Below are 57,671 nucleotides of genomic sequence, written 5' to 3'. Positions count from 1 at the left end.
TCTTTGTAATTCACGAAATTCCAAGAGGACGGGAAAATCTTGCCACCTTTCGTAATCTCGATATTGGACATGAAGGAGCCAAGAAAAGTCACAACAATCGGAAACACAATCAGTAAGGCTGTTACCAGTAAAAAGATCCAGAGCAGTGCTCTTCCGCCTATTTTCGCAAATGAAAATGGCCGGGATTGTTTATTTATCCGTACATTCGATAACACTTCAGTAACTTCCATTTTCCCAGCATCCTCCCTCATTGAAGTTTGTTCAGACGTCTAGACATCGCATGGTAAGCTAGTGTGATGATGCCTACAATGACGGCTGTAACGAATCCAACGGCACTTCCGTAGCCGAATTGTTGGTCCGCAAGTACCCCTGATGGTGTAGGGAAGAATAGCTTATACACGTACAAATACATCACTTCCGTCTTTCCAACCGGACCGCCTTCGGTCAACACCATAATGCTCTCGTACCCTTTAAGCGAGTTAATGATCGCCAGCATGATCACGATTTGCAGCACAGGCCCTAACATAGGAATAGTTAAGTACCAGAATTGCTGCCATTTATTTGCTCCATCCAAAGACGAGCTTTCATACACATCGTTCGGGATATTTTGAAGACCGGCAAGGAACAGCAGCATATAGTTGCCTACCGCACTCCATATAGCGATGATAATCGTCGTAAACATGGCGTGTTTGGGACCGAGCCAATCGATTCTTTCGGAGATGATGTGAAACTTCAGCAAATATTGATTGAGAATGCCGTTATAGGAGTTGAAAATAATGAAAAATACGACAGCCATGACAGCAGAACTAATAATCGTCGGCATGAAATAGATGGCTCGTAGCCAATTGCGGCCGCGCAGCTTTTGATTCAGAATAACGGCTAGAACCAAGCATAATGGCAAGGTAATGATTAACTTACCACCTGCATAAATGAATGTATTCAAGACAGAATGCCAATACTCCGTGTCCTGCCAGAGCCTTCTGAAATTATCAAACCCAATAAATGACGCTTCACCGAACCCCTTGTAGTCATAAAACATATATCGAATAGCCCAAGCAATCGGATAGACGCCCAGCACCATGGTCAGTAGAAAACTTGGAAATAAAAACAAATATGAAAACCCGATCTGGCGTGTCCTGTTCATCCCGTTCCCTCCTGTAATATCTATACTTAGAGAGCGAGAGTGGAGCTAATCACTCCACTCTCGTCATATCAATAGCTATTATTTCATCATCAGCTTCATCGGATCGAAGCTTGAATTTGGCTGCACTTTCACTGTACCTTTAGCAACCGCTTTATCGAGAGCATCATTGTAGCGCTTATTTAGATCTTGAATAATTTGATCCAAGTTCCCGCCACTGATCATGTATTTGAAAAATGCATCATCTTTTTTCATACCTTCAACGGTAACGGTAGGCTGCAGCGGCCAGGTGCCGTCGTTTCCAACTGGTAGGAAGCCATCAATACCTTTAATTTCTGGTTTCTTCGCTACGGACGAAACAGATGGCACCATGGATAGACCGAAACCTTTTTCATGGTACGTTTTCAATACTTCGTCCGCATACATGAATTGCATGAATTTCCATGCTTGGTCTGCATTTTTGGTTGTATTGCTTATGGCAAACCATTGCCCGCCCAAGAAGGAGGTAGCGCCTTTAATCGTGCCATCAATCGTTGGAACCGGTGCAGCTGCCCATTCGATTTTGGCCGGGAACTGATTCGCATACACGCCTGGTTCCGATGAGAAGGAGATGTACATCCCGATTTTGCCTTCTGCGAATTGCGCGCGCAGCGGATCAATATCCAGCGATTCCATACCTGGCAGCGTACTGCCGTCATCGACCATTTGTTTGAACGCTTGAATAATTTCTTTGAATCCTGTGAAGTCAAACTTAGCGGATTTGAAATCAAAGCCAAATCCGCCGTAACCGCTCGCTTCAGCGATAACCCTTGCCGATCTACCAAGGGCGCTTTCTGGGCTTTTGAAGTTTTGAGCAAAACCATAAGAGCCGGAAGCTTTACCTACAGCTGTAATTTTCTTCGCATCTTCGACCATTTCTTTCAATGTTTTCGGAGGAGCAGCAATCCCCGCTTTGGCGAAAAGCTCTTTATTGTAAACAAGTCTCAGTGTTGAACCATAGTTTGGAAGACTGTACATTTTCCCATCAATCCGGTTGAAATCATCAATGATTGGGAATTTCTTCTTGATCGCATCATTTAGGTAGGAATCAATTGGCTTCAAATACCCTTTTTGCGCAAAAGGCTGGATCGTATTTTCCTTCACGCGGATAATATCAGGTGCCTGTCCGGAAGCGAAGGCTAAATCAATCGCTTGGTTGAAATCTTCCGTCTTCACAACCATTTCGACTTCAATGTTCTCTCCGTTCGTCTCGTTAAATTTCTGCACAACACCTTTAATGTAATCCATATCATGACGGTCACCCGTCCAATAAGAGAGTTTGGTCTTCTCCTTCTTCACAGGAGCTGCGCTAGCGGGTTGTTCAGATGGCTTGGCGGATGCTGCCGGGCTAGTTGTCGTATTGTTGCTGCCACACGCTGCCAAACTGCCTGCCAGTAAAACGCTTAAAGTGACCGTTCCAATTCTTTTTACCATTTGTAAGCCTCCCTTTTGTTTGCGAACACTTTGTATCGTTCTGGAAATGCTTTTGTTTACACTTTTATACTAAAAGAATTCGTTCATTCTGATAATGAGGTCAACTCATGAACAAGGGCAGATATTTCTACATTTTACCCCATCCAGTCAGGGATAAACGACTCCGTCGTCCTTCAGGGACGAGCGCGTTTGTCAAGACTGATGACGCGAAGTGTAATAAAACTTGTACTCTCTTATCTACTAAAAAACTACGATTGACCAATCAACATACAGCTGTTGAGTAAGGAAATGGGTGCGAAATCAACTTCAGATCCATCTTTCCCAGCTAAAGGACTGGAGCGACGTTAATACCCGAAAAAGATTGATTTTGAAAATCTAATGGACTCGACAGCCCTTAATCTCCTTCAAATGATGAAAATTAGATCGATTGGAAACGAATAACGGCGCTGAAGTCCGTAAGATCGGAATCATCGCTCCAAATAGGCATTTAACGGCATCCAGGTCCGTTAAACGTCTATTTAATTAAAAAAAAGCAAACCCTCACGGCTTCGAGGACTTGCCCAGAGACATATCTTTAAATTCAGTCGGCGTCAGGCCTGTTTGTTTCTTGAATACTTCACTGAAATACCGCCTATGCTCATAGCCAAGCTGCTGCGCGATTTCCTGCACTTGGTAGTCTTCAATGAGCATTGATTTCGCCCGTTCTATCTTCGCTATGGTAACGAACTGTTGGAAGGCAGTTCCGGTTACCTTTTTGAACAAATTTGAATAATAACCCCAGCTTAGGTTTGCCTGTTTTGCGCAATGCTCCAAGGTTAAATCCAAATGAAGATTCGCCTTGATGTACTCCGCAGAGCGATAAATAATTTTCTGCGACTCGCTTGCTCTCTCCTGATTAATCATACGGCAGCCGATATCGCACAATTGAACGAACCATTCTCGATACTCTCGCAGATCCGCGCCGCTCTCGCCTCTAATTTCATGGACTTTCGACTCGAAATCGACCATATTCGCCCTAGGGAATTTTTCCATCAGAACCCGGAGCATCCGTAATACGAGTCCTTGCAGCAAACGTTCGACGACACCCGGCTCAGGTAAAACAGACGCTTTGCCCATCTCGTTGAAAATGCCCAACGCCCATTCCACACATTTATCCAGATTTCCTGAACGGAAAGCGAACAGAAACTCATTCTCGCTATCCTCGGTATAAATCCACTCTACTGGAAGATCCGGCGAGTCAGCATTGTAACTGAACGCACCATTGCCGCCTGTATAGAAGTGATAAGACAATGCGCTTAGCGACTGCTGATAACTCTTCGGAAGCTCCTGCACCATGCCTACTCTTTGACCAATGCCAATTGAAATCGTGAACTTAGTGTGTCTCGCGATATTTGCACAGCAGTGATCCGCAATTTCAACCAAAGGCTCGTCAGACTCCATATTCAAAATGCAAATATATCGATTAAACGCTTCCCTGAACACGACAGCTGTCGTATAGAAGGAAATCGTTTCCTCCACGATATTTTGCAGAGAGAACCGTGCAAGCTCAAGCTCCTTAACAGGGACCTCGCCGTACTTGTCCGTGAATTGATCGATCTGAATCGTCATCACCGCAAAGGGAGGAGTCAGTTCATTAAGGTCCAGGAAGTCCGACAATCTAGCCAACTCCGCTTCACTCGTTTGATGATGGACAAGCAGAGATAAGTATTCCTGCCGGAGGGCTGGCATACTTTCTTTGATCTTCTGCTGAAGCCCAAGCACGTGCGTGCGGCTAAGATTTTCCTGCTCCCACACTTCTTTCGCTTTCACGACAGCTTTCACGATTTGATCAACGGAGAATGGTTTTTTCACATAATCAAGCGCGCCATATTGAATGGCTTTTTGAGCATAATCAAAGTCTGTATAAGCACTTAAAATAATGACCTTACTGTTAGGCAGCACCTCTAATATACTGCGAGTCATCTCTAATCCGTCCATCTTGGGCATCCGAATATCGGTTAGAATAATATCCGGCAAGCTTTCACGAATGACCGACAACCCTTCCTCTCCATTGGTTGCGCTTCCCACGATTTCGATGCCGTGATCCTGCCAAGGGATCTTCTTCGTAATCATGTCCACAACGCTTCGGATATCATCAACGACACATAATTTAACCAGTCGGTTCATGTTCATGGAAATCCTCCTCTCCTTCATAGCTTGGGATCCATAGTTCGATTCGTGCTCCCCCCAAATCGTTAGTGGTGATCTCCATACGCTGTTGATCGCCAAAATACAGCTGTAAACGGGTATAAATATTGCGCAGCGCGTAGCCATGCTTAGACGTTGTCGGGTGAACAATACCTTGAAGGAGCTTCTCAGGCACAAGACCGTGCCCATTGTCTTCCACCGTTATATGCAGCCAGTCTCCTTCAGCAAGAACCTTAATCTGAATGTCCCCTCCTGAAGTCATATCTTTAAATCCGTGTAAAATACAGTTTTCAACCAGCGGTTGAATCATAATCTTAGGTACCAAGCATGCGAGCAACTCTGGCTCCACCTCAAAATGGCATGCAAACAAATTCTCATAGGACCTTTGCTGAATGGCCAAATATTGACGAACATGCTCCAATTCATCACCCAGTGTAATCAGATCGCGCCCGCCGCTAAGGCTTAATTGGAACATTTGCGATAGAGCCAGGATCATTTCGTTCACGTCGTCGTTCTCGCCCAAAACCGATTTGCAGTAAATGGTATTCAGCGTATTATAGAAAAAATGCGGGTCCATCTGGGCCGATAACGCCTTAATTTCAGCTTTGCGTTTATCGCGCTCACGGTTCTTCACATCTTCTATCAGCTGCTTAATTTCGTCCAGCATCCGGTTAAAACGGAATCCCACCTGGGATACCTCATCTTTATAAACGCTTTCAAAACGAACAGACAGATCATTCTCTTCCACTCGCTTCATCAGCTTTTGAAGTCTGTACAGCGGTTTTAAAAGCAGATAGGTTAAATTATTCGTTATAAATAGCGATAAAATAATAAACCCGATAATCACATAAGTCGTTGCTCTTTTTATCCCATTTAATTTGGCCAACAAGTCATCCTTCGCTTGAACACTGACAATCATCCAATCGTCCTTTACATCCAAACGCGAATAATTAACTAAATAGTCCTTTTTATCATTCGTGTAGAAAAAAGAACCTTTCATTTGATCACTCAATTGCTCAAAAAATGCGGGCTTTTGAATGAAATGGTCTTTACTCGTCCTATCCGAGTAATTCACATCTTCACCTTTGGCATCAATGAAATAATATTGTTTATTGGTTTTGGCCAAGTTTTCCATAAAGAGATCACGCAGGTCATCTTCTTTCACGTTTACTACAACGAATACATTGGTCGGTTCATAAACCATAAAAGAGTCTTCGCCTACGCCTTCTGTAACGAGCGATATCACCCTTTGCTTGCCTGTAAAAAATGGATCGACATGCCCTTGACTCCAAAAACCACGATTCAATTGCTTGAAATGCTCATACATGTCCGATTTATAAAATGAATTCGCCGTGTTCCGCACACTGGAGGTAGGATAAAAATCCCCGAAAGGTGTGGCGATCAGAATGCTATCAATCATCGAATCGTTGAATTTCACCTGGGAAAAGACATACTGCAAGGAGGTCAATGACTTGTAGTAACTAGATCTATCATTAGCTTGTACATCCTTCATTAATTGTTTGAAAGCATCGCTAAACATCAGTGCTCTTATAGCAATACCAATGTTCTTCAACCGTTCATTCACGATTTGCGCCGATTGATTAACGGTATCTTGACTAGACTGCAGGGCATTACGCTGGATCTCTTTGGAAGCTATCAAATATGCAATACTGCCTGTTGCCATCAGACCCAAGGTGATCAGAACGACAAAGGTCAGCCAAATTCTTTGTTTTAAAGAGAACGAATGGAATATTTTTTGAATTGGCGACCACATTCGAGACTTGTTCATGGGTGTCTCCATCACCTTTCGTGTTGCGAGAATACGGACTTCATCTATTTTATTATAGTATAGGACGCTTATTTTCGACATGAGGGAAAATCATGATAGAGGGCAGCTTTTTCAATATGCAGAAGGAAAGATTAAGATTTTATAAATACGAACAAATGTTCTTTATTTTTCTTGGGAATTATGGTAATAATAAGAGGTAACCAATTTACGTGAAGCAAAAACCAAGGAGGAAATTAAAATGACAGTAAAATTAACAGCTTATTTAGTGATGGACGGCAATGCAGGGGAAGCTATTCAATTCTATGAAAAGGCATTGGATGCCCAAGTTCTTTTCACGCAATCTTTCGGCGAGATGCCGGCTAACCCAGATTTTCCTTTACCAGAGGATGCTAAGGGGCGTATTGGACATGCCATGTTGCAAGTTGGCGAGTCTAGTTTGATGTTTTCCGATACATTTCCAGGTCAGACTGTTCAAAAGGGCGATAACGTGACTGTCTGTATTACATCGGGTGATAAGGAAAAATCACAACAGTTCTATAATGCCTTAAAGGAAGGCGGCCAAGTCATTATGGAGCTCCAAGAGACTCATTTTAGCCCCGCATATGGACAGGTAAAAGACAAGTTCGGTGTTACCTTCCAAATATTCACTGAAGGCGCATCCATGAATTAAGGTATAAGCCACAAACGGCCCTGTTCGCATCCATTGCGACAGAGCCGTTTGTTGTTTAGGAGTACCAATAAAGCGCATACTCGGTCATCACAGATGCATGCCCCATTTGACGCAGCATAGCCGTAATATTACCGCGGTGATAAGTTGCGTGATTAACGACCTGCAGAACCATTTCAGATAAGCTGGTATCACGCTGTCGCGTATAAGGATTATCAAGCATAATCCTTTTTTCCATATCTTCCTGTTGGTTCAAAAAAGTTTTAAACCGCTCTGATATCTGGACGTACAGCTTCTCCATCTCCTCGATCCCCTTGGACTCTACGTCAGCAGTCAATTGGGCTGAATCGGCCATGGCTTCCCTCATGCTTTTACCGGAAATAATGTCTAACCAGCACGCATCCACCAAGTAAATATGAGCGATCGCCTTCGATATCGTAGAAAAAACGCTTTGAATCTCCTTATTGTAGACGTCCTGAGGTAGTTCTTTTAATCGATTCAACATAGTTTGGTTCGCCCAGACGTGGTAATTGTACATTTCTAGTGCAGGATGAGTCATAGATATCGTCTCCTTTTTCACTGTTCATGCGTCATTTCAAGTGTTACCTTTATCATACAGCAAATACCCTGACAGCCTTATGTCAGGGTAAATAAATAAGCGCAGAAAACGCGCTTATTCAGGAGCGCCCTTAAGCCAACTCACTCCGATTCACTCAAAAAACCTCGGACAATCCTTACATATTCATGAGTTTCTTCTAAGTAACTCACATGAGAACTATGTTCGAACACATGGAACTCAGACGCCGGAACGAGAGATTGATAATAGCGTGTCGACTCTGGAGATGCTTCGTCATAACGCCCACAAACGAAGAGTGTGGGTATTTGGATTTCATGAAGCTGTGGCGTACAATCGTATGTTTTCAGATTGCCTTGCGGAGTGAATTCAGAAGGTCCCCACATCGTCATATAAACGTCCTTATTTGCTTTTGCACGGCTCTCAATAATAATAGAAGGCAAAGGGTCAAGTCTGCACACATGCCTTTTGTAGTATTCGTTCATGGCTTCTTGATACTCTTCTGAATCCGTTGTAACTTGTTCCTCATTGCGCGTGATCGTGAGTTGAACCTCTTCGGGTAAATGAGCCAAGAAATGGTCCGCGTCTTTTTTCCAACGTTCCGCACTGAGACATGGACTTGATAAAATGACGCTGCGAACACCCGAAGGCTTGCGGTCTATTAAGTAAGATGCTGCCAGCATGGTTCCCCACGAATGGCCCAAAAGATGAACCTCTTTCAAATCGAGAGCTTCCCTGACAGCGATTAACTCATCTATAAACCGTTCCGTTCTCCACAATAAAGGATCCGTTGGTCTATCTGAATTCCCAGAACCAAGCTGATCATAGAAAATGACAGGCCTCTCGTCAGCCAAAACGTGAAGAACAGATTTTAGCGGATCATGTGTATTACCAGGTCCACCGTGTAGGACAACTAGAGGCGTTTTATTTCCATCACCAATTCGCGTATACCAAACCCGGCCTCCAGGAACGTCTATATAACCTTCAATTTGTTTCAAAATATTTGCCTCCACTTCATTTCCCAGCCAGAATCAGCTTATTCATCCACAAGCATTAATTCTGGTAAAGACAGCGCCATTGAAATATTGCACAACATCCCTCTAGCAAGAAAAATCATGGTTCTCTCATGAGGTTTTTCGAAACCTGCCCGCTTAAAAGCTTCTAGCACCACTTGCTGAACATCCCGATATCCCTTTTGCATGACCTCTGCGATCATGTCCTCTTTAATCGTTTGAGCCTGCATTTGCAGCAGTGTTTCATTTTGGTAAGATTTCATGATATGAATATAAGCTTCAACCAGTTCTTTCTCAAGCTGATCAGGACCAACGGTCTCAATAACCGCGCGGAAAGCTTCAAGAATTCGCGTCCAAGACACTTCGAGCGCTTCTTGCAGCAGTGCTTCTTTTGTTGAAAAAAACCGGAAAACATAAGGCTGAGAAATTTGTGCGCGTTCCGCAACTTTTGCTGTCGTAGCACGGTAATAACCAATTTCAGCAAAAACTTCGATGGCAGCGGATACAATATCTGCTCGTCGATTGACTGAAGTTGAAGAATTCTTTGTCATCATTCATTCCACCTTTAAAGTTACATACATTAGTTATTGATCAATTACTAATCTAATAGTAACTTATCGGAATTTAATTTGCAAACTTTCATTAAAGGAGAGGCAAGCTACGGTTTATTTCATAGTAGAAATCGGAATTTTAAAATAGATAATCAAAAACACAGTAGTCACAAAACAGAATAACCATGCCAACAATGGTTTGGTATCATGCAACCGTATGCCAAAAAACATAAAAACCCAGACGAGAATAGACCAACTAAAATTCCATCCATTATGGTAGGACAAAAGCTTTGCATACAGAAATATACGTTCAATTAACACGAAAGAACCGACCCAAACGGTCATATAAACGATTTGCTGAAGCAATCGCTTGTGTCTTGGATAGTGTGAAAGATAAAGTAATACGATTGGCGGGAAGTTGGTAATTGCAATTAAAAAATCAGCAACTGTATGGTTGGGTGCTAAAAAAGCCTTATGAAAATACCATAATGAGTGATTATACAATAAAATACTGATCATAAAATCAACACATATGGTAAAAATGATGGACGTGTAATATTTCCTCCAATTTCTCCAATCCCCGAAACGCCAAGCAGCAATAAGGCAGATAAACATAAAAACTAAAGGAACATACGGAGCAACAACAGCCACTGCTTTACCCATCAAACGACTCCATTTCAAAGAAACAAAAGATTATTTATATATGATTTCCATAATTAGAAAAATAATGAGTTCTCTGTTATTTGAATCCTCACCTCATGCAACAACGAATACACATCCGTTAATCGACAAGATCCTTCTGAATTGACAAAAAGGCATGTTGCAATAGCAACCTGCCTCTAACCCTTTTGATCGTAATCATATTCAAATCTTTGCACTAAATTATTTGTTCCTTAGACAAGAGGTGCGTTAATCAATGTTGCGAAATTAAATTGGTGAACATGACCATCATTTAATGTAGTTTGGCCTGTAACAAAATGTACATGTTTGCCATTTCCGACTGAAATAGCCGGTCCAGTTCTAATCCTTTTCAGATTATGAAAATGATTTAAGAAATCAGTTTTCGTGAGATCAATTTCATGGACATGACTTGTTCCTACTCGAATCGCTTGCCCTGTAACACCAGCAAATCGATGGTTATGTCGATCAGAACCTTCTTCAGCTAGTTTTGTACTACCTTCAAATTCATGAACGTGCCTCTGTACTACTAAGTTTGTTCTTTTCTTTATTGTTAGCTTTTTCTTCTGCATCTGTTGCATGCCTCCTAGTGATGTGATTTCATAACATCCTATTAAGGGAAGCATATATAAGTGCTGGGTAACTTTCAGTGCTCCTAATATTATTTTTTTATGAGTTTTCGCAGACATTCGTTGAACTTAATTGCACTTTGGTCAGAAAAAAATAAATAGGCATGTTGCAGCAGCAACATGCCTATAGCCATTAAGTTTTTTAATCAAAATCGTAGCGCTGCTCCTTAAAGGGATCGCCATACATATGATATCCATTCCGCTCCCAAAAGCCCGGCTTATCCTTTGGCATAAACTCGATGCCGCGCAGCCATTTCGCACTTTTCCAGAAGTAAAGATGCGGCACAACCATACGAACAGGAGCACCATGGTCTGGTGTCAGCAGTTCACCATTGTGCCTGATGCCCAGAAAAGACGTCTCACGGAGGAAGTCCTCGAGCGGAAGATTCGTCGTCCAGCCATGCTCCGCGTGCAGCATGACATGTGTGGCCTCAGGCTTCAGCTTCACTTTGCTCATAAGCTCAGAAACAGCAATGCCTTCCCACACATTGTCCAGCTTGGACCATGTGGTTACGCAGTGAATATCGTTCGCGAACTCTTTGCGCGGAAGAGCCATGAAGTCTTTGTATGAGATCTGGAACTCCTCCTCAACCAAGCCAAAGACACGCAGATTCCATTTGCTCATATCATTATAATAAGGCACGGACCCGTAATGAAGCACAGGCCAGCCTTGTGTCAGCGTCTGACCAGGGGGAACACGGTCATTCTGCTCCTGTGGCTTTTGCCCAAATAACATGAGATAACCTCCATCTTGGAGACCAAAGTCTCTCCTTATTACGGGATCTTTGGCTCGACCAAAGTTTCTCCCTACTAGTCGTTACCGATGTAAGATGCATATTCAGCTGGCGTAAGTAAGCCTTCCAAAGCTTCAGCACCTGTAACTTCGACTTCAACCATCCAACCCTCACTGAATGGCGCACTGTTCACCAACTCAGGTGAACCTTCCAGTGAACTATTTACTGAAGTTACTTTGCCCGAAACAGGCGAGAAAATATCCGAAACCGTTTTAACCGATTCCACACTGCCAATGCTTTCATTCGCGGTAACGGATGTTCCGACTTTAGGAAGCTCCACAAACACAATATCCCCCAATTGATCTTGGGCAAAATCAGTAATGCCTACGCGAACTACTGTATCCGACAGCTTCTCTACCCACTCATGCTCTTTGGTGTAAAATAAATTGGCTTGTACTTCACTCATCGTTAAACGCCTCGCTTACCAGCAAATTTTGCTTTTAGCTTAATCTAATGGGAACATCAAAGTCAAGGTGGTCGCAGTAAATTTTGCCAACCCAGCCGGACTAAGGCGGCAAGTCGCACTTTTCAAAAGTTGCAGTTGACAATTCACACCAATTTGGGCACATAATAATACTATAAAATAAATTGAATATTGGCGAATGATGGTATAGGGAGAGACCGCAGTGCAAGCTCGCGGCGCCGAAGGAGTAAGCCCAAAGCGGTGAATCTCTCAGGCAAAAGGACCTGTATCGGACGCAACTCTGGAGAGCTTCGAATTTCCGCGAACAGCGGGAAAACGGACACCCAAGGGGAAACTCGATGGACTTTAGGTTCAGGCGAGGTAACTCTCAGGTAAAAAGGACAGGGCAAAAGGTATGTTTGTGTTGCATACTTTTTGCTCTTTTTTGCATTTTCTGGCTTATATTTCGGGCAAAATAGCAATGTCAACAATCGAAGGTGAGGTTACGAGCATGCTAAAACGAACACCGCTCTTTCCGATTTATGCGGAGCATGGAGCGCGAGTCATTGATTTTGGAGGCTGGGAGCTGCCCGTACAGTTCGCTGGTATTCAAAAAGAGCACGACGCCGTCAGGCAGCAGGCCGGGCTTTTTGACGTGTCCCATATGGGGGAAGTCCGAGTAAACGGAGAAGACGCCCTTCCTTTTCTGCAAAAAATAACAACGAATGATGTATCCAAGCTGGAAGCTGGCCAATGCCAATATAGCCTTATGTGTTATCCGACTGGTGGCGTTGTAGACGATCTACTCGTTTACAAACTTGGTGAAAACAACTACATGCTGGTCATCAATGCATCGAATATCGATAAAGATGTGGAATGGATGCAGCAAAACCTCACGGGCCGTGTGGAATTAGTCAACATTTCAGATGAAACGGCGATGCTCGCGCTGCAGGGACCGCATGCGGAACTGATTTTAGCTAAACTTACAGACGCGCCAATTCAATCTTTGAAAACGTTTCGCTTCCTTCCTGAAGCGGATGTTGCCGGGATTAAAGCACTCCTATCTCGCACCGGATACACAGGGGAAGATGGCTTCGAGCTCTATGTCGATCAAAAGGACGCTGTAAAGCTGTGGAAGCTGCTTCTTGAAGCAGGTCAAGAGCAGGGACTCGTACCAGCAGGTTTAGGCGCTCGTGATACCTTGCGTTTTGAAGCTCGTCTCCCCCTTTACGGGCAAGAGCTTTCCATGGATATTACACCGCTAGAGGCTGGACTTTCGTTTTTTGTGAAGCTGGATAAGGGAGATTTCATTGGTCGTGACGTGATCGCTGAGCAAAAGGCAAACGGTACACCTCGCAAGCTCGTGGGCATCGAAATGGTCGAACGCGGCATTCCCCGTCCGCATTATGCTGTTTTCAATACGGATGGGAAACAGATCGGCGAAGTCACAACAGGGACGCAATCTCCAACTTTCAAAACGAATGTGGGCTTGGCTTTAATCGATTCCGCTTACAGTGCGCTAGGTACGGAATTGAATGTGGAAATTAGAGGGGCTCAGGTCAAAGCCAAAGTCGTTGCCACCCCTTTTTATAAAAGAAAACCGTAAGCCATTCGTCTCAAGAGAGGAGCAAGCCGCCATCATGAAGCACCGCTATTTGCCTATTACGGAGCAGGATCAGAAAGAAATGCTGGAGACCATCGGCATCTCATCCATGGAGGAGATGTTTCAAGATATACCCCAGAAGGTTCGCTTTCAAGGCGAACTGAACGTATCGAAGGCGCTGGATGAACAAGGACTGCTGCGCTATATGCGCGGTCTGGCGGGGCGCAACGCCGACTTTGACCGGTATGCCAGCTTCCTCGGCGCTGGCATCTACGATCATCACCTTCCGGTGGTGATCAATCATGTCATCTCGCGCTCAGAGTTCTACACAGCGTATACGCCCTACCAACCGGAAATCAGCCAAGGCGAGCTGCAGGCGATTTTCGAGTTTCAATCGTACATCTGTGAGCTCACCGGCATGGCCGTAGCGAACGCCTCGATGTACGATGGCGCAACGGCGCTGGCCGAAGCCGGTGCCCTGGCTAGCGGAGCGACGAAGCGCAGCCGTCTGCTCGTCTCTCGCGCGGTGCACCCGGAAGCGCGAGCGATCCTGCGCACGACCGCCCGCGGGCTGAACTTGGAAGTGGTCGAGATCGGCCTCACGCCTGAGGGCGTGACCGACTTCGATGATCTCACTTCCAAGCTTAGCGATGACGCAGCCGCCGTCATCCTCCAATCGCCGAATTTCTTCGGCTGCTTGGAGGATATCGGGGCCGCTGAGCCCCTCGCCCACGGCGCGGGCGCACTGCTCGTCGTGAGCGCGAATCCGCTCACGCTCGGGCTGCTCGAAGCGCCGGGTAAGCTCGGCGCTGACATTGTCGTCGGCGACTGCCAGCCGCTCGGCATCCCAGCTGCGCTGGGCGGGCCAACGTGCGGCTACTTCGCCGTCGCCGAGAGCTGGATGCGCCGCATGCCTGGGCGCATCGTGGGCCAAACCGTTGACCGCGATGGCAAGCGCGGTTTCGTTCTTACGCTCCAAGCGCGGGAGCAGCACATCCGACGTGAAAAAGCCACGTCGAATATCTGCTCCAACCAAGCGCTTCTCGCGCTTTGCGCATCTGTGTACTTGTCCACGATGGGCAAGCAGGGCATCCAAGACGTTGGCAAGCTCAACGTCCAGAAAGCCCACTACGCGGCGAACCGCCTAGCCGCGTCTACTAAATTCTCGCTGCCATTCGCAGGCAGCTTCTTCAATGAATTTGCCGTCAAGCTACCGGACGGCACGAACGTGCAGGAGCTGAACAGTAAGCTCCTGAAGCATAACATCATCGGCGGCTACGACCTCGGCCGCGACTACCCCGAGCTCGCCGGCCATATGCTTATTGCCGTTACAGAGCAAAGAACGCGCGAAGATATCGATGCCTTCGCAGCTGCACTGGAGGAACTCGTATGAGCGAAAACAACGTGAACGTGAAATCAGACGGCAAAGCGCTCATCTTTGAAATGAGCCACCCAGGTCGTGTCGCCTATTCACTGCCTGAATCCGATGTGCCAGAAGTCAATTTGAACAATCTCCTGCCAGCCAAGTTTAGGCGTCAGACTGAACCCGACCTGCCAGAAGTGTATGAAGTAGACGTCATCCGTCACTATACAGCCCTTTCCCGCCGCAACTTCGGCATCGACAATGGCTTCTATCCACTTGGCTCGTGTACGATGAAATACAACCCAAAAATCAACGAAGACGTAGCCCGCTTCCCTGGCTTCGCCAAAATACATCCGTACCAACCGGAAGAATCGCTGCAAGGCGCGATGGAGCTGCTCTTCAATCTCCAAAATGACCTTGAATCCCTCACCGGTATGGACCGCGTAACCCTTCAGCCGGCGGCTGGCGCTCATGGGGAGTGGACCGGACTTATGATGATCCGTTCCTACCACGAAAGCCGCGGCGAGAAGCGGACCAAAGTCATTTGTCCCGACTCCGCGCACGGCACTAACCCTGCCAGTGCGACTGTTGCTGGTTTCGAAACGATAACCATTAAATCAGGCGAGCGCGGCCTCGTGAATCTCGATGAGCTTCGCAAAGCTGTTGGTCCTGATACCGCGGCGTTAATGCTAACGAATCCGAACACACTTGGCTTGTTCGAAGAACAAATCATCGAGATCGCTGAGATCGTACATGCAGCAGGCGGACTGCTCTACTACGACGGCGCTAATGCCAACGCCATTATGGGCATCACTCGCCCCGGCGACATGGGCTTCGACGTCGTGCATCTCAATCTGCACAAAACCATGAGCACCCCCCACGGAGGAGGCGGACCTGGAGCAGGCCCCGTTGGCGTCAAAGAGAGGCTGATCCCGTTCTTACCCACTCCACTCGTTGCGAAACGGGAAGATGGCAGCTTTTATTTTGACTACAACTACCCGCAAACGATCGGCCGCGTCAAAGGCTTTTACGGCAATTTCGGGATCCTCGTTCGTGCATACACCTATATTCGCACACTGGGTCCAGAAGGCTTACGCAAAGTATCCGAGTATGCCGTCTTGAATGCGAATTATATGCTTGCTAGGCTGACACCCTACTTTGATGTGCCTCACCCACGTTTCTGTAAACACGAATTCGTGCTTTCCGGCAACCGCCAGAAGAAGCTCGGTGTACGCACACTCGACATCGCCAAAAGATTGCTCGATTTCGGCTACCACCCGCCAACGATCTACTTCCCGCTCAGCGTGGAAGAATGCATTATGATCGAGCCAACCGAAACCGAAAGCAAACAAACCTTGGACGAATTCATAGACACCATGATCGCCATTTCCAAAGAAGTCGAAGAAAACCCGGATCTCGTCAAAAACGCTCCCTATACCACCGTCGTCAGCCGTATGGACGAAGCGCTTGCTGCCCGTAAGCCTGTCCTGAACTGTTCTTGCGGATAAATAACCAAGATACAACAAACCCGCCATTCAAGCTGTTTCAGCTGAAGTGGCGGGTTTTATTTATCTTCTTAATTGAACTATCCCCTTTACTCAGAAAGAAAGAGCAAAAGGTTTCGCAGTGCTTTATTATTGATATATATAGTTCGAAGTCGGAGGCGGGGCAGGATCATAACTTTCTGGAATGGTCTTCTTGGTTTATTAGTACGAGTAGGGACAGTTCTAATCTTTCCCATTCATTCCTTTCAGAAACTTGTTTCTGAGCAGTCTACAAAATTACCTCTTAAGCTTCTTCGAACATGAACCAAAGGGATAGTGCACATAGAAACTGTCAATTAAGACTAACTCCCCTCACCCAGCTTATCCTGAATTAAAGGGATAGTGCACATAGAAGCTCTCAATTAAGACTAACTCCCTTCACCGAGCTTATCCTGAACCAATGGGATAGTGAATATAGAAACTTTCAATTAAGACTAACTCCCTTCACCGAGCTTATCCTGAACCAATGGGATAATGCTCATAGAAACTTTCAATTAAGACTTCTCCCTTCACCGAGCTTATCCTGAACCAAAGGGATAATGCTCATAGAAACTTTCAATTAAGACTAACTCCCTTCACTGAGCTTATCCTGAACCAAAGGGATAGTGAATATAGAAACTTTCAATTAAGACCTAATTCCCCTCACCCAGCTTATCCTAAACCAAAGGGATAGTGCACATAGAAGCTCTCAATTAAGACTAACTCCCTTCACCGAGCTTGTCCTGAACCAAAGGGATAATGCCTGAAGGTTAAATTTATAGCAATGCCAGTATCATGCGTATTCACTTATACAAGCATGATCCCTGAATATTTTGCATATAACGTACGACAGTGAACAGTCGCAATAGGAATGCGGCAGAACTGTTATTTCATAGCACTTGGAATAAGTTAGAGGAGCGTTTTTATGACTAAACCATGGTTTTATCGGCTTCTGTTTTCCTATTTGCCTGTATTTTTCATGATCACTTCCGTGCTCATTGTGCTTATTATTCTTTCGATCAGCCAACTGTCCAAAAAAGAAGCTGAAAATGCAAATAAAACGTATGCCTTACATATCATGCAGTCGGTTGACTATGCCTTGAAGACGATAGACGAATATGTGATCAAGGAGCTGCAAACTAATAATCGAATTGACCAGTTTTTTGACAACAAATTTGAGGGAAACCCCTATTACTCCGCTTATGAAGTCACCGAATTGATTCGCGGGATGATGAATTACAACAAGTTTATTGATTCGGTTTATTTTTACCGTGTTTCTGATCAAATGGTCATTAGCCCAAACACGATGATAACGGCAGACCGTTTCGGCGATAAAGTGTTCATAGAAGAGATGATGAAGAGCCCTTCTCAATATCAGCTGACGAATCAGCGGGTCTTTAAAGAATTTGCTGAGATGGATCAGCGTAAAGTCGTCATTTCGTTAGTACGCAAGATTCCTCTGCTATCCGGACAAAAAGGCATCGTCGTTGTCAACATCAGTATGGAATCTATTGTAAGAATGGTCGGAGATATGTCTAATTCAAAGATCAGCTTCATCGAAGTATACGACCCCGAAGGCAAACAGCTGATGGCATCCGGAAACGAAGATGGCGCAGCAGGATCTAAGAAAAGAGGGTCCGAGCTTACCCGAATCCATTCTAGCTATACAAACTGGGAATACCGAAGCGGTCTCAACGATGACTATTTATTTACCTTCACCTCTGTTTTTTCTTATGTATGGATCGGATTGGGACTAGTTATGGTTGTCCTTGGCGGGGTCTGGATGACCTATGTGACCCATCGCAATTATCGGCCGATTAAATTGATTATGTCTCGTATCCATGCTTATACCGAACTAAAATCAATGGGCGTCCCTGGCAAGAAACAAGACGAATTCCAATATATTGACTTGGCCATAGGCAGCCTCATGGAGTTATCCAGCCGCTATGAGAAGCAGCATGAGGAAGATATCGTATTCCGGCGGCGGCACTTTTTCAAAGAATGGCTGGAGGGCAGCCGGGCGGTCGATTATGAAGACTGGAAAGCCGAGATGAATCGGCTGCAATTGCCCTCCGGCTTCGGTCAGCTTGCTGCAGCGGTCATCGAGATGGATAAGTATATGGAAGTATGTAGAATGTTCTCTCAAAAGGATCAAGAGCTGCTGAAATTTGTACTAAGCCGTGTCGTTTATGAAACGTCTGAACCGCTTGGCCTTACTGTTTGGGCGGAATGGACAGCTACACATAGGCTTAGTGTTGTGATATTTGCCGATGAGAATGCCAAAAACAGCGAGAAGCTCGCGGCCAATCTGTGCGAAAATGTTCGCTCCTGGGTCGAGCAGCATCTGCATTTCCGCATTACGCTTGGTGTCGGGCATGTGGTTGGACAAGTTCAAGAGCTAGTTCATTCCTACGAGGCTGCCGTCCATGTTCTTCGCTTTAAATCGACCTTAGGAACGAATCGTGTCCTCTATCATTGGGAATCCGAAGCGTCCTCGGAGAAGGAAATGTATAAGCATTTGCCCCTGGTCAAATCACTGGCTCAGTCATTTCGCTTGGGGGACAAGGGTTGGAAGCAAGCCTTGGAGCAAATTTTCACTGAATTAAAAGTCGGGTTATTCTCCTACGATGAGATCCGCAATCTCATGAATTATTTAATTTATCATTTACACCGGGAGATGATGGAGCTCTCAGCCGAGCTGCAGGAGTTATGGCAAATCGCGCTGCCCCAGCTGAACGACGCCATTGAACAGTTCGATACAATCGAAGAACTATATGCAGCGTGGTTTCACATGTTAGAAGAAGTATCGCAACGGATGGCAGCTGTTCGTGAAGACAGAAGCACACATGCGGTCATGAACCAGATTCGCACCTACGTGGAGACCCATTATGCAGATCCGGAGTTGTCGCTTACTTCGCTAAGCGAGCAGTTTCAGCTTCATGCCTCGCATGTCAGCCGTGCATTCAAAGAAGAGTTTGGTGAAAAATTCGTCGATTATCTCGTTAAGATCCGGATGGAGCAAGCGAAAAAGCTGCTCCAGAGCAGCCGATACTCCGTCCAGGACATCGGGGGCATGGTTGGATACACGCATGCTATATCGTTTATACGCGCCTTCAAGAAGTATACCGGCGTCACGCCGGGCGATTACCGGAAGCAAGAGTAATCATGCCATTTTTCAAGAAAAGTATATTGTTAATTGTTGTTTATTCACCTCTGCATCAAATCCACTAAAGCCTTGTACAGCAAGGGGTTTCAAAAGAGTTTATTCGCTAATTCATGTATATTGAGAAGGATTGCACCTCTGAGGTACATTGATTCCATCGACGGCAAGGGAGCAAAAGATGGTTCAATTTTCACACTAAAGGAGGTGACACACGATGCCACATACACCGCTAGACAACATTCAATCAGCCCCCATGATTTCTACTCGAAGAATTGCCCAACCTACCGCCAAGTCGCTGCACCCCCGTCGTCGTTTCAAGCAAAATATGCCGCTGTTGATTATGTTTGTACCGGTTATCGCTTATTTTATTATTTTTCGGTATTTTCCAATATTAGGAAATATTATTGCCTTTAAGAACTATAACTTGATGGATGGCATATGGGGAAGCCCATGGGTTGGCCTAAAGCATTTCAAGGCACTTTTCACCCAGCCCCAGATGCTGACCATCATCCGCAACACCGTCACATTGAGCTTATTAAGCATTGTCGCTGGATTTCCATTTCCAATTATCATTGCCATCCTACTGAATGAAGTTCGAGCCTTGCGGTTCAAAAGGATTGTGCAGACGCTAATTTATGTTCCTCACTTCTTCTCTTGGGTCATTGTTGGAGGCATTGTCGTTACGATCTTCTCCCAGCAATCCGGTATCGTTAACAAGCTGTTGGAGCTATGGACGGGTCACACCACTGCCTTCTTGTATCAGGAGCATAGCTGGATAGCTATCTTCCTCGGATCTGGGATTTGGAAGGAAGCTGGATGGGGAGCGATCATTTATCTGGCTGCTCTTACGTCCATTGATACGCATCTGTATGAAGCTGCCAGCATCGACGGTGCGTCAAAATGGAAGCAGATCTGGCATGTCACGCTGCCGGGTATTCGCAGCACAATTATTCTCATGCTGATTCTGAGTATGGGTACTGTCATGGAAGTCGGGTTTGACCATGTGTACACGCTCCAAAATGCAGCCGTTTCGGATGTCTCGAATGTCATCAGCACCTATATCTTTATCGTGGGTGTCCAAGGAGGACAGTTCAGTTTAACTACGGCGGTCGGGTTGTTTGAATCTCTGGTCGGCTTCTTCTTCGTCGTCCTTGCGAATCAGCTTGCCCGTAAATTCGATCAAGGACTGTGGTAGAAAGGAGCCTCCCCCTCATGAAACCAACATGGGATGAGAAAATCTTTTACACGATCAATTATCTGTTCCTTGGCCTTGCAGCTCTAAGCTGCGTTCTTCCCTTGATGCATATCGTATCCCTATCCTTGAGCAGCTATCAGGCGATTGTATCAGGACATGTAACCCTATGGCCGCAAGGCTGGACTGTAGAAGCGTACAAAGCCTTATATGTTGGCACGAATATGGTCAAAGCCTTTCGCAATAGTGTCGTGATTACTGTTATCGGCGTTGTGATAAGCATGTGGTTTACGATCATGGCGGCTTATCCGTTAGCCAAGAAATTTTTCTATGCGCGTCGCTTTTTTACACTGGCTATCGTATTTACCATGCTGTTCGGAACACCGTTAATTCCTCTGTTTCTAATCGTGAAAAGTCTCGGCTTACTGGATACTTACGGTGCCATATGGATGCCGGGACTGATCAGCGCGTTCAATATGCTTGTGCTTCGGACCTTCTTTATGAATGTACCTGAAGAGCTTGAAGAGGCGGCACGCATGGATGGCTGTGGAGAATGGAGACTTCTCACCCGGATTATTCTTCCGTTATCCCTGCCAGTATTGGCTACGTTGACTTTATTCTATGGCGTCGGATATTGGAATTCATTCTTACACGTACTTATGTTTATCAATGACAGCACCCGAATGAATTTGGCGGTTATGATTCAACAGATGGTCGCCAGCCAATCGATTCTTCAAGAGCTTAATTCCGTGAGACCGGATGATTTGCAGCAAATGACACCAGAATCCATCAAAGCGGCCGGAGTCATCGTACTCATTGTGCCTATGCTGATCGTCTATCCTTTTTTGCAGAAGTATTTTGTTAAAGGGGTTATGATCGGCGCGATTAAAGGATAAGACGAAGGACAACACAACCTAACTTAAGCTGTTTCAGGAAACGAATGATCTAAGGGGGTATATCCATGTTTATATTACGTAGGGGTCATAAGAAAGCTCTACTGTCTACACTAGCTTGTATCGCGGTATTGGCAGGCTGCTCGACAGCCAAAGTCAATGATCCAGGGACATCGTCAAGTCCGAATACGACCCCAGCAGTCGAACCGGCTAAAAGAGGAGCCATTAACGTTTCCGTCTATGATCGGGGCAATATTCCTCCGGAGGAAGGCAACTGGGATAAAAACCGTTGGGTGGAGTGGATCAACAAGAACGGTCCTGTCGATGTTAAATATACACCCGTTCCCCGCTGGGAATCGTTCCCGAAATTTAACGCTTTGCTAGCCTCGGGAAGCGCACCGGATTTGATTCTGGAGTATGATGCCAACTACAGGAACAGCTGGTATTCGCAGAAGCTGCTGATGCCGATCGATGAGATGATTGATAAATACAGCACAAACTACAAGCAAATTCTAGAGAAATACCCGCTGCTGCGCAAGATTGGAACGAAGGAAGACGGCAAATTGTATGAAATCGGACGTTTAAATGTTGTGGCCCCGCATCATCGTCTCTTAATCCGTGAGGATTGGCTCCAGAAGCTGAACCTGCAGGTTCCGACGACAACCGAAGAATTGTACAACGTAGCCAAAGCGTTCGTGAACCAGGATCCGGACGGCAACGGTAAAAAGGATACGTTCGGTATCAACCTGAGCGGTGTCGGCTTCTCCGTGATCAGCCACATCTTCGGTCGTTCGATCGATTGGGCCGAGCAAAACGGTACCTTTGTACATGACTGGGAACGCCTCCAGGCATCCGTAGAATTCCAGAAGCGTTTGTTTGACGACGGTTTAGTCGATAAGGATTTTCTCACAGATAAAAACGGACAAAAGGGCATTCAAGATTTTATGAATGGAAAATTAGGGATTTTCGCGATCGACAGTGCATGGTTTACCATTTCGAACTATGAAACTTTGAAGAAGAACAACCCTACGGCTAAGGTCATTCCGATGGCTTTACCGAAGAGTCAATTCGGGCAGTTCAGCCCGATTATCAGCACACCTGTGCAAATGGTCGGTGTCGTCAATGCCAAAGCGAAGGATCCGAAAGCGATCATGCAATATATTGACTGGATGGTGGATCCCCAAAATGCAAGCCTGTTGAAAAACGGTATTGAGGGTACACATTCACAAAAAGGCTCGAATGGCTGTTTGCAGCCTATCGATACAGAGAAAAATAAGAAAGAACTGTACACCGACGATCTGAATATGATGAGATCCGATTTGCTGCTGGGCAAATGTGCCGAAGTGTATCTCGTGAACTTGCGCCCAGAAGTGCCAACCCAGAAAGAGCTGCTCGATATCAACCTCAAATCCAAAGAAATCTATATTAATAAAGATCGTCCTATTCCTTCGCTCGGCTACGACTTCTTACCGGTACTGCCTGATGATCTCCAAGCGATTGTCAAAAGCACAAGCAAATCCAACAACATCGATAAAGGCGATATTTGGTTGAAAGCTCTGGTAGGTGGCACTGGCTACACCGCTCAGCAAGCTGTGAAGGATGCTAAAGATGTATGGGAAAAAGCAGGCGGCAAACAAGTCGACGATTATTACGCCAAATGGTATGAGAACAACAAAACCAAGGCATTTAGTATTGATGATCTGTACAAATTCGCTGAACAGTCTCAGAAAGAGTTGAAATAGAACGAAGGAGGAGCGGCGCTCCAATGTTAGATGGATCGGAGCGCCGTCTACACATGACGTGGACCCCGGATAGGATTAGGGAATCCTATTGATAATCTCATTCACCTGGAGGTAATTATGAGATCCCTACACAAGTCAAAACTCCTTGTTTCAATCCTTCTGTCGGCAATCATTGTTTCACTGTTTCCTCTCTTTCCAGCGCATCGTGCAGCTGCGGCTGCAGCAGGTATTACCCAAGATTATTGGAACAACGTTCCTGGGGGGAAGGTGGAACAGATTCCTGTAAAGACGCCTCCGTCAGGTTCGAGATTACTCGCTAACTTCGAGACACCGAACAATACGGGGGATCTCTATGGTTCTCGTGTTTATGGTTTTCTGACGCCGCCTGTCAGCGGAGGCTACACCTTCTGGATCGCAGCGGATGACAGCTCCGAGCTATGGTTGAGTCCGGATGGCGATCCTGCGCACAAAGAGAAGATAGCGTCTAATACCGTCTTCGCTAAGCCCAGAGAGTGGGGTAAATCTCCCACTCAGAAATCGGTGATCATTCCGCTATCAAGCGGAAAAAGATACTATATCGAGGCACTGCACAAAGAAAACACCTCGAATGACAATCTGGCTGTCGCCTGGCAAGGGCCGGGAATAGTTCAACAGGTTATACCTGGCACTTACCTGACACCTTATGTGCTGCCTGATGCACCAACAAATCCGGTGCAGGACGACACAGCGAATACATTCGGATGGACGCCCGTTCCCGGTTTACCGGATGTGGCAGCCTATGAATACACCACAGATCGCGGTTACACGTGGCAAACCGTAACAACGAACCCGCTTCAACTGGACAATGTCAACTACACGACGGGACAAATACAAGTTCGGTTGAAAGAAACGACAGCGCAGCCTGCCGGAAAAATCCTGTATTCAACCGCCTTTTACACGCTAACTACCGCAGAACAACCGGCGCCGGTTTATACAACGCTTTGGAAGATCGGGCTTGATAATCAGCAGTCGACCGAATTTGGCGATTATAAATCAATACCTGTTGAGTCCTTCAGCCTTCCTTCCGACTGGGCTACTCGCACAGATTGGAGTTTGGTATCTAAAGGACTGAAGCTTAGCCGCAACGGTTCTATGGTTATTACTTACAACTTGCCGCAGGTCCCGGAGCATGGCGTGCAGTTCAGCTTCAGGAGCTTGGATGCGTATGTATCCGTTCCGCAATTAGCTGTATTTTCCAATGATACGATGGCCGGTTTAATCCAAATTGTAGGCTTGAACGGCGGAAATACGACTCGAAAATTTAAAGAAACTTACGAGCTTTATATTCCGAAGGAAATGCTGAAGGTTGGATCTAATGAACTGAAGCTATCTTTGGATCGAGGCTTGTATGCGGGAGCTGAAGGTGATGAATATCATTGGTTTGAATGGGATTATGCCAAACTTGAGGCATTAGGAGCTCCGGCTGCTGAACCGATTCACGGGCGGTATACCCATCTGGGAACAGCCCTTGTCTCGCATGTGTTGAAAGATCGCGATCTGCAAACGATGGAAGTAACGAAGTGGCTGGGACTCGCCTACAGCGGGAACGTCATTCGTTCCAGTCAATTCTCGCGGGAATGGCTGACTGCTTTGCGCGATTTGAATTTGGCACCTGTGCTGCTGCCATTCGGAACCTATATCAAGGATCCAGAGCTTTCATCGGGGGTCGTCCCTGAGAAGCTCAAAGAGTATTACAACAATCTCATTGCAGAAAATGGGGATTTGTTCGAGTACTTGGAGCTTGATAACGAACCCGGCGTGTTCAACAATGCATTTGCCGCCGATTTGGCTCTTGCTAAGTATGTTAGTGAGCAGAAGCCTTTGCTAAACCCTTGGTTGAAAGCGGTTTCTCCAGGCTGGGCTTACTGGCCCTCCAAAGGAATTCCCGATGGCTGGGAGCGTGATCCTGCCTACCGCAGGCAGATTGAAGACTATACCGATATGACGAACGGACACAGCTATACCTTAAGCGGGATTTCGAGTGGTGAGGGAGGCGCTGTCGTTGAGACGTTAAAGACTTTTCCTGAGTATCAGGGTGACGGAATGGCAAAGCCGATGATGATGAGTGAAACGGGAGCTAATGATTTTCATACTGATAATAACCGTTACGATACGTTCACGCACCGTTTTGCCTCCATCTTTGATCGGGAAACACGCAGTACCATCGGCTATCTCGATTACATCATGCAGCATGCGGCTTACTTCCGAGAGTACAGCTTGCTCAAAGAGGACATCGAAATGAAGTCCGCCGACGATGCCGAAGCGTGGATCAATACGAGTGATCCCGATGAAACGCGTTTGAAGGTATTCCGCCGTTTAGCACTTGCCTACAGTACGCATGGCAAACCGCTCCCTTATGTGTATACAAATCAGAATGAGCTTGCCGGGAAAAAAGCTTATTTCCGTTCGGTGGATACATCAAGTCTTGGTGTGAGCGCTACCAGTGCAAAATCCAATAAAATTCTGCTCAATTTTGTTAATTTTGAAACGACACCGGTTACGATGAACGTCCATGTCACGCTGCCTAATAACGCCCAGTATGCGGCTGAACGCTTTGGCGCAGGTAATACGTATGCGGCTGCACGCAGTTTTACGACCATTGACGCCACTTTGGGCGCACAGTTATCAGAAACACTTCAACCGGGCGAAGCCGTCGAATACATTTTGACCCCGTTGGAACATTCAGCACCAAGCAAGCCTACGCTGCAAGCACGGGCCGTTTCGTACAAACAAATCAAGCTGACTTGGCAGCCTTCTACAGATAATGCAGAAGTCACCGGATATAAGCTCTATGATAACGGCGTACTGCTCGCTAAGCTGCCTAAAGCCGTAACCCGTTATTCGCACCAAGATGTTAGACCGGAAAGCGCACACTCATACACGCTCATCGCTTATGACGACTCTGGCAACGAATCCGTGCCGAGCGACCCTTTAGCCATATCCTCCTTATCGTTGCCAGCCTCTCCTTTTACCACTACGTCTACGGGAGCTTTGCATGTTGAAGCGGAGCAAACGGAGCTGGAAGGAGTGACCCACCATGGTACATTCGTCGGTATGTACTTTACACAAGGACGGATGAACATGCTGAAACCGCCTGTCAAAGCAAATACCAATTACATTCTTAAGCTAAAATATAGTGCGGCCGCAAACAAAAAGGTGAATCTCGTTATCGACAATCAGCTGATACGAACCCTGGATTTGCCGGGAACGGAGCCGAACGTCTATACAACGGTCGAATATAACGTCATGATGCCTGCGGACATCAGCAACCTTGTGCTGTCCATCGTCAAGAGCAGCGATAATGTGTTCGCCTACTTCGATTGGTTCGAGCTGAAAGAAGGCATCTTGGATGAAACACCGCAAGCACTTTGGACGAATGTCATTCATTCCAGTACGAATATGTACTATTCGGCACCTACCTTCGCTCTCGGCGCCAATGGAGCGAATCTCCATGAAACGACAACGCCGGGCGATTATGCAGCTATGGGCTTTAAGGGGACGGGAATCCGTTGGTATTCCGATATTGAGTCATCTTTAGGCGAGGCAGATGTTTATATCGATGATGTTCTGCAAGCAACTGTGGATTTGAAAACAGCAAATACACAGGGCGCGAAGAAGGTTGTTTTCGAAAAGACGGGTCTCCCTGTGGCAAACCATATCATCAAAGTTGTCGCTAAGAACGGCCGTGTCATCCATCAATCGTTCGAGTTTTTGAGTTTGGAACGTCAACCCTTAACTCCAGGCCCTGATCTTATCGTAACAGACCTTGGAACGAATCCAGCAGATCCGTATGCCGGGCAAACGGGAATTCGATTTTATGTTACGGTGAAAAATGTCGGTATTCTCCCAACCCCAGACGGCAAAATAACCGGAGCCGTGTTTGGTTTGAACGGCGGTTCGTTCGGCTACACGGATACGTATAATCAATCCATCCCTGTAGGCGGCAGCGCAACACTCTACACAAACGCAGGCGGTGAGAACGGATATTGGGAAGTTCCTAATGGAGAAGCCACCTACCAGTTAAGCGTCAATATCAATGATATCGGACGATTCACTGAAATGGATCGCACGAACAACACCAAGGAGATGACTTTCCAGGTGAAAAAGCGCGATGTCACTCCTCCTGTGACAACAGCGACAGCAGACGGGGCAACTGGGTCAGGCACATTCAATAAGCAAGATGTACATGTTACGTTTACAGCCGTGCATCCGACTGTTGGCGTTGGAATCCGGCAAACGGAGTACCGAATTCAGGGTGGAACATGGCATCCTGTCACAGCTCAGGCGGTCACCTTCAGTGATGAAGGGGTACACCAAATCCAATACCATTCGATTGATGTGTTTAATAATGAAGAAGTGCCTAAAGATTTAATTATAGGCATTGATAAAACGGCTCCAGCAACCACGCACACATCAATAGCGGGGTGGCAGCGAACACCGCAAACCGTCACATTAGCGGCTTATGATTCTTTGAGCGGTGTACAACAGACCTTTTACATGCTAAATGGGGGAACTGCCACTGCCGGAACTTCGGTTACGGTAAACACCTACGGTGTTAACACGATAAACTATTACAGCGTTGATTTGGCAGGCAATCAGGAAGCTAGTCATTCTGCGGAAGTACGCTTCGATCCGCAAGCACCTGAAATCAATATACCCGGTCCTTTAACTGTATTTTTGACGGATCCGATTGTATGGAATGTTGGTATCACGGATGCCTTAAGCGGAGTGGCCTCATCTGTGGTTAAACTGGATGGTGCCGTTGTTAGCCCTAACATTAACCTCCAACCTCTTAGCTTGTGGATTGGTCAGCACACGATTGAAGTAACGGCTACAGATAACGCGGGCAATACGATCGTACGTACCTTTGTATTGAAGGTGATCATGGATCTCGATCATTTGGACGATTTACTCCGTTTGTTATGGAATTTAGGATATTTCCCAAATCAAAGCACTTATAACAGCTTGCAGAACAAGGTTACTCAGCTACAGAAACTGCTAAACCAAAGTCAGCTTAAAGATCCGACTATCTTCGATGCTGTCATCAAAGATGGCAAGTATACGGATAGTACGACCGCCAAGCTGCTTCGGGATGCCATTCTATATCTGCAGCAAAAATCAGGGAAGTGAATAGCACACGTAGAAGCGGTGTCGGGTGAAAAGAACATATATGAAAAGAAGGGCCTGTCATCCAAAGTCACTTTTGGATGATTGGCCCCTCTACCCTTTTCTGTACGATGCCAGAGTAACCAAAATTTATTTGCCCGAGGGAACGTCTATGCTCTATTTGGATGAAAAACACCCGAAATCATGAGGTAGAGGAACTAGGAAGCGTTATTTCACTGCTTGTGACGAATCTGCCGCCTTTGCGCACAATCTTTGTGCGCTAGCGTCCGGTGGCGACGATTCCGCCGCCTTTGCGCACAATCTTTGTGCGCTAGCGTCCGGTGGCGACGATTCCGCCGCCTCTGCGCACAATTTTTGTGCGCAAAATCAGTGGTGGGCGCTTAGAACTTAGAACGGGACCCTGCCTCCTGAATTTTATACTTTATTATAAAATAGTCGACGTTCCGCAACATCTTTTTAAACGAATTAATGTCTTGAATCTTTTTTTGGCACCCTGGTTACTCGGACAATCGTTCCACTAATTGATGTGACGCAAGAACAAGGTCTCCACGGATGCTGCAGGCATTCGGATTGTCCAAGCTGTCCAGGAAATGCTGTACAACGCCAGCAAAGCCCCTTCTTTCAAGCACCGTGTCCCAGCTGCCGAAGGAGCGTACGCGTGGTGCGGCGCCTTTTTCATAAAAAACTGCTGACTCCAGGTTCGTTACTTCTACCGATCGGCCGCTCCCGTGCAGCTCAACTTTTTCTAAATCAACACCTGCCAGTCTAACCATACTGTAATTGCCTAATGAAGAGCCGAATGCCAGCGTCCCTGATGCGTGGAGCAGTTTGCCTGCTTCATCGACTTGTTGGTTGTATGTGCTCACTTCGTACGGACTCTCTCCAAGCCATAGCAAAAGATCCAGCATGTGAATCAGGTCATCATACAACGTCTCTTTGGCGCTATGACCTTGCTGCTTGATGCGGTGCTTAACGGCTGAACACCAATCGAATCCGCCTGCCTCCTGAAGCCATTGCTTAGCCTCCTTATAAAGAGGAGCAAACCTGCGGTTAAACCCCGCTGCCAGCAAAACGCCTTTTCGCTCCGCATATGAAGCCATCTCGGCGGACTGTGCCCAATCGTAGGACAACGGTTTATCTACATAAACAGCAACACCCTGTTCTATACTTTTCATCGCAATATCGTAATGGGTAGATGTCGGACTATGGACGAAAACTGCATCCAACTCATGTGCAAGAAGCTCATCTAAGCTTGTTGTCCCGTAAGGAATGCGATACTTTGCCCTCATCCGTTCTACCGTCGCCGGAGTGGAGCTCATAATCCCTGCAATTTCCACTTGCTCGTTGACCGATAATAGAGGCAGATACACTTTTTGTGCGATATCACCTAGACCAATTAATCCGATTCTTTTCTTCGTCATTATGTTTCACTCCTCATTTGTTTTCCCAGCACCATACGTCCAACCAACAGTCCAAGTACAAGTAAAACAGCGCCAACCACCGTAGAAACACCATATATTTGCACCCACATCGGGGCATCCGTAATCAAGGCATATACTTTTCCGCCAAAAATCGGACCCAAGAAAGCGGCAAAGCCAGTGATAGCCGAATAAGTAGCAATATACATCGGACGTTCGCTCTTCGGTGTGTCGCCAATCGTAAACGTGAACACCATCTGATTAAACCCACCCAGACCAACGCCAAGAACGATATGAACGGCATACAGAACAACAATGGCTGGAATGAATGCAATCGCTCCCCATAATAAACAAGCTAGCGCAATGATCGGTAAAGACCACAGCAGCAAGGTTTGAGCCGTATAACGCACATTCAGATTGCCCCATACATAGTAGCTGGCCATCATGACCAGGGTATGAACGACCGTAATTAACGAGACTGTTTCATAATTAATTTTCATCAGCTTGAGCATGACATAAGAGAAGAGCGGCACGGTTACCCCTTGTACGAATAAAAACACAGCCAAAAAGAGAATCGCTTTAAGAAAAGCGCGATCCTTCAACGGCTTCCCAATCATCCCTACCGGATTCGATGCCGTAGATGGCTCGAAGGGTGGATTCGGATATAAACCGAAGGCTAGAATATTTAAGACCACACAAACGCTGCATATAATAAATAAATAGTTAAAACCTTGCCCGCCTGGATACCGATCCAATATTTGTCCGCCAACGAAAAGAGCTAGTGAACTTACCCCGCCTAATATCGTATTGCGAAGTCCAAAATATCGTCCTCGAACCGGACCCGGCACCGCATCGCTTATTAATGAGGTCCAAACGATTCCACCCGCGGCATTTCCCAAATGAGCAGCCGTATAAAGCACTATATACATCACAACCCACAGATCTTTGGGAAATAAAAAAGGAATCAAGCCCACAGAGGTCCAAAGTAATCGGTGTGAGGAAGCAAATATAAGCAGCATTCGTTTGCGGTTTCTGAATTTTTGCATGACCACAGCCATCCCAATTTGAATAATATTGACGACGGTGGTAATGGCCAACACTAAACCAATTTCAGTTGAAGTCGCTCCTAAATAAAGCAAATAACCTGTTAGAAACGGACCGCCAAGGAGTTGGAAAATAATAACCGCCGGAAACCCCTCCAACGTTGCGATGAGCAAGCTTCTTCGGTAGGAGGATACTTTTTTTCTGGGTTTTCGTACATAATCCGCAATTTTCATTGCCATACTCGCCTCCTGATGTAATTCTTATGATGAATGACTGATCTTAAAGTTTACAAACTATAGGGCGCTTATGGTAAAATAGGACTGACTACCTAATCTATCATGTCAGGCGGGATCACCCAAATACTATGAAACCAAACCATTTTGGTCTTATCACAAGCTCATTACTCTTTTTGACTTTCATTGTACTCTCTCTCATGTTTCAGTCAACCATTTATTTGTATATCGCCAGCGTATGTCCGCTGCTCATTGTTCCTTTTCTTCCGGATATTCGATCCAATCAGTTCATTAAGCCGAATCAAGCTAAAGGTGCTGTAAGATTGATTACCATGGAGAACAAGGACAAGGCTGATTCCGATTTTCTTGTTATCTTGTTTGAACCAGGGTATGTAAGATGGAAGCGTGGGAAACTTTTTTTCAACATGGAAGATATCATGAAAGATGTCTACATCAAGCCAGATCCCCTCGCCGCCACAATGACGGTGTTAAAATATGATCTATTTCTACATCGACGCAAGAAAAATTGGATTGGTATTTCCTTAACGCAGCTTGAACAGCGCACCGAGCATCTCTCTTATACAACAAATGAAATCAACCGTCTGGTCATTCGGATGTCCGATGTGAATGAATTGCTTCAAAGGCCGGTAAATCAGCCAGCTGCAGCTGGACAAAGTATTGGCGCCTAGGAAGATTAAAAAATCACCCTGCCTTGAGTTAAAGACCTGCCGATCATTTGGCTGGCGATAACTCGATGACGGGTGATTTTTTTGTGTCCAAGTTGGATAAACCCAAAGATGAAGCTCATGATTGAGGGTGCTTTCTTGATAACTGATTCTTCCCCTATTAGGAGTCTCCTTAGGCTGTTATTTAGAGAAAAACTCGTGAAAACCCTCCAAATAAGAGTCTTTAGGGACTTCTATCCTCAGTAGATGATGCTGATTCCTACCATTTTTCTGTATATTAGAGCCTTTAGGGACTTCTATTTACTGCTTGCAAGCTTTTTTTTGGCAAATAAGAGATCTTAAAGGCTGTTATTTCATCTATACATTGTTAAAACCTTAGCCATCCTACTTTGATCGAGCACTTCTAGCACTTTTCCTACTTTAATCAACCTACAGCGACGAAAAAACTAGTTAAGTTCGTTCCCACAAAGATAAGCCGCTAAAGTACGAACCATGACACCTGTTGCACCTTTAGGCTCGATACCTTTGGCCGACCATAACCAAGCCGTGCCGCCGGTATCCAGATGGATCCAAGGCGTTTCTTCGGCGAAGAAACCGATGAACAGGCCTGCTGTAATGGCTCCTGCCCAGCGATCGGATGAAGTCGCATTCTTAACATCGGCGACATCACTCTTTAGCATAGCGCGATACTCCGGATAGTTTGGCAGCTGCCATACTTTTTCACCAGCTGCCGAGGCTGCCTGAAGCAGCGGCTTCAGGAACTCGTCATCATTCGTAACTGCGCCAGTCGCGACATCGGCAAAGCAGATTAAGATGGCCCCTGTTAAAGTTGCAACATCAATCAGGCGATTCGCTCCCAGCTGCTTGGCGTAGGTCAAGCCATCGGCCAAGATAATGCGGCCTTCCGCATCCGTATTCAACACTTCAACGGAATGTCCGCTGAGCATTGTCACGATATCGCCAGGGCGATAGGCAGAACCAGACGTCATGTTCTCCGCCGCCGGGATAACCACAACCAAGTTCACCTTCGGCTTCAGTTGACCGACGACGTGCAGGGCACCGAGCAGTGTAGCGGCTCCGCCCATATCGCTGATCATTTCTTCCATGCCGTCGGGTTTCTTCATCGAGATCCCGCCGGTATCGAAGGTCACGCCCTTGCCGACGAGGCCCAGCACGTCGGCGGAATCTGGATCACCCTTATACTGCAGGGTGATCATGCGCGGCGGGTTGACGCTGCCCGCACCAACCGCGGTAAGCCCGCCCATCCCGCGGGCGGCTATCTCGTGCTCGTCCAGCACTTCGCAGGCGAAGCCGTAGTGCTGGGCGAGCCGAACGGCTTCCTCTGCGATAGAAGCCGGAATGAGCCTATTGCCCGGGAGGTTCGTGAGATCCCGGGCATAGTTCGTGCCTTCCGCAACCGCCTCAGCGGCTGCGATCGCCCCCTTCAGAAGCGCTGCATCCGCAGCCGCTTCTGTGAGGAGCACAGCCTGGCGCAGCTCCGCGCGCGCAGGCTCGTTCTTGCGGTACGCCGCGATGCGGTACGTACCGAGGAGCAGCCCTTCGGTCAGCGCCGAGGCGGCTGACCGGCTGTCGATCCCGCTTGGCAGCTTCAGCGCCAAGCGTTCGAACTGCAGCGCCAGTGCCTTGCGCGCTGCAAACACCGCGGCTGCGCGCAGCGTATCGCGTGATGCTGCGGGGCCGAGCCCCGCAACGAACACGTACGCGTACGGCAGCAGCCCGTGGGTCGGCAGCGCCTCGAGCTCGCCTGAGGCGCCAGTGAATAGGCCCTTTGCGCGCATGCGCTCAAGGGCCTGATCGAGCTGCGGCAGTCCGAGGACATCGTCCTGGCGCAGCTCAGCTTCACTTAGGCAGACGAGGATTGCGTCTGCCCCAGTTTCATTATCCATCAACGACGTATATACACCCGTCGTTACATCCGTAATTTTATCAAACATAAGTACTTCTCCTTAGGTTCAAGTAGTTTCTGTGTTTCTGCAATTTTTTACAGTTTCTGCAGTTTCTGCAGTTTCAGTAGTTTCCATAGTCTCTCAAATTAATAAAAAGATGCGGCCTTCTGCACCACAGACTGCATGGGCAGCTGGTAAGGGCACTTCTCTTCGCAAAGCGGTTTCTCTTTGCATGGATCATGGTCTGCACAGCCTACTATTCTATCCTTTTGTCTTTGGAAAAATCCGTCACCCTTCGGCAGCAGTCCGAATTTCTCTCTAAATCTACTCGCAATCATCACATCCGGAATGGAGATTTCGAGCGGACATGAACAATAATTGCAGCGTCTGCAATCGTGTTGACCCAGCTCTATAGCCAATTGCTCCAGCTCCTGGCGCTCCTCCGCTCCTACTTCCTGCTCCTGCGCAGCCAAGTTTTCTTGCACTTCCTTGATGCTCACCATCCCAGAAATCGTCACATGCACGTCTTGGCTGTAAGGATAGCGGATCGCACGGTCAACCGGTTGAATGAACCCGCCGGACAAAGGCTTCATCGCCACTTTCATTAAATCCATCTCTGTCGCTTTTGGGATCAGCTCATCAAGTGCAAACGGCTGTGCTAAATTGAGATGAAACAAAATCTGCGAAAATTGCCCTTTGGCGATCCATTTCGCAAGTAAATCTGGACGGTGTCCGGAAATGCCGATAAATCGCACTTTCCCTTCCCGCTGAGCCTCAAGAGCAGCTTCATAGGCGCCGCCGATATCCATCGCTTTCTTAAACTCGCTAACATAGTTCACATAATGAATTTGCAATAAATCTACATGGTCTGTTTTCATACGAACTAAGCTTCGCTCAATTTCCGCTTTCGCCGTCTCGTAATCACGTGCTCCTGTCTTCGTCGCTAAGAAATACTCACTTCTGCGATGGGAGATGCACTCGCCGATAATTTCCTCGCTGTTCCGGTATGCTGCTGCCGTATCGATATAATTAATGCCGTGATCCAAGGCGTAATTCAATGCTTCTCTTGCCTGTTCAAGTGGTACACCTGGAAGATTCATAGCACCAAATCCAAGTGATGAAACGTTGTAGCCGGATTTACCGAAAGTCGAATACCTCAAGCTAAAATCTCCCTTCCAACTTAGAAAAATCAATCATAATTGCGCTTGCAACTATTGTAATACAACTCAGTCCTACTTTCCATGAAGCAGATGATTGTAAACGCTATCATTTCATTCAATACTTGCAATCGCAAATGATTAACCATAAATGTATTGACAATGAAAGTGATAATCATTATCATTCTAAACAGATTCATGATTTTGATAATCATTCTCATTTATGGAAGGGGCCATTATGCGTAAATTATTGTTACAAATTCATCTCTGGGTAAGTTTACTTCTAGGCTTATTCATTGTTGCCATCTGTACAACAGGCAGTCTGCTTGTTATTGAAAATGATGTAGAGAAATGGATACATCCACAGCTTTATCAACCTACGCCAGGTCATACCTCACTACTCGACGTTCAGCAAGGTGCGGAGCAAGCTTTTCCAGGGTTCAAAATGGATCGAATCGAGCTTCCGGCAGGAGATGGTCTTTATCAGGTAAGACTAACCAAAGAAGTGAGCGGCAAAGCTTCGACTCAAAATGTTTACGTTGATCCAGGCTCCGCCCATGTACTTGGGCCTGTAGGACCTAGCAGAAATGTCTTCTTTACGAAGGTTCTGCAATTACACCGTTATTTACTTGCCCAGGATGTACTTGGTAAATCAAATGCTTCCATTGTCGTTGGCTTTATGGGTGTCGGTCTCATCATCATTCTAGTCACAGGTGCTTATCTATGGTGGCCCGGCCTTCGCAAATTTGCTCGCGGCTTCCGAATTATTCGAAACAAAGGTAAGCTTGCCCTAAATTTAGGTCTACATAAAACTGTCGGTATAATAACCATTCCTTTTCTTCTCGTATTCGCCCTCACAGGCACGGCTTATCAACTTGATAAATATGTGTTTGGATGGTTCGGACTGTCGACCAAAACGGAAGCAGCTGCTTCTTGGAGCAAAACAACAAACATGAACGGTTCACCGCTTTCTCTTGACACCATCGTTCAAAATGCGCAAGAACGATTTCCGAACCATAAACTGGTCCGAGTCCAACTACCCACGAAGCCTGATCAAACTTATCAGTTAGCGATGAAAGAAGGTTACAGTCCGACTGGTTCCAGCAATGTTACCGTCTATGAAGACCCCTATACGGGTGAAATTTTAGGTAAAACAAACCCAAATGCTCCAATGGCGTTTTACAGTGCTTGGAAAAAAGGCTTGCATTTCGCAACTTGGGGTGGTGAACCTGTGAAAATCGCGAGCTTTCTCATGGGGATGATGCCCCTTTTCCTGATGATTACAGGTCTAGTTATTTGGCAATTCAAAGCTAGAGCACGTCGCAGAAGTAAAAGCTCTTCCAGCATCAAAGAATCTCCTCCAACAATGGTTCCTTCGATGAGCTCTGCCGAATAAAACATACAGAAACACCCCAGGCAAAGCTTCACATAAAAGCGAAGTATGCCAAGGGTGTTTCTTTATGTATATATTCTATTCTTTTAACTCTTACTAATCTCTATTATCATCGTGGTTTTTTGAATCTTTGTTCCGATCGCTCCAGCTCCAAGGAAAAATGGTGCTTCTATCATTTTCCGATTTTGGTTTTTGCGTTGGCTTGTCAGATGGCTTATCCGTCGGTTTGCTTGAGCTTGTAGGCTTACTGGAAGGTTTTACAGTAGGCTTAGGCGTTGAAGTCGCTCTAGGCTTTGAGGATGATTCTTTCTTAGAATCATCCTCATTGCCATCACCCGAGCGGTTCGGCTTCGGCGTTGATTGGTTGTCATTATTACGATCATTGCCGTTTCTATCGTTTTTGTTGTCGTTCTTGTTGTCATTCTTATTGTTATTGTCGTTCCTGTCGTTCTTGCCATTTTTCGAAGATGTTGTCGGTGTTGGTTTCACCGTAGCCTTGCCATTATTACCGTTCTTACTATTGTTATTTTTATCGTTCTTATCATTTTTATCGTTGTTCTTGTCTTTGTCCGATTTCTCGTCCTGAATTTGTTGAATTTTCTCGCTGAGCTTTCCGGATTTTTCATCTGCGATAAGCTTCTGCAGAGACGATTTATCGATCGGCTTATCCGGCTTTACCAATTTATCAATCCCGCCGTTATCCTTCGCGAGTTGATGAATCGACACCGTTTTGATGTCATCGAGAGATACTTTCGCACCATTGTCTACCGCATTCAAATATATCGCGTACTTCCCGGCCGATACACCGCTTGCCTTCGCCTCTTGTCTTACTTCTTGCGGGGCGGCGAACGCGGTCACTTCATAATTTTTCACTTGATCCGGATGGGCTTGCTCTATATGCTTACTGACCTGAGCTTTCAACTTCGTTGCAATTGCCTGATCATCCACATCCGTTTTTTGTTCTACAATCGTAGAGCTAATGATGATATCTCCTTCACCTCTAGCAAGTGCTCCCTGCTCGGCTTTGTCTAAAATATCCGATGTGACAGCTTCTAACGACTTCCCCTTATAGACTAAGGTTTGAATTAGGTCAACTCCATCTGAATTTAACCCAATTAGATCCTGTACAACCTCATCATTATCAATTCCTATTTCTACACTAGGATTGATATCTATGGTTACGTAGGCAACCACTTGGCCTCCAGGAACGGTTCCTGTCAACGTCGATACTAAGACAAAGCATAGGACGATTGCGGCCGCCAGTCCCGATGCAATAGCCATTTGCGGTACACGCATACGCCGCTTCGCAGGTGTGTACAGTATCTCTTCCCCAACTTCACAATTCCGCGTTCCCCTCGGAAGCTTATCAAACCGACCCTCTGGATTCATGACAATAATGGAGCTGTCGCTTAATTCCATTACGATTCCCTTGTTCATGCGCTGTTCTTCCTTTCTTTATGCTTTCCTCATTCTCGAATATGTAAATAATCTCGCAAGTAAGGGTAGGGTCCGTTAAAGATGAGAGCTATCGCAATCAAATACTTACGGTTTCGCTCCAATGTTTTTCTCGAAACCTGTACTTGCTCCAGCAGCTCTTTAATCGGCAGCTGCCGTTTCGTCAGAAGAGTACGCATAAGCTCTGCATCCTGTGCTAGCGTGCGGCCGATACCGAATAGCATTTGCCTGGAATCGTCGTGTTTAGGGGATGCTTCTGTCAGTTCAGAGAAATCGATATCAAAATCACTTAAACATCGGCTAAAATCCATAATTTCACTTCGCCGTTCTTCAAGTCCCTTTTGCTTTTCATAAGCTTCGATAGCTTGATGAACCTCAATTGGATTGAGTAGGTTATCTTCATCATCTTCTTGATCGAACGAGCTGTAAGGAATCTGTCCTTTGAAACGTTGTTCTTTGCGTAAGAAATCGATTAATCTCCTCCGCATGACCGTTTCTGCAAAGCCTAGGAAAGACCTTCCCATAACGGAAGAATATTGATTAATAGCTTCATTAAACGCTGCTAAAGCGATACTGAATTCGTCATCTCGTGCCGGGTCGATATATCGCTTGCAGAACCTACTTGTAACTTTAGCCACATAGGGCTGGTAGTCAGCAATAAATTGATTCCTAAGTCGTAGGTCTCCTGCTTGAATTTGATGTATGGTTACCTCAAGGGAAGAGGCATGCGGTTCACTTTGTCCCTGGGATTCCTTCTTTCCAAGGAATTTTTTGAATAGTACCAGTAGCACCGTTCCACCTCACAGTATAGTAGTTTCGTCCCTATGTATAACAATTCGGGGGGTACAATTATATGGATTCAGAAATAAAAAGTAAATTTATTATACCATAGATGTTCAATTGGGCACCTAATGGCAAATAAACCCTAAAGCACGGTTTCCTTTTAACCTTGAATCCTTTACAATTAAAGGCATGGGAGGTGTTTCATTTGGAACCCGGCAATCACTTTGGCAAGTTTCTCGAGACGTTACGAGGTAAATTGTCCTTGCGTAAAGTTGCAAGTAAAAGCGGCTTGTCTCATGCCTATATTAGGGATCTAGAGCTCGGACGTAATCGTACCACGAATGATGTCATCAAGCCATCCCCTGACACCTTGAGAAAGCTATCACAAGCATATCAATACCCTTACACAGATTTACTAATAAAAGCAGGATATTTAGAAGAAGCCTCATCTTCGCAAACTTCTTCTCAAGTCCATTTAGATAACGTCTGGTATGTGGAGTTTGGTATCAAAACCATACAATATGTTTCGCCTGACGGCATCATGGAAGAAAATGTAGAATCTCTTGTGGCGTTCACGAGTTTCATAGAAGCATTAACGGAACACCATTTTGTGAAATTGGACATGCATCTTTTCGTCAATCTGAACAAAATAAAAAAGTATGCCCCCGCAGAAGGCAAACTTTATTTTAATGATTATGAAGAAGGTCCTAGTGTCACCATCGCCGCTATGCCACAAAAGAAATATCACCAGATTCTTCTCGAATATGAAGCTCGCAATACAGGGTTTGTTGTGGAAGCTGATTCTAGCCCCCGGCATTCATCTCTGAAAGCCAAGTTCCTTACCTAGCATGACATAGATGAAGAGAACCGTTGCCATACCTAGCATTTGGATCGGCATTAGCGCGCTTAGCACGCTATCCGGATAGGAATGACGGTATGCGATTCCAATAATAACAACAACAATGAAGAGATAAAAGCCTGCATTTTCCCTAGTCAGCGGTATTCTCGTGTAATTCGAGAGAAAAGTAAAACCGAGCCGAAGCTTATGAATGGCGAGAAGGACGCCGCATTTCGCCATAATGGTCAAAAGTAATATCAAATTAGTCGTTAACGAGTCATCCTTGATATCTGTATAGGCAGCGAGATCGGTTAAATCACAACAAAAGAGAACAATCGTAGATACGATGACCGACAGAATATACCCGGATAATGCTATGATTAAAGTAGGTACAAAGCTAAATTTCCAAACCATCATAAGCAGTGTACAAATGATACAAACATATAATAAAGGCCAATTGTCGAAATAAGCGACCATCGTTCCTGCGAGTGCAGCGAGCGTTATTTGTATCCAATACGGTTTCACTCTTTGTCTGAATAGTAGTAATGCGAATAAAATCATAGGTACAAAATCAATACAGGTTAGGATAAATTTCACCCATGTAAACAACTGCACGTTCCCTCATTTCTATGCCTGCTCTTAAGCAGCCTACCTATTTGAATCCACACCTAGAACTATACAAGATAACCGTACTTTTGCCTTCAAAGTGGACTAAGTTGGCTGTTTCTGAGCATAAGTTGACAGGATGCATGGGGCCCATGGGTGAGAGGATTGGAGTGCGATGAACGTATGGGACACCGTTTCACAGTGGCCATCGTGGAAGATAACTATTGGGCAGGCAAATTACTCGAAAGTTATTGCCAACAATGCGGGTTAAGAGTCATATCTATCGTTTCTGAAGGTGAACAATTTATACAATTATACGATCAGCTTCAGCCTGACATTATGCTAGTGGACATAGGACTGCAAGGAAATTTAGATGGCATCACGATGGTTCAATCCTTGAGAAGAGCTGGATATCAGCAGAAAGTCATTATGGTTAGCGGAACGACGAATATTGACCATGTATTGACGAGCTTTCATGATCTAGGTTCTCTCTACTTTCTGTCCAAGCCAGTGATGCTGCCAAAGTTTCAAGCGGCTATTCGGAAGGCCATTGCGGAGATTCAACTAGAACGCAGTCAACAGGTACAAGCACCGAAGCCTAGATCTACAACATGGATTACTGTCAAGAATCAAAAATCAGAGCTGCCTATCTCCGAAGACTCCATCCTCTTCATTGAGAAAGAAGATAAACGTTTGACTAGAATCCATCTCATGAATGGAGCACATATGGAATCCAGCACGAATTTAACGGATATACTGGCACAGAGCTCCCCTCATATGTTCAGTCCATTCAAAGGTTTTTTGGTCAATTTGCGCCACGTGGTATCGTATGTGAAAGAAAGTGGATTTCCCACTTCGAGAAGATTTCTAATTCATTTGAACCATACGCCTGTGAAAGTTCCACTAAGCAGAAATCTACAAAAGGATTTTGCGAAGCTTCTGCAGGAACTTCAATAAGCACCAAGTACTTACCATATACATGAGTTAGGGATGTATCTAACAAAAAAAGAAGACGTTGGGCACATTTTACCGTGACCCTACCGTCTTCTTTTTTATCGAATCTAATTGACACTACCATTATGCTCGCGGAACGTAGAGACCTTATTTTGCTCGAAACCGCTTATTTCCCGTTCTCGCGGAACGAGGAGCCGTTATTTTCCGTTTTCGAGGTGTAAAAACTACAAAAACACCAAAATAGCGCTCCTACGTTCCGCATACTAGCTCCGTATCGGCATAATCGCTGAAATAGCGGCTCCTCGTTCCCCGCAACCTAGACTAGACTAGAGTAGCAGCTTACGTGTGCTTGGAGGTTTTTTTGTTTTTCAATTTATCTCGGCGTACACTCAGCATTTTCAATCGTTTCTTAAGCTGATCTTCCCATTCATTATCGCCAATCGATTTCGCGACCCCAAGCAAATCAAGAGCCATATCAATTTGACAGCGTACTATATCTAAAGGCTCTTCGCCCTCATGGTTGACACAATTATCATGCAATAGATGATCCTTACCATCTACATATTCCGTAAAATCAACCTCAGGAGCACCGTCTCCGTGAGCATACTCCGCTAGTATCTCGTATTCGTTCTCCACCAGATAGTGAACTTCAATGCGATGACATACCGGGCAAAAAAGAATGGGCACATTGTGAATTTGTGTACGAATGTGCTTCAAGGTACCTTTCGTTCCAATCATACTGGCTCCACAACAAAAACTCATGAAAAACCCTCCCTTAGAGCTTTCCGTTAGGAAAGCTTGCATCGTAAGCATAAACTTCTTAACCCGGATTAGTCCAATATATTCGCCAGAAAAGTTTGAAATTCCTTTTTTTTAGGACAGCTAGATTTTAGCAATTTACGCATATTTTTCTTTGGAAAAGCGCATGCTTTTACAGTGATAAGGTAGTCATTAGTATTAGAAAAGAGGAATTCACCTTGAAGGCATTACCTACCGCAGGGTTTGAGGTTCCCGATCGGTATAACAAGGACATACTCCATCTTATGATCGTGGATGCACATTCGCTCTATGTTTATTGGGAAATTAGTGATAGGCGGAGATGGCTTGTTTCTCAGCATTTTGAATGCGACTATGCATTAATGCCCAAAGTGATACGTTTGTACGATGTAACCAGCCTCTATTTCAATGGCAGTAATGCACATGGTTACTGGGATGTAACAACGACGCCTGAAGCTAACAATTGGTATCTTCACCATCTAGGTGCGGGCCGTACCTACCTTGTAGATATTGGTACTTACACTTGGGAGCGTGAGTTCGTTCCTCTTCTTCGTTCCAATTGTGTCGCAACACCTAAAGATACCGAAACTAAATGGGGAGAACCGATACAAACGGTTGTTCCAGAAGCCCATGCGGAACGTGTCTACAATCGAATCAAGCCATCTTTTTTTGAAAATATACAAGCCTACTCTCCCTATGTGAGGTGACGTTATCTCTTGATCAATCGCATCAAACCGAAGCCAGAGCTCAAGGGATATTTCGTTCTCATGCTGCATGCTCACCTTCCCTATATTCGTCATCAGGATCTGAATGACAATTTGGAAGAACAATGGTTCTATGAAGCCATGACTGAAACGTATTTACCCCTAATTGAAGTCATGAATCGTCTAACAAGTGATAAGATAGATTTCCGCTTAACCTTCTCCATAACTCCGACTATCTTGTCCCTGTTCAGCAATCCATACTTCCAAGACAACTATCACGCTTACCTAAGTAAGCTTATTGAGCTCGCAGTTAAGGAACAGGTTCGGTTACAAAAAAAATCTTCTCTTCTTCCTCTGGCCAAACGTTATGCCACACGATTTCGTGAGCTTCTTACGCTATTTGAGAGCTGCAAAGGAAATGTTATTGCGACATTCAAACACTATCAAGATTTAGGTCGTATTGAAATTGTTACATCAGCCTCTACGCATGGATTTCTTCCGCTAATGAAAACAGAAGAGGCAATAAAAGCACAGATTATGACGGCTGTTCGGGATTATGAACGTTATTTCGATCAAAAGCCACGCGGCATCTGGTTGCCTGAATGTGGCTATACGCCGGGTATTGACCGCATTCTGAAGCAGGCTGGGATCCAATATTTCTTCACTGATTCCACAGCAGTCGCTTTCGCTTCACCGCAGCCGGCTCGAGAATTGGCTTCTCCGCTCATGACCCCCTATGGGGTAACTGCCTTTCCTCTGGATCCGGAATCCACCAGTCAAGTAAGTGCCGAGAATGGCTACACAGGAGACTTCAACTATCGTGAATACTACAGTGATATCGACTCGGCAACAGGGTTTAAATATTACCGCAACACAGGCAAAGGCAGCCACAAGGAGCCTTATCAACCAGAGCAGGCCCTAGAAAAAGCAGCTGAACATGCCGATCATTTCTTGGCAAATCGCCAGAAGCAGGCCGCTCATTGGGAACGCTGGCTGGATCGCAAGCCCCTCATCGTATCACCCTATGATGCGGAGCTATTTGGACATTGGTGGTATGAAGGCCCGCACTTTCTTGAACTGCTCTGCCGTAAAATGTTTCTCGATCAGCAAACGATTAAAATGATTACACCTAGTGAATATCTAGAGGAATATCCAATAGCTGCTGTCGGAAATTTAAACGAATCTAGTTGGGGCCGTAACCATTCCGCCGAAATATGGCTGCAGGGACGTAACGACTGGATTTATCGTCATCTGCATCAAGCCGAAGAACGTATGATCGAGCTTGCAACGAAACATGAGCATCTCTCTCGCCATGGTAAATTAAGCGCCAGCGTTCTGAAACGGGTTTTGAATCAAGCAGCAAGAGAACTCATGCTGGCTCAAAGCAGCGATTGGGCATTCATGATGGACGCACAGAGCGACGTCGACCATGCCATTCGCCGTACGAAGGATCATCTAGGCTGCTTCCACCATCTCTGCGATCAGGTCGATCGGGAACAGGTTGACGAGGTACTCCTTACCGATTTAGAGGAGAAAGACAACTGCTTTCCAGCTATCCAATTTCAAGATTACATAAGCTTAGAGCAGCTTTCCCCTATCCCGATTATTCCAAACTTGAAGGAATGGGAAACATTGCTGGAGGAAACTAAACACCGTCCGAACGTATTCATGCTCGCTTGGGAATACCCGCCCAAACATGTAGGCGGTTTATCAAGAGCTGTTCACGAGCTATCAGAAGCGCTTGTCGCTCGCGAAGAAATTGTGCACATCATCACAACCTCCTACGATGGTGCGCCTAGTTTTGAGAACATGAATGGCGTTTACGTACATAGGCTCCCTGTTAACCATTCGGGTGATACTCACTTTTACCACTGGACGTTCGAAATGAATCTTGCCATGACTGATCATCTTGTCAGATGGAAAGAAAACGGCGGGCGAATCGACCTCCTGCATGCACATGATTGGATGGTTGCTCATACAGCAAGAGAAATAAAGACCAGCTACGGCATCCCTTTAGTAGCTACGATTCACGCAACTGAATGGGGACGAAATCAAGGAAATCTAACCTCCGACCTGCAGCGAAAGATTCATCATTTGGAGTGGCAGCTGACCTATGAGGCTGATCGTGTCTTTGTTTGCAGCTCCTATATGAAAGAAGAAGTAGGACGTATCTTTAATCTTCCTTTCGATAAAGTGAGTGTACATCCGAATGGAATTCGGACTCAAAAACCCAACACAAAGACAATAAATCGACCCGATTTCGTGGCAAAACAAGATAAGGTCATTTTCTTTATTGGAAGACTTGTTTATGAAAAAGGTATTCAAATTCTGCTGGCAGCTCTGCCGAAAATCATTTCACAAGTGCCGCAAGCTAAGCTCATTATCGCCGGCTCTGGACCTATGGAAGGTGAGCTTCGCTCCCAGGCTGCTTTTTTGGGAGATCGCGTCTTGTTTACCGGCTTTGTTGATGATGCTTATCGCACACAGCTTTATCAATCTACGGATGTTTGTGTTATTCCGAGCTTGTACGAGCCTTTCGGTATCGTAGCGCTGGAAGCCATGGCCCACCGGAAACCTCTGGTCCTCTCCGATACAGGCGGTTTAGCTGAAATCATTAGGCATGGTGTGGACGGCTATAAGGCTCTCCCAGGTCATGTCGATTCATTAGCTTGGCACATTACGGATATGCTGCTGCAGCCAAAGCAAGCCGCCAAGATGGCTGATAGCGCCTACCAGCTGCTGCAACAGCACTACCAATGGAGCCATATCGCTCAAAATATCCAGAATGAGTACCAGAAGCTTACCCACTATCAACCTGCCATTCAGGTCAAAGCATCAATTTAGCCTTAGCTGCTTTCAACCAGCCATTTAGGTCAAAGCATCAAGCTGAGCCTTTGCCACTATTCAAGTAAAACAACAAGTTGAGCCTTTGACACCATTCAAGTCAAAACAACAAGTTGAGCCCTTGCCACTCATCAATGAGAGGGAACTAGAGGACGCTATTTCTTTGAAAATGCCCATTTTTCTTTCGTTAAGGGAACTACGATTCGCTATTTAGCCCAAATTGGAGAAAATTAGCTCTATTTATAAGGAATAGCGGAACGACGTTCCTCAAGGTGCAGCATTTTGGGCGAAATCATTCAAATAGCTGATTGACGTTCCCTTTGCCTACAACAATTACGGGAAAACGATCTTACTATGCCAGTTTGCTAAAGCAAAACTCTAGGGTTAATGCTTACGATGCTAGTTTTCTACGAAAACTCTAGGGTTAATGCTTACAATGCAAGTTTTCTACGAAAACTCTAAAGTTAATGCTTACGATGCTAGTTTTGCTAAAGCAAAACTCTAAGGAGGTACCACAATGAAGGCTGTTATTATGGCCGGAGGCAAAGGAACGCGGCTTCGTCCCCTTACTTGTCATCTCCCCAAGCCCATGGTGCCTCTTCTCGGTAGGCCCTGCATGGCCTATATCATTGAACTGCTCCAAAATCACGGCATTCAGGACATAGCAATCACTATGCAATATAAACCTGAAGTGATACGCGACTATTTTGGCAGCGGACAAGCTTTTGGCGTCAATCTCCATTATTTTGAAGAAACAAGTCCCTTAGGTACAGCTGGGAGTGTCAAGCATGCGCACGAGTTTCTTGACGATACTTTTATTGTCATAAGCGGGGATGCATTAACTGATTTCGATTTGAAGCAAGCACTCGCTTTTCATCAAGAAAAGCAAGCCAAAGCTACGTTAATCCTGACTCGAGTCAGCCATCCTTTGGAATATGGTGTTGTTATCACGAATGAAGAAGGACAAATTACTCGTTTTCTGGAAAAACCAAGCTGGGGTGAGGTGTTCAGTGACACGGTAAATACAGGTATTTATATCTTGGAGCCTGAGCTGCTAGAACGCATACCGCTGGGGCAAGAATTTGATTTCAGCCAGCAGCTTTTCCCTGCCTTGCTCGAAGAAAACAAAGGGCTCTATGGATATATCAGCTCTGGATATTGGACGGATATCGGCAACCTGCAGCAGTATCGTCAAACCCAGTTTGATATGCTTGATGGGAAAGTGAAGCTCGATATTCACGGAACACAGATCCGCCCCGGTGTCTACATCGCAGATGATGTTGAAACCAGTGCTACCGCACGTGTGATCGGACCCGCTTTCATTGGGAAAGGGAGCAGGCTCGAAGATGAAGTAGAGATCGGTGAATACTGCATCATCGGGCAAAATAACCGACTCTCCAAAGGGAGCAAATTAACGCGAAGCGTGTTGTGGGATCATAACCATATTGCTGAGCACAACGAATTGGCCGGTTCCACACTGACTAGTCGGATTATTTGTAAAGAGGCCTCCTATTTGGGGGATGGTTCCGTTATTGGCAACCATGTGGTCATCGGCGCAAAAAGCCGCATTGAACCCAACGTGAAAATTTGGCCCCATAAACAAATTCGTGATAAGACCCTACTTCATACCTCCTATATTTGGGGAGATCATGCAACCAAAACGCTATTCAAGACAAGCGGTGTAAGTGGCATTCCTAATCTAGATTTAACACCGGAATTAGTCGCTAAATTCGCCACAGCCTATGGAGCAACCTTAGCCCTTGGCAAAACGCTCATGGTAAGCTGTGCTCCCCATACGTTCACTCGTCTATTAAAGCGTACACTTACAGCGAGCCTACAATCTGTAGGTACGCATGTTATTGATTTAGGGGATTGCTTTGCACCTGCGTCTACCTTTGCTATTCGTCATTTAGGTGCTGCTGGGGGAATTCACCTCGAGTGGTCCGGCAAAGAAAATGATGTATGCAGCCTACTCTGTTTGGACGCTGAAGGAATGCCTATTCCGAAATCAGCAGAGCGTAAAGTGGAAAACAGCTTTTGGCAAGAAGATTATGGACGGGCCACTATGAAGCAGATTGGCAGTTACAAAGAAGAAGTGCACTGGTTACAAACTTATATAAATGCCTTGGCCCAAGAAATCGCATATGAACGCGATCATCCGTTTGTATCCCCTCTTCGCATCGTCATTGAAGCGAGTTCTTGGCTGCAGCCTTACATGGTTCCATTTTTCGAAAAACTGGGGCTTGAAGCTATCCATGTTACATCTACAAGTATGCAGGATCCGCTTCATCTCTTTATCCCGCTATCTGGCGCAAGTCTCGGTTTACGTGTTCACGATGATGGACGAACCATACAGTTAATAACAGAAAAAGGTGAACTTGTAGACAGCGATTTACAAACCGTTTTCCTCTATCTTTGTTACCTGCACAGCCGTCCAGGAGCAACCATTGGTGCTCCCGTCAGTGCACCCCAGCTTCTAGAAAGCATGGCGGAGGGGCTTGGCGGGAAGATCGTTCGTACGAAGGAATGGTCACGGGCCATCATGGAAGCTACACAAGAAGCGAGGATACATCCCTTGTTCGATTCTCTCTTTGCCATTGGACTGGTGATTCTCCATTTGGAAAGAACCGGCCTTCCGCTCTCGGATCTGCTCTCCTTGTTTCCTAGCTTTCATCTTCTACGTGAACGTGTCGATTGTCCTTGGGATTCAAAAGGAGAGGTTATGCGGAGCATGATGGAGCGGACGAAAGATGTACCCGTTGATCTAATCGATGGCATTAAGTTTTACCATGAGAATGGGTCTGTCCTGCTGCTGCCTGATGCCGATGATCCTGTCTTTCAGCTCGTAGCCCAATCGGCGGATCCTGAGCTTGCTGAGCGGCTTGTCCATTCCTACCGTGGACACATTCTAAACGCACTTGTGTAAGCATAATTATAGTATAGGTATATCCGATACGTGGTTCCGAAGTCTTATGATGAAGGGGAGAGCGGCGTGAATATGATTCCAAGCGTTTCTAGACAGATCGCTTTTGTGCAGTATGACGATCAATCCTCAAGTATGACCGTGCAATATCATACCGGTTTCAAAGCATCGTATACCAATGTCAAACAGGACGAATACCTTTTGATATTTTCTTCGGTGAATCGGTACGATTCCTTAATGAGACTTACGGAAAACCGGTACATGGAAGGGCAAAATCCAACCAAGTAAAGGATATACATGTGATCTCCCCCTTTTACATAAGGGTGGAGATTTTTCGTTTGTATAGTGCATATGCTACAATGTTGCTCAAGATCTTGCAGCTTATTTTCACTAACTACCCTGAGAAAAGGTGAGTCCGATACCTACCCAAGCTCTCTCTGTTGATCCTATAGATCGGGATACCTTTCACTTGCTAATCCAGTCTCCGACTGTTCTTTTTGCCTACTGGCAGCTCTCTGTCCGAAAAAAGAACATGGTACAGGAACATTTCGATAAAGACTGGAAAGAGCTTCAGCCTACTTTGCGATTTTATCATGCAACCAATCTACCTATAGATAGCTACCAAGCTGACAGCGTCTCAGAGCTTCATCTTCCCTCAGGAGAATCATGCTTTCTGAGCGGGTTCCACCCAGGCCAAATTTACTTCGCGGATCTTGGCATTGTGAATGAACAGGAGCAGTTTCTCCCGCTTCTGCGTTCCAATACGGTTCAGACTCCCCCTATAGTAACGAATCAAGATATTCCTTATCACCAAATAACGAATGATCAACTAGATACGTACCGGCCTATTGCCGTTTCCTTTCAGCTAATAACGCCTGAAGCTAATGAGCATTTCTCTGCCTATTCGGTGTATTCACCGAAGACCGCATACTCAGCAGATACGGAATCTGGAGGCGATACTGATTGAGCACAAACATAAACGCCAACGTGAGCACCAGCTCTAATGTACAAGGTTTCGTTGCCTTTCTTTTACATGCCCACATCCCCTATGTTCGACATGAAGAGGAGAACATCACCCTAGAAGAGCGATGGTTCTTCGAAGCCGTTGTCGATAGCTATCTTCCTTTGATCGAAATGATGGACCGGCTTCTTGAAGATGAAGTGCCTTTCCATCTCACTTTGTCTTTGTCCCCGACGCTGCTTGCCATGCTCGAGGATTCACGTTTAAAGATGAGGCTTCGCAAGCATCTGACCTCGCTGTGCGAACTGGCTCAGCGTGAAGTTATTCGTCTGTGGGGCCATGCCGACTTCGGTCCTACGGCAAAGCTCTATGCCGACCAGTATCATCGGCTTATGGCTTTGTACGATCGCCTTCGGGGCGATCTGATTGGTAAGTTCCGCAGCCTAAGAAGCACTGGCTGCTTAGAATTAATCACGTGCGCCGCGACGCATGCGTTCTTGCCGCTAGTCAAGAACGGCGCCGCGCTGCGCGCGCAGCTCGAAGCCGCCGTAACGGAATTCCGGCGGCATTTTGGGTCCGCTCCGGCTGGCATCTGGCTGCCGGAGTGCGGCTATACGCCTGCGTTGGAGCCCCACCTGCAGGCACTTGGCCTTCGCTACTTCGTAGCGGACGCCCATGCGCATACGCAGGCTGTGATAACGCCGCAGGAGGACGCGGCGAAATTGAAGAGTGCGGCGGGTATGCCGCTGCGCACGCAAAGCGGCGCCTGCGCCTTTGCTCGGGACCTCGAAGCCGGCGCTCAAGTATGGAGCGCCGAAGTCGGGTACCCGAGCGATGCCAATTATCGCGAGTATTATCGCGATATCGGCTACGACCTCGGCCAAGACGGCGGGGCCGAGTGGGAGTACTTGAAGCCCTATGTGCTGCCGGACGGCGCACGCATACACACGGGCTTCAAGTACTACAGCGTCACCGGCGCTGGTGACGCCAAATCGCCCTACCACCCGGCGCGGGCCGCTCAGAAAGCTCAGCAGGATGCTGAGCATTTCGTCGCCAGCCGGGTGGCGCAGCTTCGCCGCCTCGCTGAGGAGCGCGAGGCGTTAGCTTTGGCCGCCGGCGACCGCGAAGCGCGGCTGGCGGAGCCGCCGGTCATCGTATGTCCATACGATGCCGAGCTGTTCGGGCACTGGTGGTACGAAGGCCACCAGTGGCTTGAGGCTGTGCTGCGCGGGCTCGCTGCCGCGCGCAGCCTTAAGAACGTAGTCGTGGACACGACTACGTTAGGCGGCTACGCCGCCGCCCATGCGCCGACCACGGAAGCTTCGCTTCCTGTGTCGAGCTGGGGCCGAGGCGGCTACGCCGAGGTCTGGCTGCAGCCGCGCAGCCAGTGGGTACATCCGCTGCTGCACGCGGCGGAGGATCGTATGGTGCTAGCTGCGCAAAAACACCCGAACCCCAAGCTGCTCACGAAGATGCAGCAGCGTGCTCTAAACCAAGCCGCGAGAGAGCTTATGCTCGCGCAAAGCAGCGACTGGACATTCATCTTAGATGCGGAAACGGTAACCACCTATGCGGCTAACCGTATAGAAACGCATTTATCGCATTTTCATAAATTACTTAACGGGCTAGAAACAGCAGCTTCAGACAAAGAGCTATCCGAATTTGTGATTCCTTTAGAACGGAGATCCCCTTTTCTGCCGGAGCTCCATTACCTTCTTTTCCAAACTAGCACTTCCATAAGTTTGAACAGCTGTTTGAACAGCTCTTTGAACAGCTCTTTGAATAACTCTTTGGATCGTACTTCATTAAAACTCTCATCCAATGCCAAGTCCACACCTCTGCGTATTCTTATGTTCGCATGGGAATATCCGCCGCGTGTCATCGGTGGTCTCGCGAGAGCTGTTTGCGACTTATCTAAGCATCTTGCTGCCTTCGGCCATGAAGTTCATGTCATTACGTGCCTTGCTCCCGATTGTCTTCCCTATGAGCGGTCTGATGGGGTGCATATTCATCGTGTAGAAGTTCTCCAGTCCACTGGAGCCATTCACTTTCTGGATTGGGTATTTCAAATGAATATGGCTTTCACCGATGCTATCCACCGCCTAACTATGCAAGGCATGCAATTCGATCTCATTCATGCTCATGATTGGCTTGTCTTTTACGCTGCCAAGGAATCCAAAAATGCGCTTCATCTCCCGCTCCTTGCAACGATCCATGCCACCGAGTATGGCCGAAATGAAGGGAAGCTAGATACCCCGGTGCAGCAACGGATCCATGCCTTAGAAAATAAGTTAGCCGACGAAGCCGATCAGCTCGTTGTCTGCAGCCTATATATGCAGGAAGAAGTCATTCGCCTATTTCATGTACCTATCCATAAAACGACTCATATACCTAATGGTGTTATTCCTTTTCGAGCAACTGCTGTTTCGCTTGAGACTGTTAATCCGCTTCTTTCTAATGCTCTTTTTAGCGGTGAAGAGCAGAATCGAATTATTGCCTTCCTTGGGAGGCTTGTTTATGAGAAGGGCGTGCATATCCTCATATCTGCCATGCGGCTTGTACTCAAACGTTACCCTGAAGCTAAGCTGATTATCGCGGGTACAGGACCTGAGCTTGAAGGATTAGAGAGACTGGCCGCTCCATTAAGTGACCGGGTCAGCTTTACAGGATTTCTAGATGAGACCGACAAAAGTCAGCTTTTGTTATCCGCGGAGCTTTGTGTCATTCCAAGCCTCTATGAGCCATTTGGTCTTGTAGCCTTGGAAGCAATGGCAAGCGGTACACCACTCATCGCATCGGATACGGGAGGTCTTGCTGAGATTGTCGATCATGGCATTAACGGCTGCAAAGTGCCCCCGGGGGATGCAAATGCACTAGCTTTTCAGATTGCCCAATTTTTAGAAAAGCCTGATGACGCAACCGAACTCGCTGCGGCCGCTCTGAGCAAAGTCAGCGAGACCTTTCACTGGGAGCAAATCAGCGCGTTGACAACAGAAACTTACGAAAAATTGATTCTCCTTCACCCACAGCGGTCAGGTATATTCCCCAACCAGAAGGAAATAATGAAATAATATGGATAACTATGCCAGTTTGTAAGCGTGACCAGTGGGAATTTTCAGAATTTTTTCAAACAATCATTGATTCCTTGGTAATAATTAGGTAACCTATTGGCAAGCCCTGTGCTAACTATGTCCTAGTCACTAGCGAAACGAGGACGCGATATCCCAAGCTGGATACCTCAAGGACGGGTTCTGAATCGCGCGATCAAACAAACGAGTGGGGAAGTGATTTTATTGCCTAGACATCTGGTCATCGGAAACGGAAAATTTCTTATTAACCTCGATCAGCATTCCTACATGCGAGATCTGTATTATCCTTTCGTAGGCCAGCTTAACCATATTGGCGGTTATCAATGCCGTGTTGGTATATGGGTGGATGGTTCCTTCGCCTGGCTGAATGCCCCTGAATGGCAATTTAAACTTGCCTATGTAGAGGATTCGCTCGTCACCGAAGTGACAGCTACGCATCCCGGTCTTGGTGTCACTCTGCTCATGAATGACGGGGTTCATCAGCGCGAGGATATTTATCTCAAACGTATCCAAATTACGAATCACAATAGTACCGTTCGCGAAATACGTATGTTCTTCAATCAAGACTTGCTCATTAATGAGACAGAAGTTGGGGATACAGCCGCTTACTATCCAGCGAATAATACGGTATTCCATTATAAAAAAGACAGATATTTTATGTTTAACGGCAGTACAGGAACCGAAGGCATTTATCAATACTCTACAGGTGTCAAAAGATTTTATAATGCCGAGGGAACTTGGCGCGACGCCGAAGATGGGCATTTGATGGGCAATGCCATTGCTCAAGGCTCTGTCGATAGTACCATTTCTTTTCGACTCTTCGTACCGCCGAACGCCAACCAAACGCTCTATTATTGGATGGGTGCAGGCAAAACGCTGGAGGAAGTCAAGAAGCTCGATGCCTATGTCAAAGACAGCCACCCTGGTAAACTCCTTGACCGCGTAACCGTGTACTGGCAAAGATGGGCCAACAAAATTGAACGCGATTACGGCGATCTGCCGCTCGAAGTCCAACGACTTTTCAAACAAAGTCTACTGCTAGTCAGGACCCAAACGGATGTAAACGGTGCGATCATCGCTGCGAACGATTCTGATATTATGCAAAGCAACCGCGATCATTACAGCTATATGTGGCCTCGAGACGGTGCTTTAATTGCTTATTCCATGTCCATGGCCGGCTACCAAGGTATGATTATTCCTTTCTTTAACTTCTGTGCGAACGTGCTGTCACCCGAAGGTTACTTGCATCATAAATACAATCCGGACGGCACCGTAGGCTCCAGTTGGCATCCATACATTCATTCCGGACGGGTACAGCTCCCTATTCAAGAAGATGAGACTGCCCTTGTGCTATATGCCCTTTGGCAGGATTTCCAGAAAAATGGAAGTCTTGAATTCGCCCAATCCCTCTATCGCAATCTCATTCGCAGAGCGGCCAGATTCATGTCCACTTACATTGATCAGGAATTGAACTTGCCGAAGCCAAGTTATGATCTGTGGGAAGAGCGTTACGGTATATTTACATTTACAGCTTCAGCGGTTTATGGCGGACTTATAGCCGCTTCCAACTTCAGCAACCTGTTCGGGGATGAAGAGCGAAGCAATCGTTACAAGCATACAGCGGAGAAAATCAAATCCGGTATCCTCAAGCATCTGTGGGACGAAGGAGAACAACGATTCGTTCGCGGCTTGTACATGGAAGATGGCGAATGGGTAAAGGATATGACGCTAGAAAGCTCCGTTTACGGCATCTTTGAATTCGGCGTTCTGCCTGCTGACGATGATCGTGTAGTGAGCACAATGAAAGCTAACAAAGCTGGACTCATGATCAAAACCGAAGTCGGCGGTTCCGCTCGTTATCATCACGACTATTACTTCCAACGCTCTACGGATATTGAGAACGTACCAGGTAACCCATGGATTATTTGTACACTATGGATTGCCGAATGGGAAATCGAGTACGCCAAGTCACTGGCAGATCTCGAAGCACCGCGTCAAACACTTGAATGGGTCGTCAAACACGCAATGGAAAGCGGCGTTCTGTCGGAACAATTAGACCCTTTTACAGGTGAACCGGTATCCGTTGCTCCACTCACTTGGTCACATGCCACTTATGTGCTGACCGTCGTGAAGTATTTGAACAAATATAAACAGCTTACCAAGTGAAAAAAGCTTTAACGTATTTTACCTCCCATGGATTTGAACATATGTTCATTCCGGGAGGTTTTTTTCATTTCATTTTGAAAGTAAAATCTCCTCGCGGTCTCAGTTGACATCTCTTTTTCCAATATGTTACACTTTTGTTGTACTGACCAGTCAGTTTTATCGTGCATATAGAAAGGCGGATATCCTTGAGTAAAGAGAAAATTATCCAGACAGCGGTTGAAGTATTTTCAGAAAACGGTTACCATCGGGCGAGTATGGATGAAATTGCCTTGAGAGCCAATGTCGCCAAAGGTACGCTTTACTATCACTTTCCAGGTAAAGCCCAATTGTTTAAGACGCTTGTTAAGGATGGTTTTCAGGAGATTATTGATAAAGTACAGGCCGATCTTAAAGCCAATCTTACTTTGGAAGAACAAATCAAAAGGATCATCAGGCACAATCTCGATTTATTTTTGGAATCAAGCAGCTTAGCACATATCGTTTTCAATGAGCTATCCAACGGTATCGATCAGGAAGTACTGGAAGAACTGAAGAAACTTAGGATCGACTACATTCATTTTCTTGCCGACGTCTTGGAAGAAGGGAAGCATGAAGGCGTGCTTCGCGATGTTAACTGCAATTTAGCCGCGGCGGGGATCGTTGGGATGCTCGACAGCGCATCTAATTACTTTTTGAACAACAACAACGAATTGTCTCGTGATCATATTGAACAATTCTTATATACGATCATTACGTCAGGTTTGTTTTTGACTAGCGGTGAGTAACCGCCATTTTTTTGGAGTCGCTATACTGACCAGTCAGTTCAAATAAAATAAGATGGAAGCGATGGTGAAACGTTTGGATTGGAGAACGGTAAATGAATTGATCCCTTTGTCCTATTTTAAAGAAATGCGTGCCTCCTCCCCCGTATCGTTTAAAAAGGAGACCGATTCCTGGGACGTTTTCAAATACGAAGACGTCAAAGCGATTTTTTCCGACCATGAGCATTTTTCTTCGCAAGGTGTAGGAACGATGAAAGATCCGATTGAGGCGAGTGTTCTAAGACAGGATCCGCCAAAACATCGGCAATTGCGGATGCTTGTTTCTCAAGCTTTTGTTCCTCGGGTCATCGAAGGATTGACGCCAAAGATTGAGGCGATAGCGAATGCCTTGTGTGACCAAATGGAAGCAAGCGGTAAGATGGATGGGCTTCATGATTTTGCAAGTCCGCTGCCGATTATCGTCATTGCCGAAATGCTAGGAATTCCTCAGGAAGACCGAGAGCGTTTTAAAGAATGGTCAGATGCTCTGGTCGGAAACAACTCCGAGCGATATTATCAATGCCAACAAGAGATGAGTGACTATTTTACCGCTATAGCGGATCAAAGACGGCTTGAACCCCAGGATGATCTGATTAGTCGTCTTGTCCGCGCGAAGGCAGATGGCGAACAATTAAGCGATCTGGAAGTGATCGGCTTCTGCATCCTGCTGCTTGTAGCGGGAAATGAAACCACAACGAACCTCATTTCCTCGGCACTGCTCCTCATCGATAACCATGCAGAAGTAAAAGAGCAGCTTTTGACGGATCGCTCCTTGGTTCCACAAGCTCTTGAGGAGGTTCTTCGTTATTGTTCACCTGTTCAAACGATGATTCGAACGGTAAAAAAGACCACCGTTCTACACGGGCAAACACTAACTCCAGGACAAATGGTCAACATCTGGATTGGCTCGGCCAACCATGACGAAGACATATTCGAGCGCCCGGACATCTTCGACATCCACCGGAATCCTAATTCCCATCTTGCTTTTGGTCACGGAATTCACTTCTGCTTAGGAGCACAATTAGCTCGTTTGGAAAGTAAAATTGCTATTCAAACGCTGCTTACTCGATTCCCTGAGTTCCACCTTGATCGCTCCCATGTGTTGGAGCGGATCGACAGTTGGATGATGTTTGGAATCAAACAGATGCCTATAATTTTACGGAAATCATAGAAGTTGTGTACAGAGCACCTGGTTTCAGCTCGATTGATTGACTAAATAAGCTGGAGTGAGATAAGAAAACCGGCTTACACCGTCCTTGGTTGAGAGTTTTTATAAAGGTTGATGCAAATCAATCTACGCCGCTCAACTATGGTCAATTGAGGTTGCTAGATGAATGAATCCATGTGCGCGGTTGAATGATGTTGTAGAAAGTGCAACAATTACTACCTAAATCTCTCCTTTTTTCATTAGTTGTTGCAACATGGAGTCAATTTCATAATTTAGAACCCTTGCTACCGCAAGGGTTTTAAGCACGCAAAAAAGGAGTACCTCCCCAAATTCTCGAAGTTTAAGGTTACCACACCAAATAAACAGAGAAAGGAGTACTCCCATGTATCATATTCAACAAGAAGAGCTTTTTTCCTTCGAACAATTAATGGAAATGCAAGCCGAATCGAAATACACGGCCATTCTGGAACATCTTCCTTTAGAAACAATCCTGCGGGCTGTTAGCAAAAAGGGGCTGCGTGGTCGGTCCGAAAGTTTGAACACCAGAGCCATGGTCTACTCGCTAGTTATTGCGAAGCTGGAAAAAATCCCTTTTGTAAAAGGCATCATTTCCCGTCTCTCTTCCGGCAACGAGTTTAGGCGCCTTTGTCGGTTTACAGATTCTGACCCTATCCCTAGTGAGTCCTCTTACTCGCGTCTCATCACAAAATTGCACCAGTGTGGGGTGCTTAGTGAAGTTCAAGACCAACTCGTCATTCAAGGTATTCATGAGGGATTTATTTCTGGGGATACGTTGGCCATCGACTCCTCGCATTTCGAAGCATGGGACCGAAATCCGAAGCTGGACAAGGAGCCAAAAGCAGAGCAAACTCCTCAATCCGAGCAGCTTGCAGCATTCCCGGAACAGACCTGTCAACCTGAGAGGAGAGCTCCACTTCCCAAACCTAAACGCAAGAAGCGAGGCCGCGTTCCGAAAGCCGAAGCCGAGGCATGGCGGCAACAAGTGGCAGCCTACGAAGCCTCGCTCTCCAGCTTCGAACGAAGCATTGAAGCGATGCGTTCGGTTGCTTATGAAGACTTAATCGCCGAAATGCCTCAATATCCCAGCACAGGCGCTAAAGGGGATCCGCGGGGGACGGGACGTGTGATGTTTTGGTATGGATACAAAGCAAATCTCATTATCGATACGCGGAGTCAATACATTGTTAGCGGAGCATTTTG

At 46.1% G+C, this 57,671-nt stretch carries 43 protein-coding genes and 2 riboswitches (1 of these 45 running past the window's edge); of the genes, 23 read left to right on the top strand and 20 right to left on the bottom strand.

The window, feature by feature from the left end; all coding sequences use genetic code 11:
* The 5 genes from AC58U0_RS26910 to AC58U0_RS26890 all read right to left on the bottom strand — a co-directional run.
* Positions 1-230, bottom strand: the 5' portion of a protein-coding gene (locus AC58U0_RS26910; RefSeq protein WP_497381943.1) for a carbohydrate ABC transporter permease. Its footprint begins 661 nt before the window's first position; the window shows 230 of its 891 coding nt (coding positions 1-230); its start codon is at positions 228-230; its stop codon lies off the left edge, out of view.
* 17 nt (positions 231-247) lie between these two features.
* Positions 248-1,144, bottom strand: coding sequence for a carbohydrate ABC transporter permease (locus AC58U0_RS26905; protein ID WP_497381942.1), 897 nt, complete (start codon positions 1,142-1,144; stop codon positions 248-250).
* A 78-nt stretch (positions 1,145-1,222) separates the two neighbouring features.
* A complete protein-coding gene (locus tag AC58U0_RS26900) occupies positions 1,223-2,614 on the bottom strand; it encodes an ABC transporter substrate-binding protein (protein ID WP_497381941.1) in 1,392 nt (463 codons plus the stop codon).
* Positions 2,615-3,154: 540 nt separating this feature from the next.
* Positions 3,155-4,786 (bottom strand): response regulator, encoded by a 1,632-nt coding sequence (locus tag AC58U0_RS26895; protein WP_497381940.1) that lies wholly within the window; start codon positions 4,784-4,786, stop codon positions 3,155-3,157.
* Positions 4,764-6,590 carry a sensor histidine kinase gene (locus AC58U0_RS26890; RefSeq protein ID WP_497381939.1) on the bottom strand — a complete coding sequence of 609 codons (1,827 nt, stop codon included), beginning with the start codon at positions 6,588-6,590 and terminating at the stop codon, positions 4,764-4,766. Before AC58U0_RS26890 ends, AC58U0_RS26895 begins: the two co-directional genes overlap by 23 nt.
* A 238-nt stretch (positions 6,591-6,828) precedes the next feature.
* Here AC58U0_RS26890 and AC58U0_RS26885 point away from each other — a divergent pair, with 238 nt between their 5' ends.
* Positions 6,829-7,260 carry a VOC family protein gene (locus AC58U0_RS26885; RefSeq protein WP_497381938.1) on the top strand — a complete coding sequence of 144 codons (432 nt, stop codon included), beginning with the start codon at positions 6,829-6,831 and terminating at the stop codon, positions 7,258-7,260.
* 55 nt (positions 7,261-7,315) lie between these two features.
* Here the strand turns inward: AC58U0_RS26885 and AC58U0_RS26880 are convergent, their stop codons facing one another.
* From AC58U0_RS26880 to gcvH, 7 genes are all read right to left on the bottom strand, one after another.
* Entirely contained in the window at positions 7,316-7,816 is a 501-nt protein-coding gene (locus AC58U0_RS26880) for a DinB family protein (RefSeq protein WP_497381937.1), read from the bottom strand.
* 140 nt (positions 7,817-7,956) lie between these two features.
* On the bottom strand, positions 7,957-8,829 hold the full coding sequence (locus AC58U0_RS26875; RefSeq protein ID WP_497381936.1) for a proline iminopeptidase-family hydrolase: 873 nt from the start codon (positions 8,827-8,829) through the stop codon (positions 7,957-7,959).
* Positions 8,830-8,867: 38 nt separating this feature from the next.
* Entirely contained in the window at positions 8,868-9,395 is a 528-nt protein-coding gene (locus tag AC58U0_RS26870) for a TetR/AcrR family transcriptional regulator (RefSeq protein WP_497381935.1), read from the bottom strand.
* A gap of 114 nt (positions 9,396-9,509) precedes the next feature.
* The gene (locus AC58U0_RS26865) at positions 9,510-10,058 is read right to left on the bottom strand and encodes a CBO0543 family protein (RefSeq protein ID WP_497381934.1); all 549 of its coding nucleotides are present in this window, start codon (positions 10,056-10,058) and stop codon (positions 9,510-9,512) included.
* Positions 10,059-10,288: 230 nt separating this feature from the next.
* Positions 10,289-10,645 (bottom strand): YmaF family protein, encoded by a 357-nt coding sequence (locus AC58U0_RS26860; protein WP_497381933.1) that lies wholly within the window; start codon positions 10,643-10,645, stop codon positions 10,289-10,291.
* Positions 10,646-10,844: 199 nt separating this feature from the next.
* A complete protein-coding gene (locus AC58U0_RS26855; RefSeq protein ID WP_307439083.1) occupies positions 10,845-11,438 on the bottom strand; it encodes a sulfite oxidase-like oxidoreductase in 594 nt (197 codons plus the stop codon).
* A gap of 74 nt (positions 11,439-11,512) precedes the next feature.
* Entirely contained in the window at positions 11,513-11,902 is a 390-nt protein-coding gene (gene gcvH / locus AC58U0_RS26850; RefSeq protein WP_497381932.1) for a glycine cleavage system protein GcvH, read from the bottom strand.
* Between the two features lie 196 nt (positions 11,903-12,098).
* Positions 12,099-12,195, top strand: a riboswitch (glycine riboswitch).
* Between the two features lie 3 nt (positions 12,196-12,198).
* A riboswitch (glycine riboswitch) is annotated at positions 12,199-12,306 on the top strand.
* A 104-nt stretch (positions 12,307-12,410) separates the two neighbouring features.
* Between gcvH and gcvT the strand changes: the two genes are divergently transcribed.
* From gcvT to AC58U0_RS26810, 8 genes are all read left to right on the top strand, one after another.
* Positions 12,411-13,505: a glycine cleavage system aminomethyltransferase GcvT gene (gene gcvT / locus AC58U0_RS26845; protein ID WP_497381931.1), complete on the top strand. Its 1,095-nt coding sequence runs from the start codon at positions 12,411-12,413 to the stop codon at positions 13,503-13,505.
* Positions 13,506-13,539: 34 nt separating this feature from the next.
* On the top strand, positions 13,540-14,895 hold the full coding sequence (gene gcvPA, locus AC58U0_RS26840; protein ID WP_497381930.1) for an aminomethyl-transferring glycine dehydrogenase subunit GcvPA: 1,356 nt from the start codon (positions 13,540-13,542) through the stop codon (positions 14,893-14,895).
* Entirely contained in the window at positions 14,892-16,373 is a 1,482-nt protein-coding gene (gene gcvPB, locus AC58U0_RS26835; protein ID WP_497381929.1) for an aminomethyl-transferring glycine dehydrogenase subunit GcvPB, read from the top strand. Before gcvPA ends, gcvPB begins: the two co-directional genes overlap by 4 nt.
* Before the next feature lie 940 nt (positions 16,374-17,313).
* Entirely contained in the window at positions 17,314-19,551 is a 2,238-nt protein-coding gene (locus AC58U0_RS26830) for a helix-turn-helix domain-containing protein (protein ID WP_497381928.1), read from the top strand.
* A gap of 253 nt (positions 19,552-19,804) precedes the next feature.
* Positions 19,805-20,746, top strand: a complete 942-nt coding sequence (locus tag AC58U0_RS26825) for an ABC transporter permease (protein WP_497382008.1) — start codon at positions 19,805-19,807, stop codon at positions 20,744-20,746.
* 17 nt (positions 20,747-20,763) lie between these two features.
* Positions 20,764-21,639: a carbohydrate ABC transporter permease gene (locus AC58U0_RS26820; RefSeq protein WP_497381927.1), complete on the top strand. Its 876-nt coding sequence runs from the start codon at positions 20,764-20,766 to the stop codon at positions 21,637-21,639.
* Between the two features lie 65 nt (positions 21,640-21,704).
* Positions 21,705-23,378 (top strand): extracellular solute-binding protein, encoded by a 1,674-nt coding sequence (locus AC58U0_RS26815; protein WP_497381926.1) that lies wholly within the window; start codon positions 21,705-21,707, stop codon positions 23,376-23,378.
* 117 nt (positions 23,379-23,495) lie between these two features.
* On the top strand, positions 23,496-28,547 hold the full coding sequence (locus AC58U0_RS26810) for an OmpL47-type beta-barrel domain-containing protein (RefSeq protein WP_497381925.1): 5,052 nt from the start codon (positions 23,496-23,498) through the stop codon (positions 28,545-28,547).
* Positions 28,548-29,041: 494 nt separating this feature from the next.
* On the opposite strand, the gene AC58U0_RS26805 is transcribed toward AC58U0_RS26810, so the two are convergent.
* Both AC58U0_RS26805 and AC58U0_RS26800 read right to left on the bottom strand, forming a co-directional pair.
* Positions 29,042-29,965: a Gfo/Idh/MocA family protein gene (locus AC58U0_RS26805; RefSeq protein ID WP_497381924.1), complete on the bottom strand. Its 924-nt coding sequence runs from the start codon at positions 29,963-29,965 to the stop codon at positions 29,042-29,044.
* Entirely contained in the window at positions 29,965-31,245 is a 1,281-nt protein-coding gene (locus tag AC58U0_RS26800; protein WP_497381923.1) for an MFS transporter, read from the bottom strand. Before AC58U0_RS26800 ends, AC58U0_RS26805 begins: the two co-directional genes overlap by 1 nt.
* Before the next feature lie 125 nt (positions 31,246-31,370).
* Between AC58U0_RS26800 and AC58U0_RS26795 the strand changes: the two genes are divergently transcribed.
* On the top strand, positions 31,371-31,928 hold the full coding sequence (locus AC58U0_RS26795) for a hypothetical protein (RefSeq protein WP_497381922.1): 558 nt from the start codon (positions 31,371-31,373) through the stop codon (positions 31,926-31,928).
* Positions 31,929-32,371: 443 nt separating this feature from the next.
* Here the strand turns inward: AC58U0_RS26795 and AC58U0_RS26790 are convergent, their stop codons facing one another.
* Both AC58U0_RS26790 and AC58U0_RS26785 read right to left on the bottom strand, forming a co-directional pair.
* On the bottom strand, positions 32,372-33,880 hold the full coding sequence (locus AC58U0_RS26790) for a leucyl aminopeptidase (RefSeq protein WP_497381921.1): 1,509 nt from the start codon (positions 33,878-33,880) through the stop codon (positions 32,372-32,374).
* A 98-nt stretch (positions 33,881-33,978) separates the two neighbouring features.
* Positions 33,979-34,992, bottom strand: coding sequence for an aldo/keto reductase (locus AC58U0_RS26785; protein ID WP_057304693.1), 1,014 nt, complete (start codon positions 34,990-34,992; stop codon positions 33,979-33,981).
* A gap of 235 nt (positions 34,993-35,227) precedes the next feature.
* On the opposite strand from AC58U0_RS26785, the gene AC58U0_RS26780 reads away from it, so the two are divergent.
* Entirely contained in the window at positions 35,228-36,385 is a 1,158-nt protein-coding gene (locus tag AC58U0_RS26780) for a PepSY-associated TM helix domain-containing protein (RefSeq protein WP_497381920.1), read from the top strand.
* Between the two features lie 93 nt (positions 36,386-36,478).
* On the opposite strand, the gene AC58U0_RS26775 is transcribed toward AC58U0_RS26780, so the two are convergent.
* Both AC58U0_RS26775 and sigI read right to left on the bottom strand, forming a co-directional pair.
* Complete coding sequence (locus tag AC58U0_RS26775; protein WP_497381919.1) at positions 36,479-37,819, bottom strand: anti-sigma factor domain-containing protein; 1,341 nt, start codon at positions 37,817-37,819, stop codon at positions 36,479-36,481.
* Positions 37,820-37,848: 29 nt separating this feature from the next.
* On the bottom strand, positions 37,849-38,628 hold the full coding sequence (gene sigI / locus AC58U0_RS26770; RefSeq protein ID WP_057304690.1) for an RNA polymerase sigma factor SigI: 780 nt from the start codon (positions 38,626-38,628) through the stop codon (positions 37,849-37,851).
* 197 nt (positions 38,629-38,825) lie between these two features.
* On the opposite strand from sigI, the gene AC58U0_RS26765 reads away from it, so the two are divergent.
* On the top strand, positions 38,826-39,467 hold the full coding sequence (locus AC58U0_RS26765; protein ID WP_497381918.1) for a helix-turn-helix domain-containing protein: 642 nt from the start codon (positions 38,826-38,828) through the stop codon (positions 39,465-39,467).
* Here the strand turns inward: AC58U0_RS26765 and AC58U0_RS26760 are convergent.
* The gene (locus tag AC58U0_RS26760) at positions 39,438-40,067 is read right to left on the bottom strand and encodes a hypothetical protein (protein ID WP_497381917.1); all 630 of its coding nucleotides are present in this window, start codon (positions 40,065-40,067) and stop codon (positions 39,438-39,440) included. The genes AC58U0_RS26765 and AC58U0_RS26760 overlap by 30 nt on opposite strands.
* A gap of 153 nt (positions 40,068-40,220) precedes the next feature.
* Between AC58U0_RS26760 and AC58U0_RS26755 the strand changes: the two genes are divergently transcribed.
* Positions 40,221-41,021 (top strand): LytR/AlgR family response regulator transcription factor, encoded by an 801-nt coding sequence (locus AC58U0_RS26755; RefSeq protein WP_497381916.1) that lies wholly within the window; start codon positions 40,221-40,223, stop codon positions 41,019-41,021.
* 336 nt (positions 41,022-41,357) lie between these two features.
* Here the strand turns inward: AC58U0_RS26755 and AC58U0_RS26750 are convergent, their stop codons facing one another.
* Complete coding sequence (locus tag AC58U0_RS26750; RefSeq protein WP_047680975.1) at positions 41,358-41,780, bottom strand: hypothetical protein; 423 nt, start codon at positions 41,778-41,780, stop codon at positions 41,358-41,360.
* Between the two features lie 215 nt (positions 41,781-41,995).
* Here AC58U0_RS26750 and AC58U0_RS26745 point away from each other — a divergent pair, with 215 nt between their 5' ends.
* The 10 genes from AC58U0_RS26745 to AC58U0_RS26700 form a co-directional block, all read left to right on the top strand.
* The gene (locus AC58U0_RS26745; RefSeq protein WP_497381915.1) at positions 41,996-42,502 is read left to right on the top strand and encodes a DUF4912 domain-containing protein; all 507 of its coding nucleotides are present in this window, start codon (positions 41,996-41,998) and stop codon (positions 42,500-42,502) included.
* Positions 42,503-42,511: 9 nt separating this feature from the next.
* Positions 42,512-45,343, top strand: a complete 2,832-nt coding sequence (locus tag AC58U0_RS26740) for a 1,4-alpha-glucan branching protein domain-containing protein (protein ID WP_497381914.1) — start codon at positions 42,512-42,514, stop codon at positions 45,341-45,343.
* 517 nt (positions 45,344-45,860) lie between these two features.
* Positions 45,861-48,269 carry a sugar phosphate nucleotidyltransferase gene (locus AC58U0_RS26735; RefSeq protein WP_497381913.1) on the top strand — a complete coding sequence of 803 codons (2,409 nt, stop codon included), beginning with the start codon at positions 45,861-45,863 and terminating at the stop codon, positions 48,267-48,269.
* 72 nt (positions 48,270-48,341) lie between these two features.
* Positions 48,342-48,554: a hypothetical protein gene (locus AC58U0_RS26730; protein ID WP_052228876.1), complete on the top strand. Its 213-nt coding sequence runs from the start codon at positions 48,342-48,344 to the stop codon at positions 48,552-48,554.
* Positions 48,555-48,675: 121 nt separating this feature from the next.
* Complete coding sequence (locus tag AC58U0_RS26725) at positions 48,676-49,233, top strand: DUF4912 domain-containing protein (RefSeq protein ID WP_497381912.1); 558 nt, start codon at positions 48,676-48,678, stop codon at positions 49,231-49,233.
* Positions 49,230-52,298 carry a 1,4-alpha-glucan branching protein domain-containing protein gene (locus AC58U0_RS26720; RefSeq protein WP_497381911.1) on the top strand — a complete coding sequence of 1,023 codons (3,069 nt, stop codon included), beginning with the start codon at positions 49,230-49,232 and terminating at the stop codon, positions 52,296-52,298. Before AC58U0_RS26725 ends, AC58U0_RS26720 begins: the two co-directional genes overlap by 4 nt.
* Positions 52,299-52,520: 222 nt before the next feature.
* Positions 52,521-54,482, top strand: a complete 1,962-nt coding sequence (locus AC58U0_RS26715) for a glycoside hydrolase family 15 protein (protein WP_497381910.1) — start codon at positions 52,521-52,523, stop codon at positions 54,480-54,482.
* 185 nt (positions 54,483-54,667) lie between these two features.
* Entirely contained in the window at positions 54,668-55,246 is a 579-nt protein-coding gene (locus AC58U0_RS26710) for a TetR/AcrR family transcriptional regulator (RefSeq protein WP_497381909.1), read from the top strand.
* Between the two features lie 61 nt (positions 55,247-55,307).
* Positions 55,308-56,453, top strand: a complete 1,146-nt coding sequence (locus AC58U0_RS26705) for a cytochrome P450 (RefSeq protein WP_497381908.1) — start codon at positions 55,308-55,310, stop codon at positions 56,451-56,453.
* A 379-nt stretch (positions 56,454-56,832) separates the two neighbouring features.
* Positions 56,833-57,671, top strand: an 839-nt coding sequence (locus AC58U0_RS26700; RefSeq protein WP_497381907.1) for a transposase, incomplete at its 3' end; no start/stop codon positions are given.

This window comes from Paenibacillus sp. J31P190, from assembly GCF_059692075.1.
This window is presented reverse-complemented; position numbering and strand designations above follow the sequence as displayed.

Bases quoted from the DNA above. Each gene is read 5' to 3' on its own strand.
- AC58U0_RS26905 (WP_497381942.1), bottom strand. From the start codon at position 1,144: ATGAACAGGACACGCCAGATCGGGTTTTCATATTTGTTTTTATTTCCA.
- AC58U0_RS26900 (WP_497381941.1), bottom strand. From the start codon at position 2,614: ATGGTAAAAAGAATTGGAACGGTCACTTTAAGCGTTTTACTGGCAGGC.
- AC58U0_RS26895 (WP_497381940.1), bottom strand. From the start codon at position 4,786: ATGAACATGAACCGACTGGTTAAATTATGTGTCGTTGATGATATCCGA.
- AC58U0_RS26890 (WP_497381939.1), bottom strand. From the start codon at position 6,590: ATGAACAAGTCTCGAATGTGGTCGCCAATTCAAAAAATATTCCATTCG.
- AC58U0_RS26885 (WP_497381938.1), top strand. From the start codon at position 6,829: ATGACAGTAAAATTAACAGCTTATTTAGTGATGGACGGCAATGCAGGG.
- AC58U0_RS26880 (WP_497381937.1), bottom strand. From the start codon at position 7,816: ATGACTCATCCTGCACTAGAAATGTACAATTACCACGTCTGGGCGAAC.
- AC58U0_RS26870 (WP_497381935.1), bottom strand. From the start codon at position 9,395: ATGACAAAGAATTCTTCAACTTCAGTCAATCGACGAGCAGATATTGTA.
- AC58U0_RS26865 (WP_497381934.1), bottom strand. From the start codon at position 10,058: ATGGGTAAAGCAGTGGCTGTTGTTGCTCCGTATGTTCCTTTAGTTTTT.
- AC58U0_RS26860 (WP_497381933.1), bottom strand. From the start codon at position 10,645: ATGCAGAAGAAAAAGCTAACAATAAAGAAAAGAACAAACTTAGTAGTA.
- AC58U0_RS26855 (WP_307439083.1), bottom strand. From the start codon at position 11,438: ATGTTATTTGGGCAAAAGCCACAGGAGCAGAATGACCGTGTTCCCCCT.
- gcvH (WP_497381932.1), bottom strand. From the start codon at position 11,902: ATGAGTGAAGTACAAGCCAATTTATTTTACACCAAAGAGCATGAGTGG.
- gcvT (WP_497381931.1), top strand. From the start codon at position 12,411: ATGCTAAAACGAACACCGCTCTTTCCGATTTATGCGGAGCATGGAGCG.
- gcvPA (WP_497381930.1), top strand. From the start codon at position 13,540: ATGAAGCACCGCTATTTGCCTATTACGGAGCAGGATCAGAAAGAAATG.
- gcvPB (WP_497381929.1), top strand. From the start codon at position 14,892: ATGAGCGAAAACAACGTGAACGTGAAATCAGACGGCAAAGCGCTCATC.
- AC58U0_RS26830 (WP_497381928.1), top strand. From the start codon at position 17,314: ATGACTAAACCATGGTTTTATCGGCTTCTGTTTTCCTATTTGCCTGTA.
- AC58U0_RS26825 (WP_497382008.1), top strand. From the start codon at position 19,805: ATGATTTCTACTCGAAGAATTGCCCAACCTACCGCCAAGTCGCTGCAC.
- AC58U0_RS26820 (WP_497381927.1), top strand. From the start codon at position 20,764: ATGAAACCAACATGGGATGAGAAAATCTTTTACACGATCAATTATCTG.
- AC58U0_RS26815 (WP_497381926.1), top strand. From the start codon at position 21,705: ATGTTTATATTACGTAGGGGTCATAAGAAAGCTCTACTGTCTACACTA.
- AC58U0_RS26810 (WP_497381925.1), top strand. From the start codon at position 23,496: ATGAGATCCCTACACAAGTCAAAACTCCTTGTTTCAATCCTTCTGTCG.
- AC58U0_RS26805 (WP_497381924.1), bottom strand. From the start codon at position 29,965: ATGACGAAGAAAAGAATCGGATTAATTGGTCTAGGTGATATCGCACAA.
- AC58U0_RS26800 (WP_497381923.1), bottom strand. From the start codon at position 31,245: ATGGCAATGAAAATTGCGGATTATGTACGAAAACCCAGAAAAAAAGTA.
- AC58U0_RS26795 (WP_497381922.1), top strand. From the start codon at position 31,371: ATGAAACCAAACCATTTTGGTCTTATCACAAGCTCATTACTCTTTTTG.
- AC58U0_RS26790 (WP_497381921.1), bottom strand. From the start codon at position 33,880: ATGTTTGATAAAATTACGGATGTAACGACGGGTGTATATACGTCGTTG.
- AC58U0_RS26780 (WP_497381920.1), top strand. From the start codon at position 35,228: ATGCGTAAATTATTGTTACAAATTCATCTCTGGGTAAGTTTACTTCTA.
- AC58U0_RS26775 (WP_497381919.1), bottom strand. From the start codon at position 37,819: ATGAACAAGGGAATCGTAATGGAATTAAGCGACAGCTCCATTATTGTC.
- AC58U0_RS26750 (WP_047680975.1), bottom strand. From the start codon at position 41,780: ATGAGTTTTTGTTGTGGAGCCAGTATGATTGGAACGAAAGGTACCTTG.
- AC58U0_RS26735 (WP_497381913.1), top strand. From the start codon at position 45,861: ATGAAGGCTGTTATTATGGCCGGAGGCAAAGGAACGCGGCTTCGTCCC.
- AC58U0_RS26730 (WP_052228876.1), top strand. From the start codon at position 48,342: ATGATTCCAAGCGTTTCTAGACAGATCGCTTTTGTGCAGTATGACGAT.
- AC58U0_RS26705 (WP_497381908.1), top strand. From the start codon at position 55,308: ATGGTGAAACGTTTGGATTGGAGAACGGTAAATGAATTGATCCCTTTG.